Annotated in this window: 52 protein-coding genes, 2 tRNA genes and 2 pseudogenes (2 of these 56 running past the window's edge); 37 read left to right on the top strand and 19 right to left on the bottom strand. The window is 67.5% G+C overall.

The annotated features are described in order from the left end of the window. Positions 1-271 (bottom strand): annotated as a pseudogene (locus AC0KS4_RS17560) (pyridoxamine 5'-phosphate oxidase family protein); it reaches 247 nt to the left of the window's first position. Between the two features lie 222 nt (positions 272-493). Between AC0KS4_RS17560 and AC0KS4_RS17555 the strand changes: the two are divergent. The 3 genes from AC0KS4_RS17555 to AC0KS4_RS17545 all read left to right on the top strand — a co-directional run bounded on the left by AC0KS4_RS17555 (position 494) and on the right by AC0KS4_RS17545 (position 5162). Continuing rightward, positions 494-925, top strand: coding sequence for an MmpS family transport accessory protein (locus AC0KS4_RS17555; protein WP_238956536.1), 432 nt, complete (start codon positions 494-496; stop codon positions 923-925). Then, on the top strand, positions 922-3825 hold the full coding sequence (locus AC0KS4_RS17550; RefSeq protein ID WP_238956535.1) for an MMPL/RND family transporter: 2904 nt from the start codon (positions 922-924) through the stop codon (positions 3823-3825). Before AC0KS4_RS17555 ends, AC0KS4_RS17550 begins: the two co-directional genes overlap by 4 nt. Before the next feature lie 80 nt (positions 3826-3905). Continuing rightward, complete coding sequence (locus AC0KS4_RS17545; protein ID WP_238956534.1) at positions 3906-5162, top strand: HNH endonuclease signature motif containing protein; 1257 nt, start codon at positions 3906-3908, stop codon at positions 5160-5162. A gap of 119 nt (positions 5163-5281) precedes the next feature. On the opposite strand, the gene AC0KS4_RS17540 is transcribed toward AC0KS4_RS17545, so the two are convergent. Then, positions 5282-5938 carry an ACT domain-containing protein gene (locus tag AC0KS4_RS17540; RefSeq protein WP_238957347.1) on the bottom strand — a complete coding sequence of 219 codons (657 nt, stop codon included), beginning with the start codon at positions 5936-5938 and terminating at the stop codon, positions 5282-5284. Positions 5939-6359: 421 nt separating this feature from the next. Here AC0KS4_RS17540 and AC0KS4_RS17535 point away from each other — a divergent pair, with 421 nt between their 5' ends. The 13 genes from AC0KS4_RS17535 (at position 6360) to gatB (ending at position 19753) form a co-directional block, all read left to right on the top strand. Further along, entirely contained in the window at positions 6360-7334 is a 975-nt protein-coding gene (locus AC0KS4_RS17535) for a hypothetical protein (RefSeq protein ID WP_238956533.1), read from the top strand. Between the two features lie 266 nt (positions 7335-7600). Next, positions 7601-8533, top strand: a complete 933-nt coding sequence (locus tag AC0KS4_RS17530; protein ID WP_238956532.1) for a nuclear transport factor 2 family protein — start codon at positions 7601-7603, stop codon at positions 8531-8533. Positions 8534-8539: 6 nt separating this feature from the next. Next, positions 8540-9541: an AAA family ATPase gene (locus AC0KS4_RS17525; RefSeq protein ID WP_238956531.1), complete on the top strand. Its 1002-nt coding sequence runs from the start codon at positions 8540-8542 to the stop codon at positions 9539-9541. Positions 9542-9549: 8 nt separating this feature from the next. Further along, entirely contained in the window at positions 9550-10422 is an 873-nt protein-coding gene (locus AC0KS4_RS17520) for a DUF58 domain-containing protein (RefSeq protein ID WP_225330388.1), read from the top strand. Then, entirely contained in the window at positions 10412-10888 is a 477-nt protein-coding gene (locus tag AC0KS4_RS17515; protein ID WP_238956530.1) for a hypothetical protein, read from the top strand. Before AC0KS4_RS17520 ends, AC0KS4_RS17515 begins: the two co-directional genes overlap by 11 nt. Next, a complete protein-coding gene (locus AC0KS4_RS17510; protein WP_238956529.1) occupies positions 10879-11979 on the top strand; it encodes a hypothetical protein in 1101 nt (366 codons plus the stop codon). Before AC0KS4_RS17515 ends, AC0KS4_RS17510 begins: the two co-directional genes overlap by 10 nt. Then, entirely contained in the window at positions 11976-13043 is a 1068-nt protein-coding gene (locus tag AC0KS4_RS17505) for a vWA domain-containing protein (protein WP_225330385.1), read from the top strand. Before AC0KS4_RS17510 ends, AC0KS4_RS17505 begins: the two co-directional genes overlap by 4 nt. Further along, complete coding sequence (locus AC0KS4_RS17500; RefSeq protein ID WP_225330384.1) at positions 13040-14071, top strand: tetratricopeptide repeat protein; 1032 nt, start codon at positions 13040-13042, stop codon at positions 14069-14071. The genes AC0KS4_RS17505 and AC0KS4_RS17500 overlap by 4 nt, the downstream gene beginning before the upstream one ends. Before the next feature lie 61 nt (positions 14072-14132). Continuing rightward, complete coding sequence (gene gatC, locus AC0KS4_RS17495; RefSeq protein WP_009952003.1) at positions 14133-14432, top strand: Asp-tRNA(Asn)/Glu-tRNA(Gln) amidotransferase subunit GatC; 300 nt, start codon at positions 14133-14135, stop codon at positions 14430-14432. Continuing rightward, a complete protein-coding gene (gatA, locus tag AC0KS4_RS17490) occupies positions 14429-15910 on the top strand; it encodes an Asp-tRNA(Asn)/Glu-tRNA(Gln) amidotransferase subunit GatA (RefSeq protein WP_225330383.1) in 1482 nt (493 codons plus the stop codon). The genes gatC and gatA overlap by 4 nt, the downstream gene beginning before the upstream one ends. 44 nt (positions 15911-15954) lie before the next feature. Further along, positions 15955-16986: an ATP-dependent 6-phosphofructokinase gene (locus AC0KS4_RS17485; RefSeq protein ID WP_225330382.1), complete on the top strand. Its 1032-nt coding sequence runs from the start codon at positions 15955-15957 to the stop codon at positions 16984-16986. A gap of 318 nt (positions 16987-17304) precedes the next feature. Continuing rightward, entirely contained in the window at positions 17305-18231 is a 927-nt protein-coding gene (locus tag AC0KS4_RS17480; protein ID WP_308193083.1) for a MinD/ParA family ATP-binding protein, read from the top strand. A 10-nt stretch (positions 18232-18241) separates the two neighbouring features. Further along, on the top strand, positions 18242-19753 hold the full coding sequence (gatB, locus tag AC0KS4_RS17475; protein ID WP_238956526.1) for an Asp-tRNA(Asn)/Glu-tRNA(Gln) amidotransferase subunit GatB: 1512 nt from the start codon (positions 18242-18244) through the stop codon (positions 19751-19753). 89 nt (positions 19754-19842) lie between these two features. Here gatB and AC0KS4_RS17470 read toward each other — a convergent pair whose 3' ends face one another. Continuing rightward, positions 19843-20973, bottom strand: coding sequence for a PQQ-dependent sugar dehydrogenase (locus AC0KS4_RS17470; RefSeq protein WP_225329129.1), 1131 nt, complete (start codon positions 20971-20973; stop codon positions 19843-19845). A 254-nt stretch (positions 20974-21227) separates the two neighbouring features. Here AC0KS4_RS17470 and AC0KS4_RS17465 point away from each other — a divergent pair, with 254 nt between their 5' ends. After that, positions 21228-22088 carry a DoxX family protein gene (locus tag AC0KS4_RS17465; protein WP_238956525.1) on the top strand — a complete coding sequence of 287 codons (861 nt, stop codon included), beginning with the start codon at positions 21228-21230 and terminating at the stop codon, positions 22086-22088. Between the two features lie 12 nt (positions 22089-22100). Here AC0KS4_RS17465 and AC0KS4_RS17460 read toward each other — a convergent pair whose 3' ends face one another. Continuing rightward, positions 22101-22457 (bottom strand): PH domain-containing protein, encoded by a 357-nt coding sequence (locus AC0KS4_RS17460; RefSeq protein ID WP_238957346.1) that lies wholly within the window; start codon positions 22455-22457, stop codon positions 22101-22103. A gap of 406 nt (positions 22458-22863) precedes the next feature. Here AC0KS4_RS17460 and AC0KS4_RS17455 point away from each other — a divergent pair, with 406 nt between their 5' ends. The 3 genes from AC0KS4_RS17455 to ilvC are packed head-to-tail and all read left to right on the top strand — an operon-like array spanning position 22864 to position 26207. Then, complete coding sequence (locus AC0KS4_RS17455) at positions 22864-24666, top strand: acetolactate synthase large subunit (protein ID WP_225329133.1); 1803 nt, start codon at positions 22864-22866, stop codon at positions 24664-24666. Then, entirely contained in the window at positions 24666-25172 is a 507-nt protein-coding gene (gene ilvN, locus AC0KS4_RS17450) for an acetolactate synthase small subunit (protein WP_225329127.1), read from the top strand. Before AC0KS4_RS17455 ends, ilvN begins: the two co-directional genes overlap by 1 nt. A gap of 33 nt (positions 25173-25205) precedes the next feature. Next, complete coding sequence (ilvC, locus tag AC0KS4_RS17445; protein WP_225329132.1) at positions 25206-26207, top strand: ketol-acid reductoisomerase; 1002 nt, start codon at positions 25206-25208, stop codon at positions 26205-26207. A gap of 86 nt (positions 26208-26293) precedes the next feature. Here the strand turns inward: ilvC and wrbA are convergent. Next, positions 26294-26892, bottom strand: a pseudogene (gene wrbA / locus AC0KS4_RS17440) (NAD(P)H:quinone oxidoreductase). Further along, positions 26889-28316: a phytoene desaturase family protein gene (locus tag AC0KS4_RS17435; RefSeq protein ID WP_238956524.1), complete on the bottom strand. Its 1428-nt coding sequence runs from the start codon at positions 28314-28316 to the stop codon at positions 26889-26891. Before AC0KS4_RS17435 ends, wrbA begins: the two are co-directional and overlap by 4 nt. Positions 28317-28345: 29 nt before the next feature. On the opposite strand from AC0KS4_RS17435, the gene serA reads away from it, so the two are divergent. Both serA and AC0KS4_RS17425 read left to right on the top strand, forming a co-directional pair. After that, a complete protein-coding gene (gene serA, locus AC0KS4_RS17430) occupies positions 28346-29932 on the top strand; it encodes a phosphoglycerate dehydrogenase (protein ID WP_238956523.1) in 1587 nt (528 codons plus the stop codon). After that, positions 29929-30939 (top strand): 3-isopropylmalate dehydrogenase, encoded by a 1011-nt coding sequence (locus tag AC0KS4_RS17425; RefSeq protein WP_225329123.1) that lies wholly within the window; start codon positions 29929-29931, stop codon positions 30937-30939. The genes serA and AC0KS4_RS17425 overlap by 4 nt, the downstream gene beginning before the upstream one ends. Here the strand turns inward: AC0KS4_RS17425 and AC0KS4_RS17420 are convergent. Next, positions 30936-32126, bottom strand: a complete 1191-nt coding sequence (locus AC0KS4_RS17420; protein ID WP_225329122.1) for an MFS transporter — start codon at positions 32124-32126, stop codon at positions 30936-30938. The genes AC0KS4_RS17425 and AC0KS4_RS17420 overlap by 4 nt on opposite strands. Then, the gene (locus tag AC0KS4_RS17415) at positions 32127-33449 is read right to left on the bottom strand and encodes an MFS transporter (protein WP_238956522.1); all 1323 of its coding nucleotides are present in this window, start codon (positions 33447-33449) and stop codon (positions 32127-32129) included. Between the two features lie 229 nt (positions 33450-33678). Between AC0KS4_RS17415 and AC0KS4_RS17410 the strand changes: the two genes are divergently transcribed. The 4 genes from AC0KS4_RS17410 (at position 33679) to AC0KS4_RS17395 (ending at position 36317) form a co-directional block, all read left to right on the top strand. Then, entirely contained in the window at positions 33679-34485 is an 807-nt protein-coding gene (locus AC0KS4_RS17410; RefSeq protein WP_225329121.1) for a fumarylacetoacetate hydrolase family protein, read from the top strand. Next, positions 34482-35948 carry a glutamate--tRNA ligase gene (gltX, locus tag AC0KS4_RS17405; RefSeq protein ID WP_238956521.1) on the top strand — a complete coding sequence of 489 codons (1467 nt, stop codon included), beginning with the start codon at positions 34482-34484 and terminating at the stop codon, positions 35946-35948. The genes AC0KS4_RS17410 and gltX overlap by 4 nt, the downstream gene beginning before the upstream one ends. Positions 35949-36099: 151 nt before the next feature. Beyond that, a tRNA-Gln gene (locus AC0KS4_RS17400) sits at positions 36100-36171 on the top strand. Between the two features lie 73 nt (positions 36172-36244). After that, a tRNA-Glu gene (locus tag AC0KS4_RS17395) sits at positions 36245-36317 on the top strand. Between the two features lie 16 nt (positions 36318-36333). Here AC0KS4_RS17395 and AC0KS4_RS17390 read toward each other — a convergent pair. Beyond that, a complete protein-coding gene (locus AC0KS4_RS17390) occupies positions 36334-36846 on the bottom strand; it encodes a pyridoxamine 5'-phosphate oxidase family protein (protein ID WP_225329119.1) in 513 nt (170 codons plus the stop codon). A gap of 52 nt (positions 36847-36898) precedes the next feature. Then, positions 36899-37600, bottom strand: coding sequence for an IclR family transcriptional regulator (locus tag AC0KS4_RS17385; protein ID WP_225329118.1), 702 nt, complete (start codon positions 37598-37600; stop codon positions 36899-36901). An 85-nt stretch (positions 37601-37685) separates the two neighbouring features. Here AC0KS4_RS17385 and leuC point away from each other — a divergent pair, with 85 nt between their 5' ends. The 3 genes from leuC to AC0KS4_RS17370 all read left to right on the top strand — a co-directional run bounded on the left by leuC (position 37686) and on the right by AC0KS4_RS17370 (position 40609). After that, on the top strand, positions 37686-39128 hold the full coding sequence (gene leuC / locus AC0KS4_RS17380; RefSeq protein WP_225329117.1) for a 3-isopropylmalate dehydratase large subunit: 1443 nt from the start codon (positions 37686-37688) through the stop codon (positions 39126-39128). A 26-nt stretch (positions 39129-39154) separates the two neighbouring features. Then, positions 39155-39751 (top strand): 3-isopropylmalate dehydratase small subunit, encoded by a 597-nt coding sequence (leuD, locus tag AC0KS4_RS17375; protein WP_008259008.1) that lies wholly within the window; start codon positions 39155-39157, stop codon positions 39749-39751. 210 nt (positions 39752-39961) lie between these two features. Then, complete coding sequence (locus AC0KS4_RS17370) at positions 39962-40609, top strand: HU family DNA-binding protein (RefSeq protein WP_225329130.1); 648 nt, start codon at positions 39962-39964, stop codon at positions 40607-40609. A gap of 89 nt (positions 40610-40698) precedes the next feature. On the opposite strand, the gene mutT1 is transcribed toward AC0KS4_RS17370, so the two are convergent. The 3 genes from mutT1 to cofC all read right to left on the bottom strand — a co-directional run bounded on the left by mutT1 (position 40699) and on the right by cofC (position 44717). After that, the gene (mutT1, locus tag AC0KS4_RS17365) at positions 40699-41637 is read right to left on the bottom strand and encodes an 8-oxo-(d)GTP phosphatase MutT1 (RefSeq protein ID WP_238956520.1); all 939 of its coding nucleotides are present in this window, start codon (positions 41635-41637) and stop codon (positions 40699-40701) included. A gap of 84 nt (positions 41638-41721) precedes the next feature. Then, positions 41722-43923, bottom strand: coding sequence for an RNA degradosome polyphosphate kinase (locus tag AC0KS4_RS17360; RefSeq protein ID WP_225329115.1), 2202 nt, complete (start codon positions 43921-43923; stop codon positions 41722-41724). Positions 43924-44045: 122 nt separating this feature from the next. After that, positions 44046-44717 (bottom strand): 2-phospho-L-lactate guanylyltransferase, encoded by a 672-nt coding sequence (gene cofC, locus AC0KS4_RS17355; RefSeq protein ID WP_238956519.1) that lies wholly within the window; start codon positions 44715-44717, stop codon positions 44046-44048. Positions 44718-44872: 155 nt separating this feature from the next. Between cofC and AC0KS4_RS17350 the strand changes: the two genes are divergently transcribed. Then, complete coding sequence (locus tag AC0KS4_RS17350) at positions 44873-45916, top strand: NAD(P)H-dependent glycerol-3-phosphate dehydrogenase (protein ID WP_238956518.1); 1044 nt, start codon at positions 44873-44875, stop codon at positions 45914-45916. Between the two features lie 31 nt (positions 45917-45947). Continuing rightward, positions 45948-47093: a D-alanine--D-alanine ligase family protein gene (locus AC0KS4_RS17345; RefSeq protein ID WP_238956517.1), complete on the top strand. Its 1146-nt coding sequence runs from the start codon at positions 45948-45950 to the stop codon at positions 47091-47093. A gap of 3 nt (positions 47094-47096) precedes the next feature. Here the strand turns inward: AC0KS4_RS17345 and AC0KS4_RS17340 are convergent, their stop codons facing one another. After that, positions 47097-47681: a DUF3515 domain-containing protein gene (locus AC0KS4_RS17340; RefSeq protein ID WP_238956516.1), complete on the bottom strand. Its 585-nt coding sequence runs from the start codon at positions 47679-47681 to the stop codon at positions 47097-47099. A gap of 45 nt (positions 47682-47726) precedes the next feature. Here AC0KS4_RS17340 and AC0KS4_RS17335 point away from each other — a divergent pair, with 45 nt between their 5' ends. The 3 genes from AC0KS4_RS17335 to AC0KS4_RS17325 are packed head-to-tail and all read left to right on the top strand — an operon-like array spanning position 47727 to position 50334. Continuing rightward, on the top strand, positions 47727-48674 hold the full coding sequence (locus tag AC0KS4_RS17335; RefSeq protein WP_238956515.1) for a thiamine-phosphate kinase: 948 nt from the start codon (positions 47727-47729) through the stop codon (positions 48672-48674). 41 nt (positions 48675-48715) lie between these two features. Continuing rightward, entirely contained in the window at positions 48716-49399 is a 684-nt protein-coding gene (locus AC0KS4_RS17330) for a uracil-DNA glycosylase (RefSeq protein ID WP_225329109.1), read from the top strand. 5 nt (positions 49400-49404) lie between these two features. Further along, on the top strand, positions 49405-50334 hold the full coding sequence (locus tag AC0KS4_RS17325; protein WP_238956514.1) for an NADP-dependent oxidoreductase: 930 nt from the start codon (positions 49405-49407) through the stop codon (positions 50332-50334). An 8-nt stretch (positions 50335-50342) separates the two neighbouring features. Here the strand turns inward: AC0KS4_RS17325 and AC0KS4_RS17320 are convergent, their stop codons facing one another. From AC0KS4_RS17320 to AC0KS4_RS17305, 4 genes are read right to left on the bottom strand one after another with little or no spacing between them, the layout of a single operon-like run. Then, complete coding sequence (locus AC0KS4_RS17320; protein WP_238956513.1) at positions 50343-51173, bottom strand: oxidoreductase; 831 nt, start codon at positions 51171-51173, stop codon at positions 50343-50345. Next, positions 51174-52418, bottom strand: coding sequence for a hypothetical protein (locus tag AC0KS4_RS17315; protein WP_238956512.1), 1245 nt, complete (start codon positions 52416-52418; stop codon positions 51174-51176). After that, a complete protein-coding gene (locus tag AC0KS4_RS17310) occupies positions 52411-53601 on the bottom strand; it encodes a sulfotransferase family protein (RefSeq protein ID WP_238956511.1) in 1191 nt (396 codons plus the stop codon). The genes AC0KS4_RS17315 and AC0KS4_RS17310 overlap by 8 nt, the downstream gene beginning before the upstream one ends. A gap of 5 nt (positions 53602-53606) precedes the next feature. Further along, on the bottom strand, positions 53607-54050 hold the full coding sequence (locus AC0KS4_RS17305; protein WP_225329104.1) for a nuclear transport factor 2 family protein: 444 nt from the start codon (positions 54048-54050) through the stop codon (positions 53607-53609). 99 nt (positions 54051-54149) lie between these two features. Between AC0KS4_RS17305 and AC0KS4_RS17300 the strand changes: the two genes are divergently transcribed. Together AC0KS4_RS17300 and AC0KS4_RS17295 are read left to right on the top strand one after the other, a co-directional pair. Then, on the top strand, positions 54150-55040 hold the full coding sequence (locus AC0KS4_RS17300) for an SDR family NAD(P)-dependent oxidoreductase (RefSeq protein WP_238956510.1): 891 nt from the start codon (positions 54150-54152) through the stop codon (positions 55038-55040). A 2-nt stretch (positions 55041-55042) separates the two neighbouring features. Beyond that, positions 55043-55864: a mycofactocin-coupled SDR family oxidoreductase gene (locus tag AC0KS4_RS17295; RefSeq protein WP_238956509.1), complete on the top strand. Its 822-nt coding sequence runs from the start codon at positions 55043-55045 to the stop codon at positions 55862-55864. Between the two features lie 15 nt (positions 55865-55879). Here the strand turns inward: AC0KS4_RS17295 and rpmB are convergent, their stop codons facing one another. Beyond that, positions 55880-56071 (bottom strand): 50S ribosomal protein L28, encoded by a 192-nt coding sequence (gene rpmB, locus AC0KS4_RS17290; RefSeq protein WP_225329101.1) that lies wholly within the window; start codon positions 56069-56071, stop codon positions 55880-55882. A 321-nt stretch (positions 56072-56392) separates the two neighbouring features. On the opposite strand from rpmB, the gene AC0KS4_RS17285 reads away from it, so the two are divergent. After that, on the top strand, positions 56393-57671 hold the 5' portion of the coding sequence (locus AC0KS4_RS17285) for a DAK2 domain-containing protein (protein ID WP_238956508.1). Its footprint extends 371 nt past the window's final position; the window shows 1279 of its 1650 coding nt (coding positions 1-1279); it begins with the start codon at positions 56393-56395; its stop codon lies beyond the right edge, outside the window.

Here is a 57671-nt window from a genome sequence, read left to right as displayed (position 1 = left end):
CGGGAAGTCGGAACGACAGGGTGCAGGCCGGATTGGCGGCCAGGTTGCGGGATTTCAGCGTCGCAGGGCCGCTGGTGAAATAGAGGTGGCCGCCGTGTTCGATCGAGCCGATACCCGCCGAGTGCGGGCTGCCGTCCGGCCGGACGGTCCCCAGAAATTGTGGCGTCTCCTCGGACGGCAGGGCCTTCATCGCGTCAAGGGCCCTGGCCCACGGCAGCTCGGCGTCGCCGTAGATGTTCAGGTCGGTTGCCGAAATCGGTTCGGGCAGCATTGTTACTCCTCGCACGTCGATTGCTCGTACGGACACTGACCGGTGACGGCACCGGAATTCATCGCCCGGCATAACCAAGGGGAAAGTTCCTCTTGTAGAGTACGGTCCCGTACCGTACTGTCATAGCTGTCGATCACGCTTATGGACGTTGGCAGCCGCGCCCGGCTTGGGCGCGACCCTGTCACCCGATATTCGAAAGGCTAACGGGTGAAAGGCTTTTCGATGGCATCCCTGGTCAAGCGAGGGTGGATGGTGATCGTCTCCGTGCTCGTCGTCGCCCTCGCGGGATTCGGGATCTATCGGCTGCACGGCATCTTCGGCTCGCACAACACCACGTCGGCCAACAGCGGCCTGGCGGGCGAGATCGTCCCGTTCAACCCCAAGCAGGTGGTCCTCGAAGTCTTCGGCGCCCCGGGCGCGGTGGCCACCATCAACTACCTGGACGTCAACGCCCAGCCGCAACAAGTCAAAGACGCCCCGTTGCCGTGGTCGTTCACCATCACCACCACGGAGCCCGCCGTGATCGGCAACGTCGTGGCGCAGGGCAACGGGGACACCCTCGGTTGCCGCATCACCGTCAACGGTGAAGTGAAAGACCAACGCACGGTTCACAAAGTCGACGCCTACACCTTCTGTCTGGATAAATCTGGATGAGCAACGATCAACAGCCGCGGTCCAGTGTGCCGCGCACCATCCGCCGGCTCGCGCTGCCGATCCTGCTGTTCTGGGTGGGATTGGCCGCCCTCACGAACATCGCGGTGCCGCAACTGGAAGACGTGGGGAAAACCCACAATGTGGCGCTGAACTCGCCCGACGCCCCGTCGCTCAAGGCGATCAAGCGTATCGGTGAAAAATTCCACGAGTTCGACACCGACAGCTCGGCCATGATCGTGCTGGAAGGTGACAAGCCGCTCGGCGCGGACGCGCACCGCTTTTACGACGAGATGATCCGCAGGATCGAGCGGGACAAGAAACACGTCCAACATGTCCAGGATTACTGGGGCGACACTCTCACCGCGGCGGGATCGCAGAGCAGCGACGGCAAGGCGGCTTATGTTCAGGTGAACCTTGCCGGCAACCAAGGCTCGGCGTTGGCCAACGAGGGCGTCGGCGCCATCCGCGACATCGTCGAGCACATGAAGCCGCCGCCCGGCGTCAAGACCTACGTGACGGGCGCGGCGCCGCTGATCTCCGATCAGTTCGACGTCGGTAGCAAGGGGACCGCCAAGGTCACCGGGATTACCGTCGGGGTGATCGCGGTGATGTTGTTCTTCGTCTACCGCTCGGTGCTCACCACGTTGTTGGTGCTCGCCACCGTCTTGATCGAAATGTCAGCCGCCCGAGGCCTTGTCGCGTTCCTGGGGAACGCCGGGGTCATTGGGTTGTCGACCTATGCGACGAACCTGCTGACACTCTTGGTGATCGCCGCCGGAACCGACTACGCGATATTTTTCGTGGGTCGCTATCAAGAAGCGCGCGGATCCGGTGAGGATCGCGAAACCGCCTTCTACACGATGTATCACGGCACGACGCATATCGTGCTGGGTTCGGGGCTCACCGTTGCGGGAGCGGTGGCCTGCCTGAGCTTCACCCGGCTGCCCTACTTCCAAAGTCTCGGTATCCCAGCCGCATTGGGCATCCTCGTCGCGCTGTTCGCCGCGCTCACCCTGGGCCCGGCCATCCTCACCCTGGGCGCCAAGGTGGGTATTTTCGACCCCAAGCGGGCGATACGGACGCGAGGATGGCGGCGCATCGGCACCGCCATCGTTCGGTGGCCCGGCGCGGTTCTGGCGTCGGCGTGCGCGCTGGCCCTGGTCGGGCTGATCGCCCTGCCCGGGTACAAGACGAGTTACGACACCCGGCCCTACATGCCCGCGAGCGCACCGGCCAACATCGGTTACACCGCCGCCGAGAAGCATTTCTCGCGGGCCCGGCTGGAGCCCGAATTGCTGATGGTCGAAACGGATCACGACATGCGTAACCCCGAGAGCATGCTCATCCTGGACAAGGTGGCCAAGGCGGTGTTCCACGTTCCTGGCGTCGCCCAGGTGCAGTCCATCACCAGGCCGTTGGGGACCCCGCTGGTTCACAGCTCGCTCGCCTTCGTGGTCAGCAATCAAAGCGCGGCGCAGCAACAAAACCTGACGTACCAACGCGATCGGGCCGACGACGCCCTCAAGCAGGCCAATGAACTGTCCAAGACCATCGACATTTTGAAGCAGCAGTACGTATTGCAGCAGCAGCTCGCCGGCACCACCCACGAAGAAACCGAAAGTTTCCGCGACACGCTCGTCACGATCCGGGACCTGCGCGACAAGGTCGCGAATTTCGACGATTTCTTCCGCCCCGTGCGCAGTTATTTCTATTGGGAAAAGCATTGTTTCGACATCCCCGCCTGCTTCGCGTTTCGATCCCTCTTCGACGCGCTCGACGGCATCGACCAGCTCACGGAAAAGTTCGAGAACCTCACGGCTTCCCTCGACAAACTCGACGCGCTGCAACCGAAACTGGTCGCGCTGATCCCGCCGCAGATCGACAGTCAACAGACCAATCGCGACCTGACGTTGGCCAATTACGCGACGCTGTCGGGCATTTACGCGCAGACGGCGGCGGCGATCGACAACGCGACGGCGCTGGGGCGAGCCTTCGACGCGGCCAAGAACGACGACACCTTCTACCTGCCGCCCGAGGTGTTCAACAACCCCGACTTCAAGCGCGGCTTGAAGCTGTTCCTGTCACCGGACGGCAAAGCCGCCCGCATGATCGTCACGCATGAGGGTGATCCCGCTACACCAGAAGGCATTTCGCACATCGACCCGATGGCCAAGGCCGCGCACGAGGCCCTGAAGGGCACGCCGATGGCGGGCGCGGGAATCTATCTCGGCGGCACCGCTGCGACGTATAAAGACATTCAGGACGGCGCGAAATACGACCTGATGATCGTGGCGTTCGCGGCGCTGAGCCTCATCCTGCTGATCATGATGATCATCACGCGCAGCCTGATCGCCGCGCTCGTCATCGTGGGTACGGTGGCCCTGTCGCTGGGAGCCTCGTTCGGGCTGTCGGTTCTGGTCTGGCAGTACCTCTTCGGCATTCAGCTCTACTGGGTGGTGCTCGCGCTGGCCGTGATCCTGCTGCTCGCAGTCGGATCCGACTATAACCTGCTGTTGATCTCGCGATTCAAGGAAGAGATTCATGCGGGCCTGAACACCGGCATCATCCGGGCGATGGCCGGCTCCGGCTCGGTGGTCACCTCGGCCGGAATCGTTTTCGCCGTCACCATGTGCGCGTTCGTGTTCAGCGGCTTTCAGGTCCTCGGCCAGATCGGCACGACCATCGGCCTCGGCCTGTTGTTCGACACGCTGATCGTTCGGTCATTCATGACGCCTTCTGTCGCAAGGCTTCTCGGGCGCTGGTTCTGGTGGCCGCAGCGGGTGCGGCCACGACCGGCCAGCACCATGCTGCGCCCCTACGGGTCGCGCCCGGCGGTTCGTCAGCTGCTCCTGTGGGAGGACGACGACCCGGTGGCGATGTCCGGATCGAAAGCGCGCTGATGTGGTTGCGTCGGGCCGCGTCCGCCTAGCGCGACCTGACTTGGCCCGAACTTGTCGGTGGTGGCTGCGATGATGAGGTCATGTTGTCGACCGCATGCGCTGACGCCGGGGTGGTCACTGCGAGTGACCGTCTTGAGGTGTTGTTCGGAGAGTTGGCGGAGTTGAGCGGTCAGCGCAACGCGATTGATGGGCGCATTGTGGAGATCGTGGCCGAGATTGATCGTGACCAATTGTGTGGTGTGACCGGGGCGCGGTCGGTGCCGGCGTTGGTGGCCTGGAAGCTGGGTTGTTCGTCGGCAAATGCGCACACGCTGAGCGCCATCGCGGGCAGGCTGCAGGAGTTTCCGCGCTGTGTTCAGGGTCTGCGGGAGGGTCGGTTGTCGGCCGATCAGGTCGGGGTGATCGCCGCACGCGCCGGGCAGGGATCTGATGAGCATTACGCGCAGCTGGCCGCGGTCGCCACGGTCAGTCAGCTGCGCACGGCGGTCAAGCTGGAACCGCGACCTGAACCCCACCCTCTGCCCGAGCCCGAGCGCGAGCGTTCGATCACCGCGACCGCCACTGAGTGGGGCGCCTGTTATCGGATCACGCTGGGACATTTGGATGCCGCGAAGTTCGATGCCGCGTTGGCCTCTCATCGTGACGCGTTGGTCGCGGAGTGGAAACGCGACCACGGTGAGGGTGACCGCGCCGGTGATCAGGTGCCGCCGTTGCCGGGCACGGTCGAGGCGTTTATGCGTTTGGTGGAGGCGGGTTGGGATGTCGAGGCCTCCCGCCGCCCGCAGGGGCAGCACACCACGGTCGTGGTGCACCTTGATGTCGCCCAGCGCGCTGCGGCATTGCATCTGGGTCCGCTGCTGTCTGATTCGGATCGCCGATATTTGACCTGTGATGCCACCTGTGAGGTGTGGTTCGAACGTCACGGTGAGCCCATCGGTGCCGGCCGGTCGACGCGGGTGATCAGCCGGCGGTTGCGCCGTGCGCTCGAGCACCGCGACGGCATGTGTGCGGTTCCTGGCTGTGGTGCGACCCGGGGTTTGCACGCTCATCACATCCGGCATTGGGAGGACGGCGGCCCTACCGAGTTGGCCAATCTGGTGCTGGTGTGTCCCTATCACCATCGGCTGCACCATCGTGGCCTGATCACCATCACCGGACCCGCGCACGCTCTGGTGGTCACGGACGAGGACGGCAGAATCCTGAGCGCGGGATCGCTGGCACGCCCACCCACTGGACCACCGCCCGCGGTGGCGCCCTGCCCGGGACCTATCGGCGAACGCGCCGACTGGTGGTGGTATGACCCCTTCCAACCCCAACCACCACCGACAAACAACTAGCTCGGTCACCGGGGCCGGCCGCTACCGGCACTGTGTTGACGATCAAACATGTTGGTGCATGGGGGAATTGGTTCATTCTTCGACCTATGCCAACCGGATTCGATTGAGTTGGAGTCCGATTAACGCAGCATCGTGGCCACGATCCCGGCGAGGTAACCCAGGCGCGCGACCTCCGAAGGACGGAATTCGGGACCCGGGCGGCCGAGCACCACCGCGGTGTGCGGGTCCCCCAGCGGGGCCGCGACCATCGTCATGTCCATGTCGCGCCATGCCTTCGGCACCCACTCGGCGTCGCTGTCCAGCGACACGGCCCGCTCGAGGGGCAGCCACGGGGCCGAGTCCGCCTTGGTCTCCGGGGCGCCGCGGCTGCCGGCCAGGCGCTGCAGCTCTCCATCCGCACTCCGCAAGACCGTGCACCAGCTGACGCGCAGCACCTTGGGCGCCTCGTTGGCCAGCACCTGCAGCCTGGACGCCTTGTCGCCGGCCGCGGCGACGTGGTCGAGCAGCTCCAGCTCGCGGTGCGCCTCGAGCAGGCCGGTGTGCGGGCGCACGCTGTCCACCCGGACCCCGGGCAGTGATTCGGCGGCGGTGATCAGCGAGTCGGGCATCGCCCCCGGCGGCAGCTCGATGACCAGGTCGTCGATCGCGTATCCGGAGCTTCGCTCCACGACGTCGAGCGACAAGATGTCGGCTCCCACCGAACCGAGCGCCACCGCCAGCGACCCCAGGCTTCCCGGGCGGTCGACCAGCTCGATGCGCAACAGATAGGAGGGCACGGCCAACACTGTTGCACAGCGATGTGTCGGCGGCATTTCGGCGGTGCGCCGGCGCAACGGGTGACTGGTCGAGTGCGTCGTCATACAAATAAGCTGAGCGGGCTTGGTCGGCAGGTGTATAACAAGACGTGCCGCGGAACGGTGTGGAGCGCGAATATGCATGGTCAGATAGGCGCGGCACGAATTACCCAGGGGGCTCGATGTGACTGAAGGGTCGGAGTCGGCGGGGCGTTTTGGCGGGCCCAACCCGATCGGTGGCCCCAGCGCAAGTGGTGCGCCCAACGATTCGCCGCCGCCCCCACCACCGCCCGACGTGGTTCCCCCCGCTTTCGCGACACCAGGCGCGCTGACCGAAGGGGCGCCGCCCAGTTGGCAAGGGCCGCCATGGCCGGGGCCGCCGATCGCGTCGCAGCAACCAATGATGCATTTCGGACCGCCACCGCGAAAAAGCCGCAAGCGGTTGGTCATCGCCCTCATATCCGGTGTGGTCGTTGTCGTGATCGCGGCGGTCATCGCCATCGCGGTCACGCTCTCGGGCGGTGAGAAAAAACCGCTAACCGCGGTCGATGCGGTCAAAGGATATTTGGGGGCCCTGGCCCGCGGCGATGCCAAGGCCGCCCTTTCCTACGCCAAGGATCAACCCGCGACGACGCAGTTCCTCACCGACGACGTATTGAAGAAGCAGATCTCAAAGTGGCCCATCACCAACATTCGGGTTCTCGACAGCGACTCACTGTCGGTGCACGTGGCCGCCAACTTCGGTGACCAGACGTCGGATCAGAAGATGTTCGTGAAGCAGGTTGACGGCGGAGGCTGGAAGCTCGAGGCTGGCGCCATCAAGCTGACATTCTTCAGTTCGCAGAGCGCGAAAGCGGCGAGCACGCTCACGCTGTTCGGAAAGCCAGTCAACGCCGACCAGGCGACGTATGTGTTCCCGGGCTGGGTCGATTTCGGCAACAGCAACCCGAACATCACCCAGCGCACCCCAACTCGTCCCCTGTTGCTGGATGACTTGAATACCATCAGCTCGGGCACGTCGGTGAACCTGGACTACGACATCAGCGACGCGGGCCGCGCAGGGATTCAGACTGCGTTGAAGAATGCCTTCGCCGAATGTGCCAAGTCCACGCAGCTGCGGCCGCCTAACTGCCCTCAGATGGCGCTGGCCTCGGACTTGGTCGACGGAACGGCGCAATGGGTGCCACCGACCGATATCAGTGGAATGACGATCGGATCTTTCGACGCCGAGAAGATGGCGGTCAACGTCTACGGAATCGTCGATTTTCAATTGACGGCAAAGTCGGCGTCCGGAGCGCCCGACACGGGAAGGGTGCCGACGCTGGCGAAAGCGGTTGCTGATCTCACCAAAAGTCCACCCGCGATCTCCTTCAAGTAAGTCAGCATGCGACCAAATGTGATCAACGGGGCGACAGCGTGACGGAGCAGAACTGGGGACCACCCGGAGGCCCTTCGCCGGGCGGTTCGTCAGGCGGTATGCCGTATCCGGGGAGCGGTGCCGACACACCGATGCCCCCGTCCGGGCCGCCGCCCTATTTCGCGAACGGGCCGCAGGCGTTCTCGCCCACGGGATTTCCGCCTCCCGGCGGGTGGCCGCCACCGCCCAAGCGGCGCAAGCCACTTGTGATCACCCTTGTCGCTGGAGTGGCGGTGCTGGTGATCGTCGGTGTGGTCTTGGCGATCGTGTTGATGACGGGCAACGGCGCGAGCTCCAAGCAAGTGGGCAACGGCAGCGCCGGAGATGTGGTCAAGGCATATCTCGAGGCGCTGGCCAAGGGGGACGCCGATATCGCGCTGGGGCTTGCCGCCGGGAAGCCGGCATCGAATGAATTCCTCACCAAAGAGATGCTCAAGCAGCAGATCGACCATTGGCCGATAAAAAACATTGCGATACTTGAAGATTCGTCCAAAGTTGATCCGGGCGATTTCGCCATCGTGAAGGCCGCCGCAGACTTCGGTGACAACCACTCTCAGGGTCAGATTCAGGTGAGAAAATCCGACGGTGTCTGGAAGATGGTCAGTTCGGCCATCAACATCTCCGGTCTCATGCAAGGTCTGCTCGGAGACGCGGCGGGCAGCCTGACCATTTTGGGCAAGCCGCTGGCGCAGGGTCAGCACGCCTACGTGTTTCCCGGTTACCTCGGTATCTCGTCGGTGCGCTACGTCGACGTGATCGCTCAACCTGTGTTGCTCGAATCCCTGCTAGGGGATAACCCCGCGCTGATCAACGTCGCATTCGCGATCAACGACGCGGGCCACGCCGCGATCACCGCCGCGCTCGAGACATGGCTCAACGGATGCCTTACCGCGCCCGATCGCTTCTTCAAATGCCCCACGATGCAGCGGGATACGCCGATCAACCCGACGACCGCAAAAATTACCGGACCGATCGAATTCAGCGGGCTGACCCAAAACTTGATGCCGATGACGCTAAGTGTGCTGACCACCGGAATCGCGAATTACAGCGCCACCGCGCAAACCTCAAGTGGCACAACGGCAAACTTCCAAGACACAGTTTCGTTCGAAATGGCAGTCAATCTGGCCAAAGAGCCGCCCACCGTAGGGCCACTTCGATAGGTGAACATGACCACGACTCGCACCCAGCCCAATCAACAGGAGATGGAACACGTCTACCGCGTGGTCACCGCCATCTCACAAACCTTCGCGCGCAAAGTTGTGGGCCAGGATTATCTGCGCGAGTCGTTGTTGCTCGGCATGCTCGCCGGGGGCCATATCCTGCTGGAAGGCGTTCCGGGACTGGCTAAGACAACGGCGGCGCGCGTGATCGCCGACGCCATTTCCGGCGGTTTTCGTCGCATCCAGTGCACACCTGACTTGCTGCCCAGCGACATCATCGGAACCCAGATCTATGACTCTTCGACCAATTCCTTCAGCACACAGTTGGGTCCAGTGCACACCAACATCGTGCTCCTGGACGAAATCAACCGCTCGAGCGCGAAGACACAGAGCGCGATGCTGGAAGCCATGGAGGAACGACAGACCACCATTGCCGGTCAGGTGCACCCCATACCCGACCCGTTTCTCGTGATCGCCACGCAGAACCCGGTCGATCAGGAGGGCACGTATCCACTCTCCGAGGCGCAGACCGACAGGTTCATGATCAAGGAGGTGCTTCGCTACCCGTCACCCGATGACGAGGTGGAGGTGATCGCAAGGATGGACGCGGGAGTTTACGACCGAGGCGAAAAGGCGCCTGCCGTGGTCACTCTCGATGAAATCGTGCGGCTGCAGTACATCGTTCGCAATGTCCACATGGATCCGGTGCTGATTCGCTACGCGAGCCAGCTCGTGCACGTGACCAGGAACCCCAATCAATTTCTGCCACCCGAACAGGCTCGCCTGGTGCAGTACGGTGCCAGCCCGCGCGCGACCATCGCCTTCTGTAGGACGGCTCGGGCATTGGCCGTGTTGTCGGGTCGTAACCACGTCATGCCCGACGATATCCGCAAGCTGGCGCATCGAGTGTTGCGCCACCGGCTGATCCTCGGATTCGAGGCTGTCGCCGTCGACGTCACTCCCGAAATGGTGATAGACGCCGTGCTGCAATCGGTCCGGGTGCCCTGACGCCTGCCATGGGCCGACACCTGAACCGAGCCAAATCGTACTTCGGGACGGACACCCGTCGAATGCTCGAAGGCGGCCGGTATGCCTTGCTGCACACCAGAAGCCTGGAGCTGGACGACCTACGGCCATACGTCCCCGGGGACGATGTGCGCGATATCGATTGGAAGGCTTCGGCGCGGTCGGGCTCCGTGCTCATCAAGCGATTCGTCTCGGAAAAGCATCACAAGATCCTGCTGGTGGCCGACGCTGGCCGGAACATGTCGGCGCTGGCCGCGGGCGGCGAGCTGAAGCGCGATGTGGCCGCCAACGTGATGGGTGCTGTGGGACTCATCGCTATGGGGCGAAGCGACGAAATCGGCATCATATACGGGGATTCACGAGGCTCCGCGGCGATTCGTAGCCAACGTGGCGAGACGCACATCGAAAGCATCCTGGAGCGCTTCTACCAGAACAGCATTGGCGACGTCGGCGCCAGCAACATCACCACCCAGCTCGAATTCGTGGCGCGAGCGCAGCGCCGGCGCCTGCTGCTCGTCGTCGTATCCGACGAGCCCGACATCACCCCCGCCCTCGATGACACTCTCAAGCAGCTGAGCGGGAGGCACGAACTCATCTGGCTCATGATCGCAGACATGCCGGCGACCGGGTCGATGGACGGCGAGCAGGACGGCTTCGACGTGGCCACCGGGCGCTTCGTGCTCGGCGGAGCGGCCTTGGGACCGCGTGTGGTGGCCGCCTACCAGGCGGCCGAGCAACGCAGGGCCGCACAGCTCGACGCATTCCTGACCGCACGCCAGGTACGTTGGGCCCGAATCGCCGCCAGTGCCGAAATACGCCCGAAGATGGTCGAGCTCACCGAGGCGTATCGCAATGCCGGGTGACGATCTGCTCCGCTTCATCGGGGGTCCGCTGCCCTTCCCGTCGTGGTGGCGCGTGCTCGGCGTCGTCTTGGTACTCGCGGTGATCGCCTGGTACGCAGCTATTTTCGTATGGACGTTGCCGCCGTCGCGGTTGCGTCGGCTACCGGGAATCCGGGTCATCCACCGGTGGATCAATCGCCGTCGATTTCTTACCTCGATACGTAAGGTCGATGCCCACTACCGCGACGGCGGCCTGACCCATGCCCAGGCCAGCGCGCAAATCAGCCGAGCGGTGCGCAGTTTCCTCTATGTCGCGACCGGGGTCCGGGCCCAATACCTGCATGTCGAGGAGCTGGCCGGTGGCCGGCTTGCCGCGGCCGCACCAATTCTTGACGGCTGCAACGATTCCCAATTCAACCCCGAAGCGCGGGTTGATGTGGCCGCGTTGAGCCGCTCGGCAGAGGAGTTGGTCTCCTCGTGGATCTGAAATGGTGGCCGGTGGTCGTGATCGGCCTGTTAAGCCTGGCGGCCTCAACTGCGGCGGCTGCGCTGCTACCGATGGCCCAAGTGCGCCGGGCCCTTAGACCCCTCGCGCACATCGACCGGCTCACCCGATTACCGGAGTATGCGCGTGTCTACCGGCTGTACTTCTTTTCCGTGATCGTGACCGGGGTATTGCTGCTGGCGACATTTCTCACCGCGTTAACCGCCAGCGCCCGACCGGCCGGGATGTCGTCATCGACTCGCGCCTTCGACACTGCCTACCCCGAGGACGTAATGCTGTGCGTCGGCGAATCCGTAAGCGATCGCACCACGGCTGATTTTCTCAACCATTACGTCGCATATGCGGCCCAATTGAAGCAAACCGACGCGATCCGGATCGGGCTCACCTCAACAACATTGCGCGTCGTCCCGCTCACCCGCGATTATCACTATGTCGCCGACCGGCTCAAATCTTTGGCGGGACTTGCCCCGATACAACAAGACCTCGATGGTCGAAAACCGGTATCTAATGCACGACGCGCAGCGCTTCAACGTGGAGTCGACGAATTTTCCCGCCCGGTCGACTATGTCGACTACGCCCCGAGCCTCAATGATGTGCTCGCGCTGTGTATGACGGGCTTTCCGTCGCACGAAACACGCAGTGAACATCGCCGGCAGTTGATCTACCTCGGTCCGAGCGCCTTGCGCGATTCCTCAGATCATCGTCCGCCGCTGTTCTCCGATGACGCCGTCCGACACATGGCCGAGCAGGCGGGCGTCCAGATCAATGCCGTCGCACGATCGGATATCGCCGCGTTGTCGACCAAGGACAACGATTCCTTGCGCGCGATTGCCGAAGCCAGCGGCGGCAAGTTTTTCCTCTACAACCCGGTGGGGGCCGCTCAAGCCGACAATGGCACCGACCCCACCCTGATCCGCTACCTCGACCAGATTCGGTCCAACGCCCCCAAGGCCGAACTGCCTGGCGGCCAAGTCATCAGCAGCCGATCTTGGGATTCACCCGAGCCCCTGCTGATCGCCGGGGTCGTGGCCGCCGCGTTGCTTTGCGTCTCGCTGGCGGTGTTGCGGCGATGACTTTCTACCCCGTACTGCCGACGGTGTTGCTGCTGGTGATCGCCGCGGTGCTGCTCGCCATCCGCATGGCCGCGCTGTACCGGTTGCTACTTCGCACGGGTACCGGACGATATAGGAGAGTAGCGATCCGCTGGAGCGGGCTCACAGTCGCGGTCATCCTGCTTCTGCTCGCGGCCTTACGACCCGGGTTCGACAACGATCGCGGCTCGTATTCGGTAGACCTGAACCCGTCGGCGAAGTTTGACCCAAACCTGAACGTGTTCTTTGTCGTTGACCGATCCGTGAACTCGCGGGTCGAGGACTTCGGCGATGGAAAATCTCGCATGTCGGGCATCCGCGCAGACATCCGTGCCCTGATCGACGAATACCCGCACGCGCGCTTCTCGTTGATCTCGTTTGCCAGTAAGGCCTCGTTGGACTGGCCTCTTTCCGACGACGCGTGGAGCTTGCAATCGATGGTGGACGGGCTGTCGCCCTATACGCTGGTGGCGCCGGACGCGGCATACCAAACTGACCCTGTCATCGCCCGAGAATTGTTGAGCGACAAGCTGAAAGACGCGGCGACAATATATTCCGGTTCGAAGTCGCTGGTGTTTTATTTCGGCGAGGGGGCGGCGGGTTCGCGCGTGCCGATGGCGCCGTTCAACGTCGATCGCGGCCAGGTCGCCGGTGGTGCGGTGCTCGGTTACGGGACCCTGGCGGGCGGCCCTATCCCCGCGGGGTGGGTGGACGGCACGAAGGCGTATCAGAGCGACCCCAGCGGCAACGGTGCGGCGCTGAATTCGGTGGTCGACGAAGCCCGGCTGAAAAACATCGCCGCGCAACTCGGCGTGCCCTACTTTCATCGCGAAAAAGGACAGCCCATCGGCGGGGTCTTGCCGCCGGTGGACCACAACGCGATGGTGCGACATGACGGTCACAAAGTGACGGCGCAGTTGCTCGACCGCCGCGAAATGTACTGGGTTTTTACACTGACCGCCGCTGCGCTGCTACTGACGGAGATCGCCCTGACGATTCGTGAGTATCGACGAAATCGTATGTCGCGGCGGGACGTCGCACGATGATGCTGAGAAAGGCGCCGCGGGCGGCGCTGCGCAACCTCGGCGAGCGTGTGATCGCCGCGTTTCGCCCGTCGTCCGCGCGTATCCGGCTTCGCAGAAGGCTGTATGTATTCTCCGCGCCGGTGGCCATCCTGGTGCTGTTGATCGCATTCAAGATGATTGCCGTTGGCGTCGTCGGGGACAGGACGATAGCCGATTTCGACCGCCATGACATCGAGGCGCTGCGCCACGACCTGTCTTCGCTCGGCATCTTCGACGTGATCGACCCGGCCAAGACGTCATTTGCGGCCGGCGATTTGAACGTCTTGGAGGGTCGCCTGCACGAGGCCGACGGGCATTTCTCGAAATCTTTGACTCGCACCGACACGGCACAATCCTGTCCCGTGCGGATCAACCTACTTCTGGTACGAGAAGCGTTAGGGGACTTGGCTACTCGCTCCGGAAACCGCGACGAGGCCGAACGGTTCTACACGAAGGCGATGGCGTTGGCCAGCGATGCCCCCCCGGCATGCTTCGCAGGCAACACCGACCCCAATCCCGACCGGCGCGCGATCAGAAATTCCGCGACAACCCGGTTGCAGCAGAAATTGGACCTGCTCCACGCGCCACCAGGTGCGCCGCTCCCGCCGGCCGCCACGGTGACGCGCCAGCCGCCGCCCACCTCGCTCACCCCTGCCAGTCCGGCGCCGTCCATACCCGGTCTGCCACCGTCGAGCCCACCGCCTTCGACACCGCCGTCGAGCTCCGCACCGTCGAGCCCGCCGCCATCGCAGCCCGCGACAGACAACGGTCCGGGGCCGAACATGCCCGAACTGCCGCAAACCGGCACGGCAGACATCCCGGTGATAGGGCCCGATAACCCAAATGACGATCCGAACGCGGGCGGCGTGCTGAACCCTGTCTCGCCGGACAGGATTCCCATCGCCGGCAACGGGGGCGTTGTCGGGCATCGCCTCGGCACTGGCGATCCGATGGACCTACTGCGACGTCTGCTCGACAACTCCAACGCCTACGGCGGCAACCAGGAATGAATTGTTCTTGAAGGAAACCCACGACGAGTCCATGACCGGATTCGGATTAGGCTTTGCAGTCGTGTCCCAGATCTCCCGCGACGAGGTAGCGCACCTGGCCCGGCTGTCCAGGCTCGCGTTGACCGACAGCGAGCTCGACAGCTTCGCCGGCCAACTCGACGCCATCCTGACCCACGTCAGCCAGGTGCAGGCGGTCGACGTCACCGGCGTCGAGGCGACCGACAACCCGCTCAAGGACGTCAACGTCACCCGCCCCGACGAGCCGGCCCCCTGCCTGACGCAGGCCGAAGCGCTGGCCGAGGCGCCGTCGGCCGTCGACGGCCGCTTCGCGGTCCCGCAGATCCTGGGGGACAGCGAGTGAACGAGGTCATCCGATCCGACGCCGCCACGCTGGCCGCCCGGATCGCCGCCAAGGAGCTGTCGTCGGTCGAGGTCACCCAGGCGTGCCTGGACCAGATCGAGGCGACCGACGATCGCTACCACGCCTTCCTGCACGTGGCGGCCGACGAGGCGCTCGGCGCGGCCGCCGTCGTCGACGAGGCGGTGGCCGCGGGCGAGCGGCTGCCGTCGCCGCTTGCCGGGGTGCCGCTGGCGCTCAAGGATGTCTTCACCACCGTCGACATGCCCACCACCTGCGGGTCCAAGATCCTCGAGGGCTGGCGCGCCCCCTATGACGCCACCGTCACCTCGCGGTTGCGCGCCGCGGGCATCCCGATCCTGGGCAAGACCAACATGGACGAGTTCGCGATGGGCTCCTCGACCGAGAACTCCGCGTACGGCCCCACCCGCAACCCGTGGAACGTCGACCGGGTGCCCGGCGGCTCCGGCGGCGGCAGCGCGGCCGCCTTGGCCGCATTCCAGGCGCCGCTGGCCATCGGGACCGACACCGGCGGTTCCATTCGGCAGCCCGCCGCGCTGACCGCGACCGTCGGCGTCAAACCGACTTACGGCACGGTGTCGCGCTACGGCCTGGTGGCGTGCGCGTCGTCGCTGGATCAGGGCGGCCCGTGCGCGCGCACTGTGCTGGACACCGCGCTGCTGCATCAGGTGATCGCCGGGCATGACACCCGCGACTCGACGTCCGTCGACGCGGCCGTTCCCGACGTGGTCGGCGCGGCGAAGGCCGGGGCGGCCGGCGACCTCAAGGGTGTGCGCGTCGGCGTGGTCAAGCAGCTGCGCGGCGAGGGGTATCAGCCCGGAGTGCTGGCCTCGTTCGAGGCCGCCGTCGCGCAGCTGACCGCGCTGGGCGCCGAGGTGAGCGAAGTCGACTGCCCGCACTTCGAGTACGCGCTGTCGGCCTACTACCTGATCCTGCCGTCGGAGGTGTCGAGCAACCTGGCGCGCTTCGACGCGATGCGCTACGGGCTGCGGATCGGCGACGACGGCAGCCACAGCGCCGAGGAGGTGATGGCACTGACCCGCGCCGCCGGCTTCGGCCCGGAGGTCAAGCGGCGCATCATGATCGGCACCTACGCGCTCTCGGCCGGCTACTACGACGCCTACTACAACCAGGCTCAGAAGGTGCGCACCCTGATTGCCCGCGATCTGGACGAGGCCTATCGGTCCGTGGACGTCGTGGTGTCGCCGGCGACCCCGACGACGGCGTTCGGCCTCGGGGAGAAGGTCGACGATCCGCTGGCGATGTACCTGTTCGACCTGTGCACCCTGCCGCTGAACCTGGCCGGTCATTGCGGTATTTCGGTGCCCTCGGGCCTCTCGCCGGACGACGACTTGCCGGTCGGCTTGCAGATCATGGCGCCCGCGCTGGCCGACGACCGCCTGTACCGGGTCGGCGCCGCCTACGAAGCGGCCCGCGGGCCGCTGCCAACCGCGATCTGAGGTTTGCTCGCGCCACTAGGCCGCCGCCCGGCAAGATAGGACGTATGCGGATCGGAGTGCTCACCGGAGGCGGCGACTGCCCCGGGCTCAACGCCGTCATCCGGGCGGTGGTGCGTACGTGCGACTCCCGGTACGGCTCCTCGGTGGTCGGATTCCAGGACGGGTGGCGCGGGTTGCTGGAGAACCGGCGCGTCCAGCTGCAGAACGACGACCGCAACGACCGCCTGCTGGCCAAGGGCGGAACGATGCTGGGCACCGCCCGCGTGAATCCCGACAAGCTGCGGGCCGGGCTCAACCAGGTGAAGCAGACTCTCGACGACAACGGGATCGACGTCCTCATCCCGATCGGCGGGGAAGGCACGCTGACGGCCGCGCACTGGCTCTCGGAGGAGAACGTGCCCGTGGTCGGCGTCCCGAAGACAATCGACAACGACATCGATTGCACGGACGTGACTTTCGGCCACGACACCGCGTTGACCGTCGCCACCGAGGCGATCGACCGGTTGCACAGCACCGCCGAGTCCCACCAGCGCGTGATGCTGGTGGAGGTGATGGGCCGGCACGCGGGCTGGATCGCGCTGAACGCGGGCCTGGCTTCCGGCGCGCACATGACGCTGATCCCCGAGCAACCCTTCGATGTCGAAGAGGTCTGCCGGCTCGTCAAACGCCGCTTCCAGCGCGGAGATTCACACTTCATCTGCGTGGTCGCCGAGGGCGCCAAACCGATACCTGGCTCGATTGCGTTGCGGGAGGGCGGAATTGACGAATTCGGCCACGAGAAATTCACCGGTGTGGCCGCGCAGCTGGGCGCCGAGGTGGAGAAGCGCATCAACAAGGACGTCCGGGTGACGGTGCTGGGCCACGTCCAGCGCGGCGGCACCCCGACGGCGTATGACCGGGTGCTGGCCACCCGGTTCGGCGTGAACGCGGCCGACGCGGCGCATGCCGGCGAATACGGCCAGATGGTGTCGCTGCGGGGCCAGGACATCGGCCGGGTGCCGTTGGCCGATGCGGTACGCCAGCTCAAGCTGGTACCCGAGAGCCGCTACGACGACGCCGCCGCTTTCTTCGGTTAGGCCCTCCGGGCGAACAACCGGTGGCGGGGGATCGGCCGCGGCGTGAACGTGCCGGCAAATGGCCTATGTGGTGCGCAATCAGCGCATCTTGGTGGTTTCCGGACCCGTGCATAGCGGCTATACCAGGGTATGAGCAACCGTGGTGCAAGTCGCGGCGACGTTCAGCAATCTATGGGATCGGCGGGACCGCCGGGCCCGCCACACCACGACCCGCGTCCGCCCGGGTGGCGCGCCGGCGCCGGCCCGTCGGACACCACGGTGCCGCAACCCCGCGATCCCGCCCGCCGTCGCCCGGGACCGCCGCCCCACCCGGGGCCGATGCTGGGCGAGACGGCGCTGGACCGCTTCGACCACCCCGATACCGACGCCAGGCTCAACTGGCGAGGGCTGATCCACAAGGTCACCGGGATCGATCTCGGACCCGGCAAAAACACCGCCTACGAAAACGAGCTGCGGGATCGCATCCGCGCGACCGTGGGGGGCGCCTTCCCGATCGCCGTCCTCAACCTCAAAGGCGGGGTCGGCAAGACCGCCGTGGTCGAGGGCCTCGGCTCGACCTTCGCCGCGGTGCGCAACGACCGGGTGCTCGCCCTCGACATCGACGCGGGCGACCTGGCGGAACGCCACGGCCGTCACAACCCGCACAGCATGGCCGACCTGCTCCGCGGCGGCCCGGCAACCCGCTACGAGGACATCCGGGCGCTGACCTATATGAACGGTTTCGGGCTGGAAGTGCTCGGATTGCCGGACTACGCGCGCACCGACTGGCGCCTGGAGCGCCGTGACGTCCTGCGGGTGTTCTCGATGCTGCGAAATCAGTATTCGGTGGTGCTCGTCGATTGCGTGAAGTCGCTCAATTCCACTGTGATGGAGGCGGTTCTGCCGGAGTCGCGGGCCCTCGTGGTGGTCACGAGCACCTCCATCGATGCGATACGCAAGACCCAGACGACCCTGGAGTGGCTGTGCCACAACGGGTATCAACGACTGATGACGTCGACCGTGCTCGCGGTCAATCACCTCGAGCCTGCCAAGGTGGAAGGCGTGGCCGTCACGGAACTCGACCGACTGTCCGCGCGCGTCGCCGCCACGGTGGTGCTGCCGTTCGACCGGCACGTGCACGAGGGCAGGAAGATCGCGCTGGACCGAATGAGCAAGGAGAGCCGGCGCAGCTACCTCGAGATGGCCGCCGTGCTGGCCGGGATGTTCCCGGGCAGGGGAGGGGAGCACGACCGCCACCACCATTAGGATCGAGCGCATGAGTGTTGCCGCCAGCGCCGACCTGATGGAGTACGACGACGTCATCGCGCGTTTCGACCCCGTCCTGGGCCTCGAGGTGCACGTCGAGCTGTCCACCGTCACCAAGATGTTCTGCGGCTGCACCACCGCGTTCGGCGCCGAGCCCAACACCCAGGTGTGCCCGGTGTGCCTCGGGCTGCCCGGCTCGCTGCCGGTGCTCAACCAGACCGCGGTGGAGTCGGCCATCCGGATCGGGCTGGCGCTCAATTGCGAGATCGTGCCCTGGTGCCGCTTCGCCCGGAAGAACTACTTCTACCCGGACATGCCGAAGAACTACCAGATTTCGCAGTACGACGAGCCCATCGCCATCAACGGCTACCTCGAGGCCCCGCTGGAAGACGGCAGCACCTGGCGGGTGGAGATCGAGCGCGCGCACATGGAGGAAGACACCGGCAAGCTCACCCACATCGGCAGCGAGACCGGTCGCATTCACGGCGCGACGACGTCGCTGATCGACTACAACCGCGCCGGGGTGCCACTGATCGAGATCGTCACCAAGCCCATCGTCGGGGCCGGGGACCGGGCGCCGCAGATCGCCCGGGCCTACGTGACGGCGTTGCGGGACCTGTTGCGCGCCTTGGACGTATCCGATGTCCGGATGGATCAGGGTTCGATGCGCTGTGACGCCAACGTGTCGCTGAAGCCGACCGGTCAGGCCGAGTTCGGTACCCGCACCGAAACCAAGAACGTCAACTCGCTCAAAAGCGTCGAGGTGGCCGTGCGCTACGAGATGCAGCGTCAGGCCGCGGTTCTGGCCTCGGGCGGCCAGATCACCCAGGAAACCCGGCACTTTCACGAGTCGGGCTACACCAGCCCGGGCCGCGTCAAGGAGACCGCCGAGGACTACCGCTACTTCCCCGAGCCCGACCTGGAGCCCGTGGCGCCCAGCCGCGAACTGGTCGAGCGGCTACGGCAGACCATCCCCGAGCTACCGTGGTTGAGCCGCAAGCGAATTCAGGAAGAGTGGGGAATCTCCGACGAGGTGATGCGCGACCTGGTCAACGCCGGCGCGATCGAACTCGTCACTGCCACCATCGAACACGGCGCATCCAGCGAGCAGGCGCGCGCCTGGTGGGGAAACTTCTTGATGCAGAAGGCCAATGAGGCCAACGTCGCGCTCGACGAGCTAGCCATCACGCCCGCGCAGGTCGCCGCGGTGGTGGCTTTGGTCGACGAGGGCAAGCTGTCCACCAAACTGGCGCGCCAGGTCGTCGAGGGTGTGCTGGCCGGGGAGGGCGAGCCCGAGGAAGTGATGACCGCCCGCGGCCTGGCGCTGGTGCGTGACGACTCGGTCACCCAGGCCGCCGTCGACGAGGCGCTGGCCGCCAATCCCGATGTGGCGGAGAAGATCCGGGGCGGAAAGGTGGCCGCGGCGGGCGCGATCGTCGGGGCGGTGATGAAGGCCACCCGCGGGCAGGCCGACGCCGCCCGGGTGCGCGAACTTGTCCTGGCGGCCTGCGGCCAGGGCTAGCCCCACCACCTCGCGAAAGTGCGGTTGTCGACGGCGCTTCTCGCAAATGCGTCGCCAGTTGCACTTTCGCGAAAATGGGCTGGCCCGCGCTACGTCTTGTCGTCGTTGTTGCGGGGGAAGCCACCGCCCTGCGGGAAGAGCGGGAACACCACGTCGTCCAGCTTCTCGGCGTCGCCCGCCGTCTTGTTTACGGTTGCGCCCCAGACGTTTCCATCGGGTGACATGCGTAGCGCCCACGCGTGCGCGTGGGTGTCTTTGCGGACGACGTCGGGTTCACCGGTGACCGCACCCGTGGTCGGAGCCAGCCGGACCGCCACCGTCAGTTTGGTGTTGATCAGGTTGACCAGCACCGTGCCGTCCATCGCCGCGCATCCGGCCACGCCGGGTTTGTCCGGCCAGGTCCACACCGTGGAGACGTCCGACGTTTTGGTGATGCGCTGCAACCGATCTGCGGTCGGCGTGCGGTCGGCGACATACAGCGAGCCGTCCACCGGGTCGATGCACAAGCCGCCGCCCGAACCCACGCCGGACAGCGCCGTGGTCGGCGGCGCCTGACCGATGGTGGTCGGCTGCTCGATGCGCAGCACCTTGCCGGCCAGCGAATTGGGGTCGGCGGCCATCGCCGGGTTACCGGCGTCGCCGGTCAGCACGACCAGCGTGGTGGGACTGGTGAAGATCAACGCCCCGGCGTTGCCGGTGGCGCCCTTGGGGATTCCGGTCAGGATGTCCTTCGGGATGTCGCCGTCGGCGATCCGGATGACCCGGTTGTCGGTCGGAGTGCTGACGTAGGCGTACATCAGGCGGTCTTGGGTGTAGGTGGGTGAGAGCACGATGTCCATCAGCCCGCCATCCCCGGACGGGTCGACGGGAATGACCATCTTCACCTTCGGCTCGGCGCTGACCGAGATCTCCTTGACCGCGCCGGTGGTGCGCTCGGCGACCAGCGCGGTTTTGCTGTCGGGCCCCATGATCAGGCCGCTGGTGCTCTCCAGGCAGCCCTGCATGACGCCCGGCGCCGGGCAGGCCTTCGGGAACGGGGTGGGCGGCAGCGGCGGCGGCGGGGGAGGCGTCGAGCTGGGCTGCGGCTTCAATTCCGGGGCGGTGGTGAACGGTTGTGATTGCGCGTCGTTGAAGCGCGCGCACCCGCTCGTCACCAGCACGAGGGCACACAGCGCGGCGAGCCCGCGCCGAACCGACCGCCCCGATCGCCCTAGTCGCATGACCGTCAGGCTACGGACATCGCCTGCGCCGCCGCCACACACGTCCCGCTTGCCCGCCGCCGAAAACTCGATCGGGTCCCACTTTCCGGCCGTCGCCGCCGGGCGTCGAATCGTGCCGTCGGGGCCCTCCAGACCGGCTCGGGGGCCAATTTCGGACCGATCCGGGCGTATTTGGCGGTCAAACCGCCGATTGCCTGGCGAAAGCGCCGCTCAAATCCCCAATTCGGGGGCCATCTGCCCTTACCCTGACTCCCGTGACCAGTCAACCGAATGACGCAGATTGGCAGCGGCCCGGCGAATCCCCGGAGCCGACCCCGGGACGCCCCGCCTCGGCGCGTCTGGTCGACCCCGAAGATGATCTGACGCCGGTCGGCTACCCCGGCGACTTCAACCCGTCAACGGGGACCACCACCGTCATCCCCTACGGCGCCGCCGCGGCGATGGCCGGGTCCGGGGCCGGGGGTTACAACCTGCTGGAACACCAGGAGCCGCTGCCGTATGTCCAGCCGCATTCGGCCGCCCGGCACGCGGCGCCCGACTCCGTGGAGATCGACGAGGACGAGCACGACGACCGGTTGCACGACGTCGGCCGGCGCGGAACCCAGCACCTCGGTTTGCTGGTGTTGCGGGTCGGGCTGGGAGTGGTGCTCGGCGCCCACGGTCTGCAGAAGCTGTTCGGCTGGTGGGGCGGCTCGGGAGTGACCGGCTTCAGGAACTCACTGTCCGACGTCGGCTACCAGCACGCCGACATCCTCGCCTACGTGAGCGCCGGCGGCGAGCTGGTGGCCGGTGTGCTGCTGGTGCTGGGCCTGTTCACGCCGCTGGCCGCGGCCGGCGCGCTGGCATTTTTGATCAACGGTCTGTTGGCCACCGTCTCGGCGCGGCCGCACACCCACACCTTCTCGTTCTTCCTGCCCGAGGGGCACGAATACCAGCTCACCCTCATCGCCATGGCCGCCGCGGTCATCTTGTGCGGACCCGGCCGCTACGGTCTCGACGCGCGCCGGGGCTGGGCCCATCGGCCGTTCATCGGGTCCTTCGTCGCGCTGCTGGCCGGCGTCGCCGCCGGTATCGGCGTGTGGGTGGCGCTCAATGGCGTGAACCCGATCGGCTGAACCGGGCCGCCCTCACCGATAGGGGTTGGGAACCCGTCCCGAGCTGGCCGCGGTCAGCTCCGGCAGCGTCGAGAAGGTGACCGCCGGCAATCGCAGCTCGGCGCCGCTCTTGAGGCGGGCGCGTGCCCACGAACCGCGGTAGAAACGCAGTCCGTCGATGTCGTCCCAGTTCACGGTCTTGCTGCCCAGCAGCGTCCGGACGGTGACGCCGCGGTCGTCGGCGACGGTCCGTAGCCGGACGATCATCGCCGACAGCACCACCGGAACGAGCAGCAGCAGCGCGGACGGCGGCCACAGCATCACCGGGATCAGCAACCCCAGGGCCAAGAATCCGACGGCCAGATGCGCGATGGGCGACACCTTGATCACGAGAGGTGTTCGGGAAGACGGACCGGTAGCCACCCGACCATCATTTCACCCGGGGCGCCCGGACGATCCCGCGAGCGCTCCCGCGGCGGCGCCGCGCCCAACCCGGCTGGTGACGGTGACGGATTTGACTGCTGAGCTGTGCGAAGACTACCGTCGAGCGCTATGGATACCGCCGGAAAGCCCGGGATGCTCGTAGTAATTAGGCGCGTTGGTGCCTGACTTGCCCGTCAGCATTTGAAGCAATCCAGCACCAACGCGCAACCCTCGTGCAGCAGATGAGCTGTCGGGGGTTTTTTGTTGCCCCCGCGAGATTCCCAGAGTGAATAAGGACTGAAAGCCAGTGAGCGCTCCCACCAGGCGGCCCGCCCCCGACACACCGGGCGCCGCCGACATCGCCACCGACGCGGTGAAGCCCGCCGCGAAGTCTGCGAACGGCAAGCCGAAACGCATTGGGCCCGAGCAACTTACCGGCGCGCAGTCGGTGATCCGTTCGCTGGAGGAACTCGACGTCGAGGTCATCTTCGGCATTCCCGGCGGCGCCGTGCTGCCGGTCTATGACCCGCTGTTCGACTCGAAGAAGCTGCGTCACGTGCTGGTCCGCCACGAGCAGGGTGCCGGTCACGCCGCCAGCGGCTACGCGCACGCCACCGGCAAGGTCGGCGTCTGCATGGCGACGTCCGGCCCTGGGGCCACCAACCTGGTCACCGCGCTGGCCGACGCCCAGATGGACTCGATCCCCGTGGTCGCCGTCACCGGCCAGGTCGGGCGCACGCTGATCGGCACCGACGCCTTCCAGGAAGCCGACATCTCGGGCATCACGATGCCGATCACCAAGCACAACTTCCTGGTCCGTTCCGGCAACGAGATCCCGCAGGTGCTCGCCGAGGCCTTCCACATCGCCTCGTCGGGCCGCCCCGGCGCGGTGCTCGTCGACATCCCCAAGGACGTGCTGCAGGGCCAATGCACGTTCAGCTGGCCGCCGCGCATCGACCTGCCCGGATATAAGCCGAACACCAAACCGCACAACCGGCAGATCCGGGAGGCCGCCAAGCTGATCGCGGCCGCCCGCAAACCGGTGCTGTACGTGGGTGGGGGCGTCATCCGGGGGGACGCGACCGAGCAGCTGCGCGAGCTGGCCGAGCTGACCGGCATCCCCGTGGTGACCACGCTGATGGCGCGCGGCGCGTTCCCGGACAGCCACCGTCAGCACATGGGCATGCCCGGCATGCACGGCACCGTCGCCGCGGTGGCCGCGCTGCAGCGCAGCGACCTGCTGATCGCGCTGGGGACCCGCTTCGATGACCGGGTGACCGGGAAGCTGGACACCTTCGCGCCCGACGCCAAGGTCATCCACGCCGACATCGACCCGGCCGAGATCGGCAAGAACCGCCATGCCGACGTGCCGATCGTCGGCGACGTCAAGGCCGTCATCGCCGAGCTGCTCGAGCAGCTGCGCCACGACGGGGTGCCCGGCAAGATCGACATGACCGAGTGGTGGGCCTACCTCGACGGGGTTCGGTCCACGTACCCGCTCAGCTACGGGCCGCAGAGCGACGGCAGCCTCGGCCCGGAATACGTCATCGAGAAGCTGGGCCAGATCGCCGGTCCGGACGCCATTTACGTCGCCGGCGTCGGGCAGCACCAGATGTGGGCGGCGCAATTCATCTCGTATGAGAAACCGCGCACCTGGCTCAACTCCGGCGGTCTGGGCACCATGGGGTTCGCCATCCCGGCCGCCATGGGCGCCAAGATGGCCCGCCCGGACGCGGAGGTGTGGGCGATCGACGGCGACGGCTGTTTCCAGATGACCAATCAGGAATTGGCCACCTGCGCAATCGAAGGCGTGCCGATCAAGGTGGCGCTGATCAACAACGGCAACCTGGGCATGGTCCGCCAGTGGCAGACGCTGTTCTACGAAGAGCGTTACTCGCAAACGGATCTGGCCACGCATTCGCACCGCATCCCGGACTTCGTGAAGCTGGCGGAGGCGCTGGGTTGCGTCGGGTTGCGTTGCGAGCGTGAGGAAGACGTCGCCGACGTGATCAACGCGGCGCGTGCGATCAACGACCGCCCGGTGGTGATCGACTTCATCGTCGGAGCGGACGCGCAGGTGTGGCCGATGGTGGCCGCCGGCACCAGCAATGACGAGATTCAAGCGGCCCGGGGGATCCGCCCGCTGTTCGACGACGAGAGTGAAGGACACGCCTGATGAGTCCGCAGACGCACACTCTCTCGGTGCTGGTCGAAGACAAACCCGGTGTGCTCGCCCGCGTGGCCGCGCTGTTCTCGCGGCGCGGCTTCAACATCGAGTCGCTGGCTGTCGGCGCGACCGAGCAGAAGGACATGTCCCGGATGACGATCGTGGTCTCCGCCGAGGAGACCCCGCTCGAGCAGATCACCAAGCAGCTCAACAAGCTGATCAATGTCATCAAGATCGTCGAGCTGGACGACGGCAACTCGGTGTCGCGGGAATTGGCGATGATCAAGGTGCGCGCCGACGCCGGTACCCGCAGTCAGGTGATCGAAGCGGTGAACCTGTTCCGCGCCAAGGTGATTGACGTATCAACGGAGGCGCTGACGATCGAGGCGACGGGCGACCGCGGCAAGATCGAGGCGCTGCTGCGGATCCTGGAACCGTTCGGTATCCGTGAAATCGTCCAATCGGGAGTGGTGTCGTTGTCTCGCGGTCCCCGCGGAATCGGCACGGCCAAGTAACACACAAGGAGATATTCAACAGTGGCACTAGAAATGTTCTACGACGACGATGCGGACCTGACCATCATCCAGGGTCGCAAGGTCGGGGTCATCGGATACGGCAGCCAGGGGCACGCGCACTCGTTGAGCCTGCGCGACTCCGGCGTGCAGGTGAAGGTGGGCCTGAAGGAGGGTTCGAAGTCCCGCGCCAAGGTTTCCGAGCAGGGCCTGGACGTCGACACCCCCGCCGAGGTCGCCAAGTGGGCCGACGTGATCATGCTGCTGGCGCCCGACACCGCGCAGGCCGACATCTTCAAGAACGACATCGAGCCGAACCTGAAGCCCGGTGACGCTTTGTTTTTCGGTCACGGCCTCAACATCCACTTCGACCTGATCAAGCCGCCGGCCGACGTCACCATCGCGATGGTCGCGCCCAAGGGCCCCGGGCATCTGGTGCGCCGGCAGTTCGTCGACGGCAAGGGCGTGCCCTGCCTGATCGCGGTCGACCAGGACCCGTCCGGCAACGGTGAGGCGCTCGCCCTGTCCTACGCCAAGGCCATCGGCGGCACCCGCGCCGGCGTCATCAAGACCACCTTCAAGGACGAGACCGAAACCGACCTGTTCGGTGAGCAAGCCGTCTTGTGCGGTGGCACAGAGGAATTGGTGAAGACCGGTTTCGACGTGATGGTCGAGGCGGGCTACCCGCCGGAGATGGCGTACTTCGAGGTGCTGCACGAGCTCAAGCTGATCGTCGACCTGATGTACGAGGGCGGCATCGCCCGGATGAACTACTCGGTGTCCGACACCGCGGAGTTCGGCGGGTATCTGTCGGGGCCGCGCGTCATCGACGCCGGCACCAAGGACCGCATGCGGGAGATCCTGCGCGACATCCAGAACGGTGACTTCGTCAAGAAGCTGGTCGCCAACGTCGAGGGCGGCAACAAGCAACTCGAGCAGCTGCGCAAGGAGAACGCCGAGCACCCCATCGAGGTCACCGGCAAGAAGCTGCGCGACCTGATGAGCTGGGTGGACCGGCCGATCACCGAGACGGCTTAGCTTTTCGGCGCCGAGCGTGCACTCGGGGCGAGTTTTCGATTTTTTCGCCGTGAGTGCACGTTCGGCGGGCTAAGAGGCGAGGCGGCTCAGGACGAGGTGAGGCGGTCCGCCGTTTCGACCACTCGGCGGGCCAGGTGCTCGAGGGCCTTGTCAGTGGGCTCGTCGAATTCGGTGATGTTGTCGTGGGTGGTGACCAGGCTGACCCCATACGGATTGCCGTCGACGAACTTGCACGGATCCGTGTAGCCCGGGGGCACGATGATGCCGCCGAAATGCATCAGCGTGACAGCGAGAGCAGGGTGGTTTCCTGACCGCCGTGCACGGTGTTGGACGACGTGAAGCCCGCGTACACCTTGTCGGCGAGCTTGCGTTGCGCCCACAGCCCGCCCAGCGAGTCGAGGAACGCGCGCAGTTGCGCTGCCGGAGAGCCGAATCGCGTCGGTGAACCGAAAATCACCGCGTCGGCCCAGACGATGTCATCGCCGGTGGCCGCCGGAAGGTCCTTGGTGGCTTCGTAGTTCGCCGTCCAGGCCGGGTTGTGGGCGAACGAGGCGGGGTCCTGGGTTTCGGCGACGTGGCGCAGGCGGACTTCGGCCCCGGCCGATTCGGCCGCCGCGGCGACGCGCTGCGCCATCGTGGTGCCGTGGCCGGTGGCCGAGTAATAGATGATCGCGAGTTTGGTCACGGGGCCAGCTTAGGCATGCCGATCCCGAATTCGCGGCGCAACAGGGTGCGCGCGGCGTAGTAGCCGGCCATGCCGTGGACGCCGCCGCCCGGCGGTGTGGCCGCCGAACACAGGTACACCTTGGGAATGGGTGTGCGCCAAGGGTTTAGCCGCGGTGTCGGGCCCGCGATCGCCCGCCAGGCCGAATTGCCGCCCATCCCGATGTCGCCGCCGACATAGTTGGCGTTGTGGTCGCACAGCCGCGCGGCGGGCACCGCGCGTGCGGCCACCACGACGTCGCGGAAGCCGGGCGCGAACCGCTCGACCACCGCGGTCACGGCTTCGGTCGGGTCGACGGTGGACCGCGACGGCACGTGGGCATAGCTCCAGAACGGGCGGCGTCCGGCGGCGTCGATGCGGCCGGGGTCGGCGATGTGCGGGGAGGCGGCCAGCACCATCGGCCATTGCGCGTGGCGGCCCGCGGCGATGTCGGCCTCGGCGCGGGCCATCTGTGTTCGCGTGCCGCCGAGATGCAGGGTGGGGGCCTGCCGTAGCCGCGGGTCCGCCCAGGGGATCTCGTCGCTCAGCACGAAGTCGACCTTGGCGACCCCGGGGCCAAATGTGTAGCGCCGCAACGCCTTGGCGTAGCGCGTCGGGAGCGTGTCGCCGTAGATCCGCAGCAGCGCGGTCGGCGCCGTGTCGAAGGCGACGACTCCGCCAGGCGGAGATGTGACCTCCGTGCCGGCGGTCAGTTCGCCGCCGTGGGCGCGCAGGTCGGCGATCAGCGCGTCGGTGATCGCCTGGCTGCCGCCCGCCGGGATCGGCCAGCCCACCGAATGCGCGAGGGTTGCCAGCATCATCCCGGCGCCGGCCGCCGTCAACGACGGCATCCGCGAAATGATATGGGCGGCAACGCCGGTGAACAGGGCGCGGGCGTCTTCGCCGGCCAGCGACCCCCATGCGGGGGTGCCTTGGGCCAGCATCCGCAGCCCGAGCCGCCACGCGGACGGCACCGAGTTCGGCACCGACCGTTTGTCGCCCAGCAGCAGGGCCACCACGTCGTCGGAGCGCTCGACCAAGGGGCCGAGTAGGCGCCGGAAGGACGCGCCGCGGTCCAATTCGGCGCAGGTGCGGTCCAGGTCGCGGTACGCGATGGCGGCCGGGCGGCCCGGCAGCGGGTTGGCGTAGGAAATCTCGGGCACCGCCAATTGCACGCCGCGCGCGGGCAGGTCGAACTCTTTGAAGAACGGCGATGCCAGCGCCAACGGGTGCACCGCCGAGCAGATGTCGTGCAAGACTCCCGCAGAATCCGGGTCGGCCGCGGTGCGCGCACCCCCGCCAAACGTCGGTTGAGCTTCGACGACCTGCACTTTCAGGCCTGCCCGGGCGCAGATTACGGCGGCGGTCAACCCGTTGGGTCCGCTGCCGACGATGGTGATGTCCACCCGTCAATTACAGCCGATAGGCTGGCCGGGTGAATCTGCCTGTTGTACTCATTGCCGACAAGCTCGCTGAATCAACCGTCGCGGCCCTGGGCGACCAGGTCGAGGTGCGCTGGGTCGACGGGCCCGATCGGGAGAAGCTGCTGGCGGCCGTGCCGGAGGCCGACGCGCTGCTGGTGCGCTCGGCCACCACCGTCGACGCCGAGGTGCTGGCGGCGGCCCCCAAGCTGAAGATCGTCGCCCGCGCCGGGGTTGGCCTGGACAACGTTGACGTGGATGCCGCCACCGAGCGCGGTGTCCTGGTGGTCAACGCGCCGACGTCGAACATTCACAGCGCCGCCGAGCATGCGCTGGCGCTGCTGCTGTCCGCGGCCCGCGAGATCCCGGCGGCCGACGCTTCGCTGCGCGAGCGCGCCTGGAAGCGGTCGTCGTTCTCGGGCACCGAGATTTTCGGCAAGACGGTCGGCGTCGTCGGGCTGGGCAGGATCGGGCAGCTGGTTGCCCAGCGGCTCAGCGCCTTCGGCACCCACCTGATCGCCTATGACCCCTACGTGTCGCCGGCCCGCGCGGCGCAGCTGGGCATCGAGCTGTTGACGCTGGACGAACTGCTGGCCCGCGCCGACTTCATCTCGGTGCACCTGCCGAAGACGCCCGAAACGGCCGGGCTGATCGGCAAGGACGCGCTGGCGAAAACCAAGCCGGGCGTCATCATCGTCAACGCCGCCCGCGGTGGCCTGGTCGACGAGGGGGCGCTGGCCGACGCGGTGCGCAGTGGCCACGTGCGCGCGGCCGGCCTCGACGTTTTCTCCAAAGAGCCGTGCACCGACAGCCCGCTGTTCGAGCTGCCGCAGGTGGTGGTCACGCCGCATCTCGGGGCGTCCACCGAGGAGGCCCAGGACCGGGCCGGTACCGATGTCGCAGCGAGCGTGAAGCTCGCGCTGGCCGGGGAATTCGTTCCCGACGCCGTCAACGTCGGCGGCGGGGTGGTCAACGAAGAGGTGGCGCCGTGGCTGGATCTGGTGCGCAAGCTCGGCGTGCTGGCCGCCACGCTGTCTGACGGCCCGCCGGTGTCGTTGTCGGTGCAGGTGCGCGGTGAGCTCGCTTCCGAAGACGTTGAGGTGCTGAAGCTTTCGGCTCTGCGCGGGTTGTTCTCGGCCGTCGTCGAGGGTCCGGTGACGTTCGTCAACGCGCCGGGGCTGGCCGAAGAGCGCGGCGTCACCGCCGAGATCGGCACGGCCTCGGAAAGCCCGAACCACCGCAGCGTGGTCGACGTGCGCGCGGTCGCGCACGACGGCAGCGCGGTCAACGTCGCCGGCACGCTGTCCGGGCCGCAGCTGGTGGAGAAGATCGTGCAGATCAACGGCCGCAACTTCGACCTGCGCGCCCGCGGCATCAATCTGGTGATCAACTACGTCGACCAGCCCGGCGCGCTGGGCAAGATCGGCACCCTGCTGGGCTCGGCCGGGGTGAATATCCAGGCCGCGCAACTCTCCGAGGACGCCGGGGGCCCGGGGGCGACGATCCTGCTGCGCCTGGACCGAGACGTGCCCGGCGACGTGCGGTCGGAAATCGGTGCGGCCGTCGGCGCGAACAAGCTTGAGGTGGTTGATCTTTCATGAGACTCGCGGTGATCGAGGGCGACGGTATCGGGCCGGAGGTCGTGTCCGAGGCCATCAAAGTCCTGGACGCGGTGCTGCCCGGGGTGGAGAAGACCAGCTACGACCTGGGTGCGCGCCGTTACCACGCCACCGGCGAGCTGCTGCCGGACTCGGCGGTCGACGAGCTGCGCGCGCATGACGCCATCCTGCTCGGCGCCATCGGTGACCCGTCGGTGCCCAGCGGTGTGCTGGAGCGAGGTTTGTTGCTGCGCTTACGTTTCGAGCTGGACCATCACATCAACTTGCGGCCCGGGCGGCTGTATCCGGGAGTGAACAGCCCGCTGGCCGGCAACCCCGAGATCGACTTCGTGGTGGTGCGCGAGGGGACCGAAGGTCCCTACACCGGCACCGGCGGCGCCATCCGCGTCGGAACGCCCAACGAGGTCGCCACCGAGGTCAGCCAGAACACCGCATTCGGTGTGCGACGCGTGGTCGCCGACGCGTTCGAGCGCGCTCAGCGGCGCCGAAAGCACTTGACACTGGTGCACAAAACCAACGTGCTGACCTTCGCCGGCAGGTTGTGGTCGCGCATCGTGGCCGAGGTCGGCCAGGACTATCCCGACGTCGAGGTGGCCTATCAGCACATCGACGCGGCCACCATCTTCATGGTCACCGACCCCGGTCGCTTCGACGTGATCGTCACCGACAACCTGTTCGGCGACATCATCACCGACCTGTCGGCGGCGGTATGTGGCGGAATTGGCTTGGCCGCCAGCGGAAATATCGACGCCACCCGGACCAACCCCTCGATGTTCGAGCCCGTCCACGGCAGCGCGCCGGATATCGCCGGGCAGGGCATCGCCGATCCGACCGCGGCGATCATGTCGGTGGCGTTGCTGCTCGCCCATCTCGGCGAGGACGAGGCCGCCGCCCGGGTGGACCGGGCCGTCGAGCGGCACCTGGCAACGCGCGGGAGCGAACGGCTCTCCACCCGCGAGGTCGGCGAACGGATTGCCGCCGGGCTTTAATCGCGGGCGGCCGCGCGCGAGCGCGCCTCCGACGGCACCAACGGCAAGGCCAACACCGGAAACAGCGCGCACACCGCGAACGCCAGCGGGTACCCCGTCGCGTCGATCACCTCGCCGAATACCGGCGGCCCGACCGCCGCGGTGAGCCGCTGGGTGGTGTTCTGCGCGCCCATGGCGCGCCCGCTCCAAAAGCGCCCGGCCACTTCCGGAATGGCGGTGAACGCCAATCCATTGTCCAGCACGGTGATCACCGACGCGGCGACCATCAGCGTCACCGCCACCACCGAGTGCGCGTGATCGGCGATCGCCAGCAATATCATCACCACAGCGGCGGTCACCGCGATGATGCGGATCGGGCGCATTCGCGATCCCAGGCGGTCCGACCATCTACCGACGGCGATGCGACCCAGCGCGCTCAGCAGCTGCGAGAAACTCACCAAGATGCCGGCCGTCGCGATCGACCAGTGCTGGCTCTTCATCAACCAGACCAGCATGAACGTCAGGACCACGGTCTGCGGCACCATGAGCAGCGCCGACGCGAAGTGAATGCGCCACAGCACGGCGCTGCCGCGGTACGGGCTGGCCAATTCAGCCTTGTCGGCGGCCGACCGTTCGGGGCGTGCGGGATCGCGCACCCACACGGCGCACAGCACCGCGGACACCGCGCACACGGCCGCCGGGAACAACAGCGCAACCGAGATGCTGCGCTCGCCGAGCTCGGGAAGTACCAAGGCGGCCAACGCGATTCCCAACGGCTGCGCGGTCTGTCGAATCCCCATCGCCAGGCCGCGCTGCTGCGGGGGGAACCACCCCGTCACCAGCCGGCCGCTGGCGGTGTTGGCGCTCGCCGCGGCCATGCCACCACCGAACAGGGCCACCCCTTCCGTCAGCATGGATTCCGGCACGGCCGCCGCGGCAAGCGCCGCCGCCGCGGTGAGGGCCAAGCCCGCCGTGAGCACGATCCGCTCGCCGACGATGTCGAGGACGTAGCCCCAGGCGATCAGCGTGACCACCATGCCGAAGCTGGGCATGGCGGAGAGCAGCGCCGCTTCGGCCAGATTGATGCCGCGTACGTCGTTGAGGGCGGGGATCAGGAAGGCGATGCCGTTGATGAAGACCGTCGCGCTCAACGTCGCGATCAGTCCCGTCCCCAGCATCACCCATCGTCGCGTCGATGTCGTGTGCACCTATTGATAGTTCTCACCGGATCGTTGCGGCAAACGTCGCTCCGGCTTATCCGGCACTACGTGGGAACGCACCGTCCGCCACCAACGAACGCGACGAACGGTCTGCCGCCGGGCTCTGGTCTCCAAACCGGGCGGGAGCAACCGCGTCGGTACCAGGGGCACCGCCGCCAGTGGGAACAACGCGCACAACATCCATGCCGGTGGATATTTCGCGGCCGAGATCAACGCGCCGAACAGCGGGGGGCCGGCCGCCGCCATCATGCGCTGGGTGGTGTTCTGGATGCCCAGCGCGCGCCCGCTCCAGTAGGGCCCGGCGAATTCGGTGATGGCAGTGGCCTCCAGCCCGTTGTCGAGCACCGAGATCACCGCGATGACCACCATGAGCCCGGCCTGCCACCGCGAATTCATGTAGTCGGCCCACGCCAGCAGGAGAAGCGTCAGCACGGCGACCGCCGCGATGTAGCGGACGGGCCGCATCCGTGAGCCGACTCGATCGGACAAGCGGCCCACGGCGACCCGGCCGAGCGCGCCCAGCAGCTGTGACAGGGTGACCAACCCGCCTGCGGCCGCAACCGACCAGTGCAGGTTCCTGATCAGCCACACCAGCATGAACGTCACCGTCACCGTTTGGGGTATCATCATCAGGCCCGCCACCGCGTGAATCCGCCACAGCGTCAACGACCTTCGATACGGGCTGGCGAGTTCTTGATGGCTTGCGCTCGCGCGCGGTTTCCGCGGCGGGTCGACGATTCCGACCACGCTCGCTATCGCCCCTACCGCGCACGCCAGGGCGGCGAATCTGAGGCCGTGCTGCGCTCCCCGTTCGGCGAGTTCGGGAATTACCATCGCGCCCAACGCGATTCCCAAGGGTTGCGCGGTCTGGCGGATACCCATCGCCAGGCCGCGCTGGTGTGGCGGAAACCAGGCGGACACCAGCCGGCCGCCCGCCGTGTTGCAACTGGCGGCGGCCATGCCGCCGAGAAACAGATACACGGAAATCAGCACCATCGAATGCGCCGACGCCGCGGCGTAGGCCGCCGCCGCGGTCAGCGCCGACCCAGTGGCCATCACCACCCGTTCGCCCACCCGGTCCAGCGCATAACCCCACAGCAACAGCGTCACCACCATGCCCCAGCTGGGCATCGAGGCCAGCAGAGCGGCTTCGTCCAGCCGGATTCCGCCCGAGGCCCGCAGCGACGGGATCAAAAACGCGACGCCGTTGATGAAGAGGAATGAACTCGCCGTCGCCAGCAGCGAAACGATCATGATCGACCAGCGCGCGCCCGCGCCGATTTCGCGCGTAGCGGTCGAGTCGGTCTGCATTCCCCATGCTTGCATACCGCTTGGAAATTTCGCCGCAGGACGTTGCCGTTGCTGGTCATTGCCTGCCCCGCCACGCCCGGCTGCGCCGCGCTCGCGACCCTCACTAGGTGGGATTGTCTGGCTCCTCCTCGGGCCGTCCCGGCCCGAATCGTCGCCCGACTCGGCCCGACGGTGACGGCCCGCCACGCCCGGCTACGCCGCGCTCGCGACCGTCACTAGGCTCAACTGAATGCGCCTTGGTCGAATCGCCAGCCCGGACGGTGTCGCCTTCGTCAGCATCGAAGGCGAACTCGACGACCCAGCCGAGATGATCGCCCGCGAGATCGCCGAGCACCCCTTCGGCACGCCGAACTTCACCGGCCGATCATGGCCGCTGGCCGACGTCCGGCTGCTCGCCCCGATACTCGCCAGCAAGGTGGTCTGCGTCGGCAAGAACTACGCCGACCACATCGCCGAGATGAAAGAGATGACCGGACCCGCGCCGGCCGAGCCGGTGATCTTCCTCAAGCCGAGCACCGCCATCATCGGGCCCAACGTGCCGATTCGCTTGCCGGCCAACGCATCACCGGTGCACTTCGAGGGCGAGCTGGCGGTGGTCATCGGCCGGCCCTGCAAGGACGTCTCGGCCGCCCAGGCCGCGGAGAACATCCTTGGCTACACCATCGGCAACGACGTGTCGGCGCGCGATCAACAAAAAGCCGACGGCCAATGGACGAGGGCCAAAGGCCACGACACCTTCTGCCCGGTCGGGCCGTGGATCGTCACCGACCTCAAGCCGCTGGACCCGGGCGATCTCGAATTGCGCACCGAGGTCAACGGTGAGGTCAAGCAGCACAGCCGCACGTCGCTGCTGATCCATGACATCGGCGCGATCGTCGAGTGGATTTCGGCGGTGATGACATTGCTACCCGGCGATCTCATCCTCACCGGCACCCCGGCGGGCGTCGGCCCCATCGAGGACGGCGACACCGTCTCCATCACCATCGAGGGCATCGGCACCCTCACCAATCCCGTGCTCCGCAAAGGAAAATCGTGACTGCACCCGCGAACGTACGCGTCCGATTCTGCCCGTCGCCCACCGGCACCCCGCACGTCGGGATGGTCCGCACGGCGCTGTTCAACTGGGCCTACGCCCGACACACCGGGGGCACCTTCGTCTTTCGCATCGAGGACACCGACGCCCAACGCGACAGTGAGGAAAGCTATCTGGCACTGCTGGACGCGCTGCGCTGGCTCGGCCTGGACTGGGACGAGGGACCCGAGGTGGGCGGTCCCTACGGCCCGTACCGCCAATCGCTGCGCAGCGAGATCTATCGCGACGTGGTGGCCAAGCTGGTCGAAGCGGGGGAGGCGTACTACGCCTTCTCGACGCCGGAGGAGGTCGAGGCGCGCCACATCGCCGCGGGCCGTAATCCCAAGCTCGGTTACGACAATTTCGACCGGCAGCTCACCGATTCGCAGCGCGCGGCGTTCCTCGCGGAGGGGCGCCAGCCGGTGGTGCGGCTGCGGATGCCCGACGACGACCTCGGCTGGGACGACCTGGTGCGCGGCACCACCACCTTCGCGGCCGGGTCCGTGCCCGACTTCGCGCTGACCCGCGCCAACGGAGATCCGTTGTACACCTTGGTCAATCCCTGTGACGACGCGCTGATGAAGATCACCCATGTGCTGCGCGGCGAGGACCTGCTGCCGTCGACACCGCGCCAGCTCGCGCTGTATCAGGCGCTGATCCGGATCGGCGTCGCCGAGCGCACGCCGCAGTTCGCGCACCTGCCAACGGTATTGGGGGAGGGCACCAAAAAGCTGTCCAAGCGCGACCCGCAGTCGAATCTGTTCGCCCACCGCGACCGCGGCTTCATCCCCGAAGGGCTGCTCAATTACCTGGCGTTGCTGGGCTGGGCCATCGCCGACGACCACGATGTGTTCAGTCTCGATGAGATGGTGGCCGCGTTCGACGTGGTCAACGTCAACTCCAATCCGGCCCGCTTCGACCAGAAGAAGGCCGACGCGCTCAACGCCGAGCACATCCGGATGCTGACCGTCGAGGACTTCACCGCCAGGCTGCGCGATTACTTCGGCGTCCACGGTCATCGCCTCGAGCTCGACGACGCCGCCTTCGCCACGGCCGCCGAATTGGTGCAGACCCGGATCGTGGTGCTCGGTGACGCCTGGGACCTGTTGAAGTTCCTCAACGACGACGAGTACGCGATCGACCCCAAGGCCGCCGCCAAGGAGCTGGGTCCGGACGCGGCCGCGGTGCTCGATGCGGCGCTGGCCGCGCTGCACGACGTCGCGGACTGGACGACGCCCCAGATCGAGGCCGCCCTCAAAACCGCGCTCATCGACGAGCTGGGCCTCAAACCGCGCAAGGCGTTTGGCCCGATCCGCGTGGGCGCCACCGGGACGACGATCAGCCCGCCGTTGTTCGAGTCGCTGGAGCTGCTCGGCCGGGACCGCAGCGTGCAGCGGCTGGGCGCCGCGCGCGCGACGACCGGTTAGGACAGACCCAGACCACGCGTGCGGACTGGCCCGCGAGACTTTGGTAGTCTGCACTGCGGTTTACCAAAGCCGACAACGACTGGCAGCGGCGGTCCCCAAAGAGCTTGTACAGGCCCGCAATCGACGCTGACCAGCAGTTTTAGGCAGCCAATGGGGTATGGTGTAATTGGCAACACAGCTGATTCTGGTTCAGCCATTCTAGGTTCGAGTCCTGGTACCCCAGCAAAATTCTCGCCACCTCAAGCGATTAGGTGGGCTTAGCGCGGTGAGCTATGCTGACTGCTCGGATCGTTTCTGGCCCCGTCGTCTAGCGGCCTAGGACGCCGCCCTCTCACGGCGGTAGCGTGGGTTCGAATCCCATCGGGGCTACAAATTAAAGCCGCAGTTACTGGTCGGTCCCCAGTGCGGCCGGCGCGGTCGATCCGCCCACCGGCATGTGCGCCAAACCGAGTTTGCGGTGATCCCACGAACGAGCGCGTCGGGCCACAATGCGAACACAGACCCGCTTGTTCATCATCTGCTCGACGAACGGCTTCATGTCGTCGGTGTAGGGGCCGGTATAGCGTTCCCAGACGCTGACCCCCACCCGGTGCGCGACGTCGGGATCGTCCACGATCTCCGCAACCCCTTCGAAGGACACCCCGCGAAGCGTGTCGTAGGTGTGGCCGTCCTCGATCAGGAAGCTCACCCGCGGGTCCCGCTTGAGGTTGATGGCCTTCTGAGACTTCGCCTTGGTCTCCAGCCAGATCTCGCCGTCGACCACGGCGTACCACATGGCGGTCAGATGCGGCTGGCCGTCGGGGCCGATGGTTGCCAGCGTTCCGGTGCGGCTCTTGACGACGAAGTCGGCGATCTCGTCTTCCGACATGACGATGCTCGCGCGCTGATTGGTTCCCATGCCGGTCAGTCTGTCAGGCCCGCTGCGTCTGCTCGCGGGAGGACTCGGGGAACTACAGCCGGCGGGCCATCGCGTCGGCCGCGGACAGCAGCTCGGCGGCCCAACGCGCGCCCGGACGCCTGCCGATCCGGTCGATGGGGCCCGACACCGAGATGGCGGCGACGACGGCGCCGCGGCCGTCGCGCACCGGCGCGGACACACTGGCCACCCCCGGCTCGCGCTCGGCCACGCTTTGGGCCCAGCCACGCCGCCGCACTTCGGCCAGCGTTCGTTCGGTGAACTTCGCCGTCGTCAGTACCGCTTTCTGGGTGGCCGCGTCGCTGTGGGCCAGCAGCACTTTGGCGCCCGACCCCGCCGTCATGGGCAGTCGCGCCCCGACCGGAACCGTATCGCGAAGGCCCGCAGCGGGTTCCAGGGCGGCCACACAGACCCGGTCGGTGCCCTCACGTCGGTACAGCTGCACGCTTTCGCCGGTGGTCTCGCGCAACAGCGGCAGCACCGCGCTGCTGGCGGCCAGCAGCGGATCGTTGACGTGAGCGGCGAGTTCGGTGACGGCCGGGCCGAGCCGCCAGCGCCCCTCCTCGTCGCGCGCCAGCAGGCGATGCACTTCGAGGGCCGCCGCCAGCCGATAGGCCGTGGCCCGGGGCAGCGCGGTGCGCTCACACAGTTCGGCTAATCCGCAGGGGGATTGGGCGACGGTGTGCAGGACACCCACGGCTTTGTCCAGGACGCCGATACCGCTATGCTGTCTCACAGGAAGATACTAGCGTCTCGCATTCTGAGATCACAGCCTGAATGATCAGCGAGCCGCGGATGAAGCGAATTGAGGCGAGCTCGATATGGGGATCGACACAGGGGCGGCGACCAAACCGCGCACACTGGCCGAAAAAGTCTGGGACGACCATGTTGTGGTCTCCGGGAGCGCCTCGGGGCAGGCGGCGGCGCCCGACCTGATCTACATCGATCTGCATCTGGTGCACGAGGTCACCAGCCCGCAGGCTTTCGACGGCCTGCGCCTGGCCGGCCGCCCGGTGCGGCGCCCCGATCTGACGCTGGCCACCGAGGATCACAACGTTCCGACCGTCGACATCGACAAGCCGATCGCCGACCCGGTGTCACGCACGCAGGTCGAGACATTACGGCGAAATTGTGCCGAATTCGGTGTGCGGCTATATCCAATGGGCAATCTCGAGCAGGGCATCGTGCACGTCGTCGGGCCGCAGCTGGGCCTCACCCAGCCGGGCATGACGATCGTCTGTGGGGACAGTCACACCTCGACGCACGGCGCATTCGGCGCGCTGGCCATGGGAATTGGCACCTCGGAGGTCGAGCACGTGCTTGCGACTCAGACCTTGCCGCTGCGCCCGTTCAAGACGATGGCGGTCAATGTCGACGGGAAATTGCCGCCGGGCGTGACGTCCAAGGACATCATCCTGGCGCTGATCGCCAAGATCGGCACCGGCGGCGGGCAGGGGCATGTCATCGAATACCGCGGCAGCGCCATCGAATCGCTGTCGATGGAAGGCCGGATGACCGTCTGCAACATGAGCATCGAAGCCGGCGCCCGGGCGGGGATGGTGGCTCCCGACGACACCACCTACGAGTTCCTGCGGGACCGCCCGCACGCCCCGAAAGGCGCGCAATGGGATGCGGCCATGCGTTATTGGCAGCAACTGCGCACCGACCCGGGCGCCGAATTCGACACCGAGGTGTATCTCGATGCCGAGTCGCTGAGCCCGTTCGTGACGTGGGGCACAAATCCCGGCCAGGGTGTGCCGCTGTCCGCCGCCGTCCCCGATCCCGAGCTGATGACCGACGACGGCGAGCGCCAGGCGGCTGAGAAAGCGTTGGCATACATGGACCTTCGACCGGGTACACCGATGCGTGACGTCGCCGTCGATGCGGTGTTCGTGGGCTCTTGTACCAACGGTCGTATCGAAGATCTGCGGGTCGTGGCCGACATCCTGCGCGGGCGCAAGGTCGCGCCGGGGGTGCGGATGCTCGTCGTCCCGGGGTCGATGCGGGTGCGCGCGCAGGCCGAAGCCGAAGGGCTGGGCGAGGTTTTCACCGCCGCCGGTGCCGAATGGCGGCAGGCGGGCTGCTCGATGTGCCTGGGAATGAATCCCGACCAGTTGGCGCCGGGCGAGCGGTGCGCGGCGACGTCCAACCGCAACTTCGAAGGGCGCCAGGGTAAAGGCGGCCGCACGCATTTGGTGTCTCCGGCCGTTGCCGCGGCGACAGCGGTTCGCGGCACATTGTCTGCTCCGGCCGATTTGAGCTGACGAATTCGACGTCTGAAGGGATGAGCATGGAAGCTTTTCACACCCACACCGGTATCGGTGTGCCGCTGCGGCGCTCCAACGTCGACACCGATCAGATCATTCCGGCGGTGTATTTGAAGCGTGTCACCCGAACCGGTTTCGAGGACGGGCTGTTCGCGAGCTGGCGGTCGGATCCGTCATTCGTGCTCAACCTCAGCCCCTTTGACCGGGGCTCAGTCCTCGTCGCAGGACCCGATTTCGGGACGGGCTCGTCGCGCGAGCATGCGGTGTGGGCGCTGATGGACTACGGGTTCCGAGTAGTCATCTCGTCTCGGTTCGGTGACATTTTCCGGGGCAACGCCGGCAAGGCGGGGCTCTTGGCGGCCGAAGTTTCCCAAGACGGGGTGGAGCTCCTCTGGAAGCTGATCGAGCAGAGCCCCGGCTTGGAAATCACTGCCAATCTTCAAGATCGAAATATCACCGCGGGAACGACGGTGCTGCCGTTCAAGATTGACGACCACACCGCGTGGCGACTACTCGAAGGCCTCGACGATATAGCCCTTACGCTGCGGAAACTCGACGAAATCGAGTCTTTCGAGGCGGCCTATCCGGACTGGAAACCGCGCACTCTGTCCACTTCCTGAACGGTCGGACCCAGCCGAATTTCTGCTCGATCGGCTAACTAAACCGGGCCGATTTCAAGATCCCCCACCGGTCAAGGGCGGCAACCGGATTGCGAAAACGCCGTACGCCTTGCCGTGAAATTGCGCGTGGCTCTTGGAAATTTGCTGGGTGAGGGTTTACCGTGTCCACTAGTCGGTTCAAATCGAGGACCACTAGTGTCGGAGGGATTGATGAATAAGGCAGAGCTCATTGATGTGCTCACACAGAAATTGAACACGGACCGTCGGCAGGCGACCGCTGCGGTCGAGAACGTTGTCGACACCATTGTGCGTGCGGTACACAAGGGCGACAGCGTCACGATTACCGGGTTCGGTGTGTTCGAACAGCGGCGCCGCGCAGCGCGCGTGGCCCGCAACCCGCGTACCGGTGAGACGGTGAAGGTGAAGCCGACGTCCGTCCCCGCGTTCCGTCCCGGTGCCCAATTCAAAGCGGTTGTGTCTGGCGCACAGCGTCTCCCGTCGGAAGGCCCGGCCGTCAAGCGCGGCGTGGTAGGTGGCACGGGCGCGGCCAAGAAGACTGCGGCCAAGAAGGCTCCGGCGAAGAAGGCCGCGGCCAAGAAGGCTCCCGCCAAGAAGACTGCGGCCAAGAAGGCTCCCGCCAAGAAGGCCGCAGTGAAGAAGGCTCCGGCCAAGAAGGCCGCAGTGAAGAAGGCTCCGGCCCGCAAGGCCGCGACCAAGGCTCCGGCCAAGAAGACTGCGGCAAAGAAGGCTCCGGCCCGCAAGGCCGCGACCAAGGCTCCGGCCAAGAAGGCCGCGAGCAAGTCGACGGCCCGCAAGGCTCCCGCCAAGAAGACGACCGCGCGTCGCGGCCGCCGGTAGGCAGAGCACGTTCTAGACACGAATACCCTTCGGCGGCACCGGTGCCCCGGAGGGTATTCGTGTGCTAGCGGCGGGCCGCCGCCAGCACGCTAGGCCCGCACGTTGGCGGCCAGCGCACCGCCGATGTGGTCGGCGGTCACCAGCCGGCCCCCGGACAATGACAGCACCCAGGTGCTGCCTTTGTGGTTGCGCGATTTGTCCGGCCGCACTCCATCCCGAGCACACCACCACGCGATCAGGTCCGGAATCACCTTGCCCTGCGTGCAGACAACCGGTGTGCCGTGCTCGTGGGCGATATCCAGCATCCGGTGGCGGCTGCGTTTGGCGTTCTTGGCGTAGGCCTCTTCGGTGAGGGTCGGCTCGTTGTGCACGGCCGAGCCGAGAGACTCGGCGAGTGGCTCCACGGTCTGGTGGCAGCGGACCCGGTCGGCCGCATACACCCGCGAGGCACCGAAGGCCAGCAGTTGCGGAACCAGCGCCTTGGCCTGCGCACGCCCCCGTTTGTCCAGCGGCCGCTTGGTGTCATCGCCCGAAAAGCGCGATTTGCGCCCCGCGGTGGCGTGCCGGACCACCAGCACGGTGTGGGTATCCGCCGGCTTTTTGTTGAAGTGGCGCAACACTTTTCGGTCTTGCGCATAGTCGAGTTTCTGCATGGCCTCGGCCGCCGGCAACCAGAGCAACCGGTCGACCTCGTCGCCGGGAACGAATTCGCCGCCGACGGCGCGCGCCGACCAGTAGAAGACTTTTTTGACGCCCGCCTCGATGGGGTAGCTCACAGTGTTGAGCCGCCTGCCGAGGACCGCGTGCTGTCCGGTCTCCTCGTGCACCTCCCGCACCGCCGCCGCGGGCGCCGTCTCGCCGGGGTCCACCTTGCCTTTGGGCAGTGACCAATCGTCGTAGCGGGGGCGGTGGATGACAGCGATCTCGACATCGTGGCCGGCATCGCCCGGTCGCCACAGCACCGCGCCGGCGGCAGGGACGATTCGGCTTGCGGAGCGCCGAGCGTTGGACGAGTTCGGGGGCGGCACCTCAACTCCTGCAGGTCAATTCGGTCAGAGTCGCACGTTCAATCACGCTGCGGCCCGGAAACAACCGGAAATCACCGCACAGGTCTAGGGACTGCGATGCCGCTCCATCAACGATACTTGGTGGTCGCGCACCGTATGGCCCTCGTGTGGCGACGCGGTCCACTGCCCGTCGGACCCGAGTTCCCAGCAGCGCGTGGACGGATCCAATGCGGACTCGAACAATTCATCCAGCTGCGCGGTGAGCTTGGGGTCCTTGACCTGAGCCAGCACCTCCACCCGACGATCGAGGTTGCGGTGCATCATATCGGCGCTGCCGATCCAGAATTCATTGATGCTGTGGAAATGGATGATCCGCGAGTGCTCCAGGAAACGCCCGAGAATGGAGCGCACAAAGATGTTTTCGGAGTAGCCCTGCGCGCCCGGGCGCAGCGCGCAGATGCCACGCACGACCACCTCGACCCGCACGCCCGCCTGCGACGCCCGGTACAGCGCATCGATGACCTGTTCATCCACCAGCGCATTCATCTTGAGACGAATTCGCCCGTCTCCGCGTTCGCGGTGCGCCGCGATCTCGCGTTCGACGCGTTCGATGATGCCGGTGCGAATTCCGTGCGGCGCCACCAGCAGATTGCGGTAGGAGACCTTACGCGAATATCCGGTAAGCGAATTGAACAAGTCGGTGAGGTCCGCACCGATGTCGGGGGCGGCTGTCAGCAGGCCGACATCCTCATAGAGACGGGCGGTCTTGCTGTTGTAGTTGCCGGTTCCGATGTGGCAGTACCGCCGGATCGCCGAGCCTTCGCGACGCACCACCAAGCAGGTCTTGCAGTGCGTCTTGAGCCCGACGAGCCCGTAAACCACGTGCACGCCCGCTTGTTCGAGTGCGCGCGCCCAGCGGATGTTGGCCTGTTCGTCGAAGCGCGCCTTGATCTCGACGAGCGCCACGGCCTGCTTTCCAGCCTCGGCCGCTTCGATCAGCGCGCGAACGATCGGCGAATCACCGGAGGTGCGATACAACGTCTGTTTGATCGCCAGCACGTTGGGATCGGCCGCGGCCTGCTGGATGAATCGCTGCACGCTGGTGGAGAAGGAGTCATACGGGTGGTGCACCAGCACGTCGCCCTCGCGCAGCGTCGCGAAGATGCTCTTGGGGGATTCGCGGTCGGCGAAGGCGGGGTGCGTGTCGGGAACGAACGCGGGGTCCTTGAGCGCCGGGCGGTCCAGGTCGTAGATCTGCCACAGCGACGAAAGATCGAGAAGCCCGGGGACTTCGATGACGTCGCCGGGATGCACGTCCAGTTCGCGCAGCAGCAATTCCAGCATGCCCTCGGTCATGTCGTCGGCGATCTCGAGTCGCACCGGCGGACCGAACCGCCGGCGCGCCAATTCCCTTTCGAGGGCCTGCAGCAGATCTTCGTCGCGGTCCTCTTCGACTTCCATGTCGGCGTTGCGGGTAATGCGGAATGCGTGGTGTTCCACGATTTCCATGCCGGGGAACAGAAGAGGAAGGAAGGCCGCGATCAGTTCCTCCAGCGGCAGATAGCGGACGATGGAGCGGCTTTGGCCCGCGGCGGTGTCGCGGCCCGCCTTGAGCGCGCCGAGTTCGACGAAGCGATCGACGTTGTTGGGCACCTTGACTCGGGCGAAGTGCTGGCCACCATCCTCGGGCTGGCGCACCATGACCGCCAGATTCAGGCTCAGCCCGCTGACGAACGGGAACGGGTGCGCGGGATCGACGGCCAGCGGAGTCAGGACGGGAAAGACTTGATCGGTGAAATAGGTCGAGAGTTCGTCGCGCTCGGCCTGGTCGAGGTCGGCCCACGTGACGATGTGGATGCCTTCCTCGGCGAGCGCCGGACGCACCGAATCGAGGAACACCCGCGCGTGCCGGGTGGCGATCCGCTGGGTCTGTTCCCCGATGAAGGCCAGCTGCTTGCGCGGCGTCAGACCGTCGGCGGAGCGCACCGACAGGCCCATCTCGTCGCGGCGCTTGAGGCCGGCGACCCGCACCATGTAGAACTCGTCGAGGTTGGAGGCGAAGATCGCCAGGAACTTGGCCCGTTCCAACAGCGGCAACGAATTATCGTCGGCCAGCGCCAGCACGCGGGCGTTGAAGTCCAGCCAGCTCAGTTCCCGGTTGAGGTAACGCTCGTCCGGCAGATCGGTCATCGCGGTGGGGGTCGCGGCCGGTGGAGCCGCCACGGCCGAGTCGCCTGAATGCCACAGATTCTCGTCGGGTCGCGCCTCAGCTTCGATTTCAGTCACCCTGCGATCATCGCTCATCACGCGCGGGTGCTGCCAGTGGTGATCGCGAGCGGGCGAAGCGGGTGGCGCTTGCGCACGCGGGACATCCATTCGCCGTTGGGCCGACGTTCACGTTCCGGACGGCTTGGCCTCGCGTGACCGAATCAGTGCGCGGCGAGGGCGCGGGCCGTCGCGGCCCCCACCCCGAGGCGACGGGCGGCCGCGAGGTCGGTCGGGGTGTCGACGTCACAGCGCAGGCCGGGCCACGCGCCGGTCAGCTCGATCGCACCCGAACTGCGGTGCCGCGCCGAGGAATCGGTACCGAACCGGGGATCGAGCGGGCCCCCGAATGCGAAGAGCGCCGCGGTTCCGGTCGCCAGCCGGTCGGCGACGAAGCTGCGCCGGTGCTGACGCGCGGCGGCGACGGCCTCGGCCAGCTCCTGGGTTTGCAGCGCCGGCAAATCGCCTTGCAGCGCAACGACATTGGAGAACGAACCGGCCACCGAGCGCGCCGCGGTGGCGATCGCGTTGTTCAGCGGATCGGGATGGCCCTCGGGCGTCGGGTCAACCAGCACATCGGCGCCCAGCTCCGTGGCCGCGGCGGCCGCCGCGTCGTCGGGAGTGATCACGGTGATCGAGCCCAGCGATTCGACGCGCCCCGCGGCGGCCAGGGTGTCCATCAACATCGCCAGCACCACGCTCTCGCGCGTGCGGGCCGAGAAAACCGGCGCCAGTCTGGTCTTGGCCGCGGCCAACCTCTTGACGGCGATGATCAACGCGACATCACCCCCGTTGCCCACGCCGCTGTGTGCGCCGTCGGGTCGTATGCCGCTCATGAGATGTCATCCTGCCAGCGGCGCCGCGCGCGCCGGCGTCATGGCCCCGGCGCGCGGGGACACGCTGGCGCGCGTGACGCCCGGTCCGTCGCTGATCTAGGGTGTAGCGGCTGCACGCGCCGCGTGAGCAACACCGACCACCGCAGGGGGTGAACATGACCAGCACGCATGGCGGTTCAGCGGGCTCCGTCACGGTCATGGGCGCCGGGGCGTGGGGAACGGCGCTGGCCAAGGTGCTCGTCGAGGCCGGCGGACCGGAAACACAGGTCACCCTGTGGGCGCGCAGGCCCGAGCTCGCCGAGCGCATCAACGCCACCCGATCAAACCCGGACTATCTGCCCGGCACGTCGCTGCCGTCGGGCGTCCGCGCCACCGCCGACGCCGCCGAGGCGCTGCACGGCGCGTCCACCGTGCTGCTCGGCGTGCCCGCGCAGACGATGCGCAGCAACCTCGAGCGCTGGACGCCGCTGCTGCGCGAGGGCGCCACCCTGGTCAGCCTGGCCAAGGGCATCGAGCTGGGCACCCTGATGCGGATGAGCCAGGTGATCGTGGCGGTGACCGGCGCCGACCCGGCTCAGGTCGCGGTGATATCGGGTCCGAACCTGGCCAGCGAGATCGCGGGCTGCCAGCCGGCCGCGACGGTGGTCGCCTGCAGTGACTCGGGCCGGGCCGTCGCCCTGCAGCGCATGCTGAACAGCGGATACTTTCGCCCCTATACCAACAGTGATGTGGTCGGCACCGAGATCGGCGGCGCGTGCAAGAACGTCATCGCGCTCGCCTGCGGGATGGCGGCCGGTGTGGGGCTCGGCGAAAACACCGCGGCGGCGATCATCACCCGTGGCCTGGCCGAGATCATGCGGCTGGGGATCGCGCTGGGCGCCAAGGGCGCGACGCTGGCCGGGCTGGCCGGGGTGGGCGACCTGGTGGCCACCTGCAGCTCCCCGCGGTCGCGCAACCGGTCGTTCGGCGAACGGCTCGGCCGCGGAGCAACCATCGAATCGGTTCTTTCCGGCACGCCCGACGGCGGCGACGGGCACGTCGTCGAGGGTGTGACGTCCTGCGAGTCGGTGCTGGCGCTGGCCGCCAGCTACGACGTCGAAATGCCGCTCACCGACGCCGTGCACCGGGTCTGCCACAAAGGGTTGTCGGTCGACGAGGCGATGGCGCTGCTGTTGGGCCGCCGCACCAAGCCCGAATGAGCCGCCGCCTACCCGGTAGCCTCTTGACATTGTGAATGCCAGCGATCGGTCGACGCCGCACCCCGGCTCAGGGGGCGGTGAGCGGGCGCGTGTCGCCGTCGTCTTCGGCGGGCGCAGCAACGAGCACGCCATCTCGTGCGTCTCGGCGGGCAGCATCCTGCGCAACCTCGACCCCGAGCGTTTCGAGGTGGTCGCGATCGGCATCACCCCGGAAGGTTCCTGGGTGCTCACCGACGGCGACCCGGCCGCGCTGGCGATCACCGACCGGCGACTGCCCGAGGTCACCGCCGAATCGGGAACCGAGCTGGCGCTGTCGGCCGATCCGCGGCGCGGCGGCCAATTGGTGTCCCTGCCCCCCCGCGCGGGTGAGGTGTTGGCGTCCGTCGACGTGGTGTTCCCCGTGCTGCACGGCCCCTACGGCGAGGACGGCACCATTCAGGGGCTGCTCGAACTCGCCGGCGTGCCGTATGTGGGCGCCGGTGTGTTGGCCAGCGCCGCCGGCATGGACAAGGAATTCACCAAAAAGCTGTTCGCCGCCGAGGGATTGCCGGTCGGCGACTACGCGGTGCTGCGCCCGTCACGCGCGCGGCTACGGCCCGAGGAGTGCCAGCGGCTGGGGTTGCCGGTGTTCGTCAAACCAGCCCGGGGCGGTTCCTCGATCGGTGTGAGCCGGGTATCGAGCCGGGACCAGCTGGACGCCGCCGTCGCCGCCGCGCGCCGCCACGATCCCAAGGTCATCGTCGAGGCCGCGATCGTCGGCCGTGAGCTGGAGTGCGGCGTGCTCGAAATGCCCGACGGCACAGTCGAAGCCAGCGCGCTGGGCGAGATCCGGCTGGCCGGCGTGCGGGGCCGCGAGGACTCGTTCTACGACTTCGCCACCAAATACCTTGACGACGCAGCCGAATTGGATGTGCCCGCAAAGGTCGACGACGAAACCGCCGATGCCGTGCGCCAATTGGCGATCCGCGCGTTCAAGGCCATTGACTGCCAGGGGCTGGCCCGGGTGGATTTCTTCCTCACCGACGACGGGCCCGTGCTCAACGAGATCAACACGATGCCGGGATTCACCACGATCTCGATGTATCCGCGGATGTGGGCGGCCAGCGGCGTGGACTACCCGACCCTGCTGGCGACGATGGTCGAGACGGCGTTGGCCCGCGGGGTCGGCCTGCGTTAGGCGCTAACGCGCGGGCCCGGGGTTGATGGGTGCGGCCGCGATGCGCTGTTCGATCACCTCGGACAGCCGCTGGATCGGTGCCGGGCCCGACCCGGTGGGCAGCGTGAGCGCCACATAGACTCCGCGATCCACCGCGTACCAGGTGGATCGGCCGGCGTCACCGGCGGACTGCTGATCGGAACGCACCTGGAACCACTGCACCCGGTCGACCACCTGGATCGGGGCGCCGACGACGAACTCGCCCGGGCGGTCCAGCCCGCAGCGCAGCACCACCGGCTCGCTGCCGTGTCCGGTCCGCCAGGCCGCCGCCCCCACCGGTTCCGGTTGCTCGAGCGCCGCCCGCTGGTAGTCGCCCAGGCGCTGCGGCAGCGCGTCCATCAGCGCCCGGCACGCGGCGCTTTCGGCCTGCGGCGCCGGGACGGCGGGAACGGCGACCGGTTGCGGCGGAGCCTCCCGGGTGGCCGCGATCGCCAGGATCACCCCGATGGTCGCGACGGCCAGCGCTACGGCGACGATGATCACCGCTCGCGGCGGCCCGCCGTCGGCGTCCGATCCGGTTGCCACCGCGCACACCTCCTGTCCCCACATCACTATCGCCTCAGCTCACCCCGATGGCCAATTATCGTGGGTGGCGTGCGGGACGAATCGACGCTGCAGCAACTCGGCGAGTTCGCTGTCATCGACCGCCTGGTGGCTGGCCGCCGGCAGCCCGCCGCGGTCGTGCTCGGGCCGGGTGACGACGCGGCGCTGGTGGCGGCCGGCGACGGCCGCGCCGTGGTGTCGACCGACATGCTGGTGCAGGACCGGCACTTCCGGCTGGACTGGTCGGCGCCCCACGACATCGGCCGCAAGGCGATCGCCCAGAACGCCGCGGACATCGAGGCGATGGGCGCGCGGCCCACGGCGTTCGTCGTCGCCTTCGGGGCGCCCGGTGCGACGCCGGCGGCGGCGGTGGACGCGCTGGTCGACGGGATGTGGGACGAGGCGCAGCGCGTCGGCGCCGGCATCGCCGGCGGCGACCTGGTCGGCTGCCCGCAGTGGGTGATCTCGGTGACGGTGCTGGGCGACCTCGGCGGGCGCGATCCGGTGCGGCGATCGGGCGCACAGCCCGGCTCGCTGGTCGCCGTTGCCGGGGACCTGGGCCGCTCCGCGGCGGGTTTCGCCTTGTGGCACAACGGCATTGGTGGGTTCGATGAGTTGCGGCGCCGGCATGTGGTGCCCGAGCCGCCGTACGGTCAGGGCTCGGTCGCGGCCGCCGGGGGAGCGCAGGCGATGATCGACGTCTCCGACGGCCTGATCGCCGACCTACGCCACGTCGCCGACGCGTCGGGGGTGGGCATCGACCTGTCCACCGCGGCGCTGGCCGCGGACCGCGACGCGCTTGCCGCGGCGGCGGCCGCCGCGGGCGCCGATCCCTGGCCGTGGGTGCTGGCCGGCGGTGAAGACCACGCCCTGGTGGCGTGTTTCGCCGGACCCGCGCCGGCCGGATGGCGTGTCATCGGGCGGGTTCTCGACGGGCCGGCCCGGGTGCTCGTCGACGATCAGGAGTGGAGCGGCCACGCCGGCTGGCAGTCGTACTAGGGTGGCGCGGTGACCGTTTACCCGATCGCGAAGGGCCGATGATGACGGCGCGCCCGTTGAGCGAATTGGTCGAGCCGGGCTGGGCGAGCGCGCTGCAACCCGTGGCCGGGCAGGTCGCCCAAATGGGGCAATTCCTGCGGGACGAGATCGCGGCCGGGCGCAGGTATCTGCCCGCCGGGTCGAATGTGTTGCGCGCCTTCACCTATCCCTTCGACCAGGTCAGGGTGTTGATCGTCGGGCAGGACCCCTATCCGACGCCCGGACACGCTGTGGGCCTGAGCTTTTCGGTGGCGCCCGAGGTGCGGCCGCTGCCCCGCAGCCTGGCCAACATCTTTCAGGAGTACACCGCGGACCTGGGCCACCCCCCGCCCTCATCCGGTGACCTGACGCCGTGGGCGCAGCGCGGCGTGCTGCTGTTGAACAGGGTGCTCACCGTGCGTCCCAGCAATCCGGCGTCGCATCGGGGCAAGGGCTGGGAAGCGGTGACCGAATGCGCCATCCGGGCGCTGACCGCACGCTCGCTGCCCCTGGTGGCCATCCTGTGGGGCCGCGACGCGTCGACGCTCAAACCGATTCTCGCTCAGGGCAATTGCGTGGCCATCGAGTCGCCGCACCCCTCGCCGCTGTCGGCGTCGCGGGGATTCTTCGGCTCCCGCCCGTTCAGCCGCGCCAACGAACTGCTGGCCGGGATGGGTGCGGACGCGATCGATTGGCGGCTGCCCTGAACAAGATGACCGCGCTACGGGCGAACCGGCGCGGCGGCCCGGAACAGCTGGTGATCGAGCGGGCGCCCGTGCCGGTGGCGGGCGCCGGCGAAGCCTTGGTGGCCGTGCACGCCGCCGCCATCACCTTCGACGAGCTGACGTGGGAGGAGACGTGGACCCGCGACGGGGTCAGCCGGACCCCCGTCATCCCGTCCCACGAGGTCTCCGGCGTGGTGTCCGCGGTGGCCGACGGCGTCACGGATTTCGTGCCCGGCGACGAGGTCTATGGCCTAATCGATTTCGACCGCGACGGCGCGGCCGCCGATTTCGTCGCCGTACCCGCGGCCGATCTGGCCGCCAAACCGTCGACGGTCTCCCACGTCGTCGCCGCCGCGCTGCCGCTGGCCGGCCTGACCGCGTGGCAGGCTCTGGTCGACCATGCCGCGGTGCAGCCCGGAGAGTCCGTGCTGGTGCACGGGGGCGCCGGCGGAGTGGGCCTGTTGACCGTTCAGCTGGCCGCCCTGCGCGGGGCGCGCGTCACCGCGACCGTGCGCAGCGACACCGCGAACCTCCTGCGCGGCTGCGGCGCGCAGCGGGTGATCGACACGCGCACGGAGGCATTCGACGAAACGGGCGCCGCCTGCGACGTCGTCGTCGACACCGTCGGCGGCCAGACGCTGGAGCGGTCATACGCCGTGCTGCGCCGCGGCGGCCGGCTGGTGACGTTGTCGGCGCCGCCGCCCGACGGCAGGGCTGACGAATTCGGCGTCAGCGCAACGTTTTTCATCGTCACGCCGAATCGGGATCAGCTCGCCGAGCTCGCCGCGCTCGTCGACAGCGACCGCTTACACGTCGCGATCGCCCAGACGTTCCCGCTCGACGAGGGGCGGGCGGCGTTCGAAAGCCGCGAGCACGGCGGCCGCGCCGGCAAGACGGTCCTCGTCGTGCGCGACTGAGGGCCGCGCTACGACGCCGGGAAGTTGACGTCCTTGGTGACGGCTTCCCATTCGTCGATCGATGCCGACAACGCGGCGATCTTGTCCCGCATGGCCTTGAGCACGTCGCGGCCCAGCAGCAGCCGCAGCGGCGGGTCATCGAGCTTGGCCACCATCAGCACCGCCTCGGCCACCTTGCGCGGGTCGCCGGGCAGGTGATCGGCGAACTGCTTGATCAGGTCCTTGCGCGCCGCCACGTCGGCGTAATCGGTTATCGGAGACTCGGATTCCTTCATCGACCTCGTCGCCCAATCGGTGCGGAAGGCGCCCGGTTCGACGGCGGTCACCTTGATGCCCAGGGGGCGGACCTCGGTGGCGAGCGCCTCGGTGACCGCCTCCAGCGCGAACTTGGTCGACGAATAGTAGGCATTGGGCGGGTTGGCCACCAGGCCGGTCATCGAGGAGATGTTGATGATGTGGCCCGATCCGCGGGCGCGCATCGCCGGCAGCACCGCCTTGATCATGTCGACGGCGCCGAAGTAGTTCACGTCGAACAGCTTTCGGACCTCGGCGTCCTCGCCCTCTTCCACCGCCGACAGGTAGCCGTGTCCGGCGTTGTTGACCAGGACATCGATTCCGCCGAAGGCCTCGTCGGCCGCCGCCACCGCGGCCGCGACCTGGCCGGTGTCGGTCACGTCGAGCGCGACCGCCAGCGCCCGGTCGCCGAACTCGTCGGCGAGGTCCTGCACGGCCTCGGCCCGTCGCGCCGTCACCACCACGCTGTGGCCGGCTTCCAGGGCCGCGCGGGCGATCTCGCGTCCGAAGCCGGTGGAGCATCCCGTGATCAGCCAGCGAGCCATCTAGCTTGTTCCTTCCGGTAGGCGGCGCAGATAGGCCGTGCGGCGCTCGGCGAGCTGGGCGGCCCGCTGCCGCGGGCTCACCCGCGCCAGGTGCGGCACCTCGGTGTCGAGCTGGTCCAGCTTGATGACGCGGCCCCGCGCGCCGAGGTCTTCGCGGGGACCATTCTCGCCGAACTCCGCCATGCGCAGGGTCAGGATGGCCTCGCGCAGGCCGTCGGAGTCGATCCAGTTGGCCACGCCGGGGTCGACGGGCGAGATCACGTAGGTGTAGGTGCCGTCCTCGTTCGGGACCGACTGCGCCTTGTTGAGGCTGCCGGTGCGGTCGACGAGTTCGAGCGTGGTGCCCCAGATGTTGCTGAGCGGGACGGTGAAGTATTCGGCGCCACCGTCATTCAGGTCGACGACGAACGCCTCGTCGGGGGCGAGATCGAAGCGGCCCATCACATACACCTGGTTGCGCATGGCCCCGATCTTGTCGGCCGACCAGGCCAGGTTGAAATGGTTGGCCGGCATCTTGTACACGCCGTGGCTGAGCTTGCCGGTGAAGTTCGCGAAGTAATCCATCATCGCGGCGGTGGCCTCGGCCTGCTCATCAAGGGTGCGTGGCGGCGTCACCGCGGGGCCGCCAAGCCGTTGCACCTCAAGGTGATTGGGGTCGTCGCGGCCCCAGTCCAGCAGCACGTCGCGAATGTAGAACTCGTGGGCCGCCGGGGATGTCCGCACGTGATTGGGCCGGCCGTTGGCGGGTTCGGAGTCGACGGTGATGGTGAAGCTGCCGTCGGAGTCGACCCGCATGGTGCGGCCGTTGAGCACGTCGACGGTGCCCATGTTCGCATCCCAGAGGGTGAAGTAGTTCTCGGTCATCCGGTGTTCGCCGACCCGGCCGTGGATCTCGTAGCGCTCGTCTCCGGAGATGGGGATCACCCGGTACACGCTGTCGGGATTGTCGATGCCCCAACGCGATCCGGGGATCCGGCGCCCGTCCACAGGGTGCGCGAGCCGGGTGATGCAACTGACCTTGGGCCGCAGCTTGTCCTGGTTGGACGACCACATCGCCGCCGAGAACATCACCTCGGCGAACGCGTCGTCGAAGCGTTCGCGCATCGCGTCGGACGCCCTGGCCCGGCCCAGCCAGGTCTGCGCCACGGTGCGGTACGCAGCCTTGACGGTGGGATGCTCGATCAGGTCGAGCGCCGCCAGTTCTTGTTCATGCTGGGACGCCGTCGCGACCGGGTCATCAGGCATGTGCTGTTCCTCCGATGAATTGCGCAAAACGCTTGTTGTACAACGTGAATCGCTCGTCGACCTGCTCGGGCAGCAGGCCGTAGTTCTCCAGACCGTAGGGCGGGCGCGCCGCCTCCCGCGGACGCTCACGCAGCCAGCGGCGCATCGCGTCCTCGGCGTCGGCGGTCAGCGGCAGCCCGATCGCGTCGTAGACGCGGGCCACCTGCCCGATCGGGTCGGCCACCGCCTCGTGGAACCCGATGTCGGTGACGCGATCACCGTCGTCGGACCAGCCGTCGCGGGTCGCCATCGCCCGGTCGTTGGTCCAGCCCATCCGCGCCAACCATTGCGCGCCGACCCGGTGCGCATCCACGGCGTCGGCGTGCATCGCGTGCAGGGTGGCGTTCAGGCCGGCCCCCGACGCAATCGTGGTGCGCGGGTCGCGGTGCATGTGCACGACGTGCAGGTCGGGGAACTGGGCGCGCAGCAGGCCCAAATACCCCAGGTGCGCCGGCGATTTGAGCACCCAGCGCTGACCGACCAGCCCGCGCCGGCGTTTCTGCCATTGCAGGAACTGCAGCATGCGGTGCAGGTGGGCGTAGGCGGGGGAGAAGTCCTGGTCGTCGAGCCAGGTCCGGTAGCGGGGCAGGTGCGCGCCCGACTCGGGGACGTGCGACAGGAAGGCGTCCGCCAGAAAGACGATCTCCTCCTCGGCTTCGGTGGCGTACATCGGGTGGATGGAGAACAGTTCGGGCGCCAGTTCGCGCGATTTCGCTTCTCGCGCTTGGGCGATGGCGATGCGCGGATCCACCCCGGCGAACTGATGGTTCAGTCGCGGCGCGACCTCGACGACCTCCCACCCGTACGCGCAGACGAAGCGCGGGTCGGCCGCCAGCAGGCGCTGCAACAGCGTGGTCCCGCTGCGCATCATCCCGACGACCACGATCGGCGCGGCCACCCGCTCGTCGAGAATCTCCGGATGGCGGCGGATCCACTCCTGGGTGCGCAGTCGCATCCGCAGGCTGTGCACGATGCCCGACCGCAGGATGTGGGCGCCGATCGCGTTGAGGTCGGCGCGCGCATAATCGCGCAGCAGGACGGTCAGCGGCTCTTCGAATTCGCCCGGGCCCCAGTCGGTGAGCCCTTCCTTGCGTTGCGCGTCGGCCAGGACGGCGGCCGGCTCGAAGACGCTGGGGGATGCCATGACGGTCAGAACTTCAGGTGCCGGCTGACGTCGCCGACCTGGTCGACGAACATGGTGCGGCTGTCGAAACACCAGGCGCCGTCCACCCGGTGAAAGGTGTCCTTGTAGTGCCCGGTCACGATGACCTGCAGCGGCAGGTCGGGGGTGGCCTGCGTGACGCAGTAGTAGGACGTGCTGGTCGCGGTGCCCTGCGCCTCGTCGATGTACAGCTGCACGTTGGCGGTGTGGTGTTTGGTCTTCGGGGTGCCGTCTTCGTAGATGCGCGTGGCCATCTCGTACATCTCGCGGACCCTCGCCGAACCCGCGAACACCGTCTCCGGCGGGCCGTCCTCCACGCCGCAGATGCGGCCGTGCTCGAACAGCCGGGCCACCCCGTCCAGGTCGCCGCCGTCGAGCAGCTGCGCATAGGTGTAGATGAGGTTGGTGATCTCGGTGGCGCTGTCACTCATGTCGAACCGCCTCGGGAAAGTCCGTCCGCTGTGCTTCCGCGACCAATGTTGGCAGAACCGGTCCAACTTACATAGAACCGACGATTACTCTTAGTCGCCGTGACCTTACCGTGGACGCCGAGCCGGCTCGGCAACCTGACCGGCAAGCGCGTGATCGTGACCGGGGCGACCAACGGGGTGGGGCTGGGCACCTCGCGCGCGCTCGCCAACGCCGGCGCGCACGTGATCCTCGCGGTGCGCAACACCGACCTCGGTGCGCAGCGAGCGGCTGAAATCGGCGGCTCGACCTCCGTGGTCAGGCTCGACCTCGCCGACCTGTCGTCGGTGCGGGCGTTCCCCGACCTGATCGACGGGCCGGTCGACATCCTGATCAACAACGCCGGCGCCCTCACCGACCGCCGCACCGACACGGTCGACGGATTCGAGATGACGCTGGGCACCAATTTGCTCGGGCCGTTCGCCCTGACCAACCTGCTCATATCCAGGGTGCGTTCGCAGATCATCAACGTCGGCTCCGACGCGCACCGGTCGGCGACGCTGCACCTCGACGACCCGCACCTGCGCCGGCACAAATGGACGAGGCTGGGCGCCTACGCGCAGTCCAAGCTCGCGGTCATGCTGTGGGGGCTCGAGCTGGACCGCAGGTTGCGCGCGGCCGGGTCGCCGCTCGTCACCCACCTCACCCACCCCGGCTGGGTGGCGTCGAACCTGTCCAACGTGGGCGACGCACCGCTGATGTCGCTGGCCCACAAGGCGGTCAAGGTGGTGGCCGACCGGCTGGCCAACGACATCGACGAGGGCGCGGCGCCCACGCTGTACTGCATCAGCGAGCCCGTCCCGCCGGGCAGCTACGTCGGGGTCAGCGGCCGGTTCGGGCTGCGCGGCGGCCCGGTGCTCATCGGCCGGACGCCGCTGGCATGCGACTACGACACGGCCGCGCGGCTGGTGGCCTTCGCCGAGCGCGAGACCGGCACCACACTGGAGGTCTGACCATGGGTGAATTCGACAACATGACCGCCGTCGTGACCGGCGCCGCGCGCGGACAGGGCCGCAGCCACGCCGTCGCGCTGGCCGCCCACGGCGCCGACATCATCGCCGTCGACATCTGCGCCGACCTCGAGGCGATTCCCTACGCCCTGGCCACCGAAGCCGAGCTGGCCGAAACCGTCCAGCTGGTCCGATCCGCGGGCCGCAAGGCGGTTCCGGTGATCGCCGACGTCCGCGACCTCGCGGGTCTGCAGGCCGGGGTGCGGGCGGGCATCGACGAACTCGGCGATGTGGACGTCGTCGTCGCCAACGCCGGGGTGGTGGCGATCGGCGTCACCGAGCCCGACGCCGAACCGGTGTTCAACACGATCGTCGACACCAACCTCAAGGGTGTGTGGCACACGATGCTGGCGACGGTTCCCTCGATCGTGCGCAAGGGCCGGGGCGGCTCGGTGGTGCTGGTCAGTTCGTCACAGGGCCTCACCGGCCGCGGCGGCGACGGCAGCGCCGCGATGTTCGCCTACGCCGCGTCCAAGCACGGTGTGGTGGGTTTGATGCGCTCGGCGGCGAATGCCTATGCGCCACATAAGATTCGGGTGAATTCGATCCACCCGAGTGGCGTCGCCACGCCGATGATACTCAACGATTTCGTCGTGAACCGGATGCTGGAGAACCCCAACCCGGCCCTGTCGCAGACCCTGCTACCCGAGGTGCCGCTGGTGGAGGCGCAAGACGTCACCGAGGCGGTGCTGTGGCTGGCCGGACCGCGGTCGCGCTACGTGACGGGCGTCGCCATCCCGGTGGACGCCGGCCACGTCGTCATGTGAGCGGCGGGCTGCCGTCTAGCCCCGGACGACCTTGCCGGCCTTGATGCAGGACGTGCAGACGTTGAGGCGCTGCTTGTTGCCGCCCGGACGGGCGACGTGCACGGTCTGGACGTTGGGGTCCCACCGGCGGCTGGTGCGGCGGTGGGAGTGCGACACCGACTTGCCGAAGCCGGGGCCTTTCCCGCAGATCTCGCACACAGCGGCCATTGTTCAAGCTCCTCAAATCTCGGGGGTCCGGCTCGGCGGTCTGACACGTGGCCGGGACAGTCCGGGTTCACCCGGGCCCCAGTGAGGATACCGATTGTCGTGGCAACCACCAAAACGGTGACCCCCGCTGTCGCCCCCTCTGGCTAGGCTCAATGGGCCGGTTCGGCCCGCCGGCGGTGGTGGTCACCGACAGCCGTCGCGCGTGTCGCCGGGCTACGCTGGCGCCCACCGGGTGCCGGTCGCTGGAGGCACCGAAGGGCGCGGAGGAGGTGGGTACCCCTGGCCACGTCGTGGACATCGCAGGATCGTCTGCTGGACGCGATGACCCTGCGGGACTGGGCGCACACGGCCGTCAGCGACCTGATCACCCACATCGACGAGGTCAACCGGCTCAACGTCTTCCCCGTCGCCGACTCCGACACCGGCGCCAACATGCTGTTCACCATGCGTTCGGCCCTGGCGGAACTGAACGCGCAGGGCGGCTCGGCCTGCGTCGCCCGGGCCGCGGCGGCGCTGTCGGCCGGAGCGCTGAACGGCGCCCGCGGCAACTCCGGGGTGATCTTGTCGCAGATCCTGCGCGGCGTCGCGGACGTCACCGCGATCGCCGCAACCGACGCCGGCGGCGACCTGCCCCACATCGACGTTGCCGTGCTGGGCGCCGCGCTGCAGCGCGGCGTGGAGCTGGTCATCACCTCGATGGGGGGCGAGGAGGTCCCCGGGACCATCGTGTCGGTGCTGCGGGCCGCCGCCACCGCCGTCCAGCAGTGCGCCCGGGCCGGGGGCGGGCTCGCGCCGGCGGTCATCGCCGCCGGCGACGCGGCGGTGGTCGCCCTGGAGAAGACCCCCGAGCAGCTCGATGTGCTCGCCGACGCCGGAGCCGTGGACGCCGGCGGGCGGGGCCTGCTGGTCCTGCTGGACGCGCTGCGGACCACCGTCACGGGTCAGGCGCCGGCGCGCACGGTCTACGAGCCCTCGCCGCGCGAGCAGCAAACGGAGCCCTCCGCGCCGCGCCCGGCGCCCCAGTTCGAGGTGATGTACCGGCTGGACGGATGCGAGCCCGCGGCGGCCGACGCGCTGCGGGACCGGTTGGCGGAGCTGGGCGATTCGGTGGGCATCGCCTCCGCGCCGTCGTCGGCGCGGCGCACGTATTCCGTGCATGTGCACACCGACGACGCCGGCGCCGCCGTCGAGGCGGGTTTGGCGGCCGGGCAACTCAGCCGCATCGTCATCTCGGCCCTGAGCTCGGGCGCCCCCGGGTTGCCCGCGGGCGGCTGGACCCGGGAACGGGCGGTGCTGGCCGTCGTCGACGGCGACGGCGCCGCCGAGCTGTTCGCCGGGGAGGGCGCCTGCGTGCTGCAACGCGACACCGCCGCGCACGACGCCGTCACCAACATCAGCGCGCACCAGCTGATGCGGGCGGTCGTCGACACCGGCGCCGCGCAGGTGATGGTGCTGCCGAACGGCTATGTGGCGGCCGAGGAGTTGGTCGCCGGCTGCACGGCGGCCATCGGCTGGGGGATCGACGTGGTGCCGATCCCGTCCGGGTCAATGGTCCAGGGGCTGGCCGCGCTGGCCGTGCACGAAAACGATAGGCAGGCCG

The sequence above is a fragment of the Mycobacterium sp. NTMscope_MAC_12 genome (assembly GCF_976985675.1).
The sequence above is the reverse complement of the archived record's forward strand: the minus strand, read 5'-3'. Positions and strand labels throughout refer to the sequence as shown.

Coding starts and splice junctions, on each gene's coding strand:
- AC0KS4_RS17555 (WP_238956536.1), top strand. CDS start 494: ATGGCATCCCTGGTCAAGCGAGGGTGGATGGTGATCGTCTCCGTGCTC.
- AC0KS4_RS17550 (WP_238956535.1), top strand. CDS start 922: ATGAGCAACGATCAACAGCCGCGGTCCAGTGTGCCGCGCACCATCCGC.
- AC0KS4_RS17545 (WP_238956534.1), top strand. CDS start 3,906: ATGTTGTCGACCGCATGCGCTGACGCCGGGGTGGTCACTGCGAGTGAC.
- AC0KS4_RS17535 (WP_238956533.1), top strand. CDS start 6,360: ATGCATTTCGGACCGCCACCGCGAAAAAGCCGCAAGCGGTTGGTCATC.
- AC0KS4_RS17525 (WP_238956531.1), top strand. CDS start 8,540: ATGACCACGACTCGCACCCAGCCCAATCAACAGGAGATGGAACACGTC.
- AC0KS4_RS17520 (WP_225330388.1), top strand. CDS start 9,550: ATGGGCCGACACCTGAACCGAGCCAAATCGTACTTCGGGACGGACACC.
- AC0KS4_RS17515 (WP_238956530.1), top strand. CDS start 10,412: ATGCCGGGTGACGATCTGCTCCGCTTCATCGGGGGTCCGCTGCCCTTC.
- AC0KS4_RS17505 (WP_225330385.1), top strand. CDS start 11,976: ATGACTTTCTACCCCGTACTGCCGACGGTGTTGCTGCTGGTGATCGCC.
- AC0KS4_RS17500 (WP_225330384.1), top strand. CDS start 13,040: ATGATGCTGAGAAAGGCGCCGCGGGCGGCGCTGCGCAACCTCGGCGAG.
- AC0KS4_RS17485 (WP_225330382.1), top strand. CDS start 15,955: ATGCGGATCGGAGTGCTCACCGGAGGCGGCGACTGCCCCGGGCTCAAC.
- AC0KS4_RS17480 (WP_308193083.1), top strand. CDS start 17,305: ATGCTGGGCGAGACGGCGCTGGACCGCTTCGACCACCCCGATACCGAC.
- gatB (WP_238956526.1), top strand. CDS start 18,242: ATGAGTGTTGCCGCCAGCGCCGACCTGATGGAGTACGACGACGTCATC.
- AC0KS4_RS17470 (WP_225329129.1), bottom strand. CDS start 20,973: ATGCGACTAGGGCGATCGGGGCGGTCGGTTCGGCGCGGGCTCGCCGCG.
- ilvN (WP_225329127.1), top strand. CDS start 24,666: ATGAGTCCGCAGACGCACACTCTCTCGGTGCTGGTCGAAGACAAACCC.
- ilvC (WP_225329132.1), top strand. CDS start 25,206: ATGTTCTACGACGACGATGCGGACCTGACCATCATCCAGGGTCGCAAG.
- AC0KS4_RS17425 (WP_225329123.1), top strand. CDS start 29,929: ATGAGACTCGCGGTGATCGAGGGCGACGGTATCGGGCCGGAGGTCGTG.
- AC0KS4_RS17415 (WP_238956522.1), bottom strand. CDS start 33,449: ATGCAGACCGACTCGACCGCTACGCGCGAAATCGGCGCGGGCGCGCGC.
- AC0KS4_RS17410 (WP_225329121.1), top strand. CDS start 33,679: ATGCGCCTTGGTCGAATCGCCAGCCCGGACGGTGTCGCCTTCGTCAGC.
- AC0KS4_RS17390 (WP_225329119.1), bottom strand. CDS start 36,846: ATGGGAACCAATCAGCGCGCGAGCATCGTCATGTCGGAAGACGAGATC.
- leuC (WP_225329117.1), top strand. CDS start 37,686: ATGGGGATCGACACAGGGGCGGCGACCAAACCGCGCACACTGGCCGAA.
- leuD (WP_008259008.1), top strand. CDS start 39,155: ATGGAAGCTTTTCACACCCACACCGGTATCGGTGTGCCGCTGCGGCGC.
- AC0KS4_RS17370 (WP_225329130.1), top strand. CDS start 39,962: ATGAATAAGGCAGAGCTCATTGATGTGCTCACACAGAAATTGAACACG.
- cofC (WP_238956519.1), bottom strand. CDS start 44,717: ATGAGCGGCATACGACCCGACGGCGCACACAGCGGCGTGGGCAACGGG.
- AC0KS4_RS17350 (WP_238956518.1), top strand. CDS start 44,873: ATGACCAGCACGCATGGCGGTTCAGCGGGCTCCGTCACGGTCATGGGC.
- AC0KS4_RS17340 (WP_238956516.1), bottom strand. CDS start 47,681: ATGTGGGGACAGGAGGTGTGCGCGGTGGCAACCGGATCGGACGCCGAC.
- AC0KS4_RS17330 (WP_225329109.1), top strand. CDS start 48,716: ATGACGGCGCGCCCGTTGAGCGAATTGGTCGAGCCGGGCTGGGCGAGC.
- AC0KS4_RS17325 (WP_238956514.1), top strand. CDS start 49,405: ATGACCGCGCTACGGGCGAACCGGCGCGGCGGCCCGGAACAGCTGGTG.
- AC0KS4_RS17320 (WP_238956513.1), bottom strand. CDS start 51,173: ATGGCTCGCTGGCTGATCACGGGATGCTCCACCGGCTTCGGACGCGAG.
- AC0KS4_RS17315 (WP_238956512.1), bottom strand. CDS start 52,418: ATGCCTGATGACCCGGTCGCGACGGCGTCCCAGCATGAACAAGAACTG.
- AC0KS4_RS17310 (WP_238956511.1), bottom strand. CDS start 53,601: ATGGCATCCCCCAGCGTCTTCGAGCCGGCCGCCGTCCTGGCCGACGCG.
- AC0KS4_RS17305 (WP_225329104.1), bottom strand. CDS start 54,050: ATGAGTGACAGCGCCACCGAGATCACCAACCTCATCTACACCTATGCG.
- AC0KS4_RS17295 (WP_238956509.1), top strand. CDS start 55,043: ATGGGTGAATTCGACAACATGACCGCCGTCGTGACCGGCGCCGCGCGC.
- rpmB (WP_225329101.1), bottom strand. CDS start 56,071: ATGGCCGCTGTGTGCGAGATCTGCGGGAAAGGCCCCGGCTTCGGCAAG.